The sequence below is a fragment of the Acinetobacter sp. YH12021 genome (genome assembly GCF_013420145.1).
GTDB classification, from domain to species: Bacteria; Pseudomonadota; Gammaproteobacteria; order Pseudomonadales; family Moraxellaceae; genus Acinetobacter; species Acinetobacter towneri.
Map to the genome: position 1 here is coordinate 1 of NZ_VOYT01000019.1, position 43,660 is coordinate 43,660.

Sequence of the window (43,660 nt, forward strand, 5' to 3'; positions counted from 1 at the left end):
CAGCGTAATCTTTCGCTTCACCACCAAACTTACGTGCACATACTGTAGCAATCGCAGCTGTTAAAGTTGTTTTACCATGGTCAACGTGACCGATTGTGCCCACGTTAACGTGTGGCTTATTACGTTCGAACTTAGCCTTAGCCATGAGATCTTCCTTTTTAAAACAACTCATGGAGGATCACTCCATGAGCATTAGGTTTTTTAACTATGAATTAGTTTGCGCTTATAGTAATCGAAAGATTACTCGTCGTCACCTTTTTTACCACCAGACTGGAATTTAGCAATGATGCCATCTGCCACGTTACGTGGAGTTTCAGCATATTTAGCAAATTCCATAGAGTAAGTCGCACGACCTTGAGACATAGAACGCATGTGTGTTGCGTAACCAAACATCTCTGCAAGTGGAACTTCTGCACGAATTGCTTTAGTACCACCAGGTAAGTCGTCCATACCTTGAACCATACCACGACGACGGTTTAAGTCACCCATGATATCGCCCATGTAGTCTTCTGGAGTTTCTACTTCAACTTTCATGATTGGCTCAAGAAGAACAGGATCTGCTTTCATGAAACCGTCACGGAATGCGTAAGAACCCGCCATTTTGAACGATAATTCGTCAGAGTCGACATCGTGGTAAGAACCGTCGAATAATGTCGCTTTAATGCCTACAACTGGGTAACCAGCCAAGACACCATTCTTCATACGTTCTTGGATACCTTTGTCTACTGCACCGAAGAATTCTTTAGGTACTACACCACCTACAACTTCTTCAGCGAATTCGTAGTCTTTACCAGCTTCAGGATCAAGCGGCTCTAAACGTACGAATACGTGACCGAATTTACCTTTACCACCAGTTTGACGTACGAATTTACCTTCTTGCTCAATCGTCTTTTTGATCGTTTCGCGGTATGCAACCATTGGTTTACCAATGTTCGCTTCTACGTTGAATTCACGCTTCATACGGTCAACGATGATGTCAAGGTGAAGCTCGCCCATACCCGCAATGATCGTTTGACCAGATTCTTCGTCTGTACGAACGCGGAATGATGGATCTTCTTTCGCCAAGCGACCTAAAGCAACTGACATTTTTTCTTGGTCAGCTTTAGTTTTAGGTTCAACAGCCAATGCAATTACTGGCTCTGGGAATTCCATACGCTCTAGTGTAATTACGTGGTTTTCGTCACATAATGTATCACCAGTGGTTGTATCTTTAAGACCTACACACGCTGCGATGTCACCTGCACGAATTTCTTCGATGTCGTGACGGTCATTTGCGTGCATCTGTACGATACGACCAATACGCTCACGCTTCATTTTCACTGGGTTATAAACCGGGCTACCCGCTTTAAGAACACCAGAGTAAACACGTACGAACGTTAAGTTACCAACGAATTTGTCGTTCATGATTTTGAACGCTAACGCTGCGAAAGGAGCTTCGTCAGACGCTTCACGAGAACCTTCAGTTTCGTCTTTGTCGTCTAAGATACCTTTGATCGCTTCAACGTCAGTTGGTGCAGGTAAGAATTCAATTACTGCGTCCAACATACGTTGAACACCTTTGTTTTTGAATGCAGAACCACACATTGCAGGTTGAATTTCACCCGCTAATGTACGTTGACGTAAACCAGCAACGATTTCTTCTTTAGAAAGTTCGCCATTTTCTAGGTACTTGTCCATGAGTTCTTCTGATGCTTCTGCAGCAGCTTCAACCATGTTCGTACGCCATTCTTCAGCAGTTGCTTGAAGGTCAGCTGGAATCTCACCGTATTCAAACTTCATACCTTGTGAAGCTTCATCCCAGATGATTGACTTCATTTCGATTAAGTCAACAACACCTGTGAATGTGTCTTCTGCGCCCACTGGAACAACGATAGGCACTGGGTTTGCACCCAAGCGAGTTTTCATTTGTTCAACAACGCGGAAGAAGTTTGCACCTGTACGGTCCATTTTGTTCACGAACGCTAAACGAGGTACTTTATATTTGTTTGCTTGACGCCATACAGTTTCAGACTGAGGTTGTACACCACCTACAGCACAGTAAACCATACATGCACCGTCAAGAACACGCATAGAACGCTCAACTTCGATTGTGAAGTCAACGTGTCCTGGGGTGTCAATTACGTTAATACGGTGTTGGTCAAATTGGTTACCCATACCTTTCCAGAAGCATGTTACAGCTGCTGAGGTAATAGTAATACCACGTTCTTGCTCTTGTTCCATCCAGTCAGTTGTTGCTGAACCTTCGTGAGTTTCACCAAGTTTGTGACTTTCACCTGTATAGAACAAAATACGTTCTGAAGTTGTTGTTTTACCCGCATCGATGTGCGCAGAGATACCAATGTTACGGTAACGAGAAATTGGGGTTTGACGTGCCATGATTTCTAGCATTCCTAAATTTTGTTGTTTAAAACAGGACGCTTTAAGCTGCCTAGCAACTTAAAGCGATTTGATGACAATTCAGTGACAACTGATTCATCACCCTCCTGATTAGGGCCTGTTTTATCCGCTTAGAAACGGTAGTGAGAGAAGGCTTTGTTGGCTTCAGCCATACGGTGCACATCTTCACGTTTTTTGATCGCTGCGCCTTTACCTTCAGATGCATCAAGCAACTCGCCAGCAAGACGTAACGCCATAGTTTTTTCAGAACGCTTAGCAGCAGCATCTACCAACCAACGCATCGCTAGAGCAGTACGACGGGATGGGCGTACTTCCATAGGAACTTGATAAGTAGCACCACCAACACGGCGTGCTTTTACTTCGACCATTGGACGAACTTTTTCAAGCGTAGCTTCAAAAAATTCAACTGGGTCTACTTTAGATTTTTCTTGAACGCGGTCTAAAGCACCGTAAACGATACTTTCAGCAATAGACTTTTTACCATCTTGCATTACGTGGTTCATGAATTTAGCGATTGTTTGGCTGCTGAATTTAGGATCCGGAAGGATTTCACGAGCAGCGACTACGCGACGTCTTGGCATTTTAAACTACCTATAAATATGACACTTCAGGGTGATCCAGCCGTAGCACAAAGTGTCGTGTGCATTTCGCTGGCCTTACTACACGTCGCTTGAATTTCACAAAATTAAATGCAGAAATCAGACAAGCGAGACGATAAAGGATTGCAGTTCTAAAAACTAAGACTAATCTTTAAAAGATTATTTCTTAGGACGTTTAGCACCGTATTTAGAACGTGACTGGTTACGATCTTTCACGCCAGCACAGTCTAAAGAACCACGAACGGTATGGTAACGTACACCTGGTAAGTCTTTAACACGACCACCACGGATAAGAACAACACTGTGCTCTTGTAGGTTGTGACCTTCACCACCGATGTAGCTAGAAACTTCAAAACCTGAAGTTAAGCGAACACGGCAAACTTTACGCATTGCTGAGTTAGGTTTTTTAGGTGTAGTTGTGTAAACACGTGTACAAACACCACGACGTTGTGGACAAGCCTTCAACGCAGGAACTTTTGATTTTTCAACCAAAGTCGTACGACCCTTACGGATCAACTGATTTGTTGTTGCCATGTGGCAATTCTCCCGTTAATAAAAAGCCCCAAAAACATACTACTTTTTGAGGGCATGCAATTGTAAGCGAAGATAGAAAAATGGTCAATATTTCATAGGCAGTTAAAATACCAACCAAATTTCTACTTATCACTTGTTTTTATTCAGCTTTTGGCTTGCGAGTACTTGTACGAGTTCTCGGCTTTTTTGTAACCTGCTTTGCAGTTTCTGTACTTGATGTTACTGAATTTTCCGAAACAGTTTCAGCCACTTGGGTTGAATCTTCCACAGGCTCTAAAGCATCTTCCAGCATATATTCATCAATTTCTTCTGCAGGTACAGCAGGTTTTTGCGGTGCAACTTCAGCATGTGGCTCTAGCATTTGATCTGCCAATTCTTCTAGACCTTGCTGAATATTTTCATCGAGCTGTGCTGCAGTTGTTTCCACTTTGTCCGATTTTTTCTGCACTTTTACCGCTCGGATACTTTCATGGTCTGATACGGTTTGCACTAAAGCATCTGACGGCGCAGATTCCGCGCGCTCTTGCCCCGCTACTAATTCATCTTGCTCCGCATGTTTAGCTTCATTGCCCTTCAATTGCTCCAAGAGTTTAGGCGCAGCCTGTGCCAGCAATTCCAACGATTTTTCATACGCATGAATGGCTGATAAATTGCTGTCTTTATGCTGAATTAAATAGCTACGGGCATTGGAAAACACTTGCTGTGCCTTGTGATGCACATCTTCCACCAATTTCCAGCTATATACTGCACTCACCGATGCGGTTGCTACAGGCGTGAGTTTATTCAACATGGAAAACTTAGGTACATGATTCAACCACGGCCATTTGACTTGACCTTGCTCATTCAAGAAGTATTTCTTTAATGCCTCATAATCATTGCTTGAACCGAGCATATTTTGTAATTGATGCACATCATGAGTTTGCAGCATATTGGATAAGGTTTTTAGCCCCATCAGTACCGCTTGCTTTTCTGCAATGACGCCTAAATCAATTTGTTTAAAAATAAACTGAACAATTTCTTGCTCGGTGTCTTTGTTCAGTTCAAAACCGTATGCACGTCCCACCTGATAAATGGTACGCAAAGACATCACAATAGATGCAGGCACATCAATGGTTGAACCGATTACTCCTGTTGCACCTGTCAATGCGCCTTGCAGTGATGCAATCCATTTATTTTGTTCTGCAAGTGCCTGACTAATTCGTTTAGAACGATCTACATCTTGAGTCAATTCTTCTAAATCGCGCACACCTGCTTGATCAAGCACATCATCAACAGAGCTAATATTGGAGGTAAAACTATTCAGCTGATCAAATAAATAATCTGAAATTTTGTCGGAAAAATCGGGCGACACAAAACTCGCCACCTGATTGACGCGGTTATAGTGACGACCTAAAAGCTGACGTGAAACTTGAGGCACATGCTGTCTGAGCATGTGTTGAGGATTGTCATATTGACGCGCTTGAAAAGCACTAAAGCTACGTGCCTGACCTTCAATAATTTGCCCTGATTTTGCACTATGCTCATCCTTCGCTACAGTACCCGGTGCAACTTGCTGCAATACATGGATGCCTGTACTGCTGAGCTTTTTAGCCACCCCAATCGCATTCGAGAAGAATCCGCTTGATTGTTTATTCTTGGAATCTGACATTCTTACTCCTCATTTTTAATTTCTATGATTTATGGGTAGATACTAGGTGTAGTCTAAGTTTATCTCAATATGATTGTGTATCTTTTGGTTGGCTTCCTGCATCTCATTTACCGCTTCGCTGCGGTTTGATCTTCCCTGCAAAGTGGCATCATATTTGCCATAAGAATTCAAAATTCTTTCTGCTATTATGAACGCAATTGTAAGACATGAGTCATACCGTATCAGCGATTGCTTGGCAGTCACGGTGTTCGGCTCAACATTATCACCATAAAAGGGATCTGTAGATGAAACGTGTTGTAATCACCGGCATGGGCATTAACTCGTGCATTGGTAATACTTTAGAAGCTGTGACTCATTCTTTACAAAACGGTATTTCTGGGACACGTTCCAACCCAACTTATGCTGAACTTAATTTCAAAAGCCACGTAAGTGCAGCAGCAGAACAAAACTTTAACCACATTGACCGTAAATTAAAACGCTTTATGGGCGTGTGTGCGATGTACGCTTACAACGCTGCAGTAGATGCCATTGAACATGCGGGCTTAAAGCAAGAAGATTTAGCAGGCAACCCACGTTACGGTATCGCGGGTGGTTCAGGCGGTAACTCAACTGCATCTGTTGCAGAAATGATTGAGCTACTTGAAGAAAAAGGCGCACGTAAAATTGGCCCGTTCTTCGTACCACGTAACATGTCGAACACCATTACGGCAAACTTGGGTGTTGCGTTCAAATTACAAGGTATCGCGCACTCAATTACCAGTGCATGCGCAACTTCTGCCGATGCAATTGGTTATGCCTACAACCTAATTCAATTGGGTAAACAAGATTTAATGCTTGCAGGTGGCGGTGAAGAAGATCACTGGTCACAAAGCTTATTGTTTGATGCGATGGGTGCTTTGTGTTCTAAATACAACGACACACCAGAAACAGCATCTCGTCCGTACTCTGCAGACCGTGATGGTTTCGTCATTGCAGGTGGTGGTGGTTTCGTGGTTCTTGAATCACTTGAACACGCACAAGCACGTGGTGCAAATATTTTAGCTGAAGTGGTTGCGTATGCTGCAAACTCTGACGGTGCAGACATGGTTGCACCAAGCGGTGAAGGTGCAACACGTTGTATCTTGATGGCTTTAGACGAAGCGAAACAACACGCTGTAGACGCAATTGACTATGTGAACACACATGGTACTTCTACTCCAGCAGGCGACGTGACTGAATTGAAAGCCATGGAACGTGCGTTTGGTGAAGGTAAAGTGCCTGCTCTTAGCTCAACGAAGTCAATGACTGGTCACAGCTTGGGTGCTGCAGGCGTTCAAGAAGCAATTTATTCTGTCTTGATGATGCAAAATGACTTCATTGCACCAAACATCAACGTCACTGAACTGGATGAAGGCGCGAAAGCATTTGATATCGTACTTGAAAAACGCGACACAAAATTGAATACTGTGATGAGTAACAGTTTTGGTTTTGGCGGTGTAAATGCCTGCCTTATTTTCAAGAAGTGGGATGAATAATCTCCTATAGGATAGTCGATGGATGCACCTTCTGATGCTTTTTTATGGGTAAAAGCATTACATATTATTGCCGTGGTTTGTTGGTTCGCTGCATTGTTCTACCTACCACGTTTATATGTTTACCATGCCATGAGTGAAGATACGCTGAGCCATCAGCGTTTCGAAATCATGGAGCGCAAGTTGTACCGAGGGATTATGTGGCCATCTATGATTGCCACCCTCATTACGGCACACTTTTTGGTAGATTGGGGTGATGCCACCCGCAATTACCACGATGCGTTATGGTTTTACCTGAAAGTTGCATTGGTGGGTTTATTGGTGATTTATCACTTGGTTTGTGGCTACTACCGTCAGAAATTGATTGGTAATGCACATTACAAATCACACAAGTTCTGGCGATTCTTCAATGAAATGCCGACTGTGCTGCTATTAGCGATTGTAATTTTAGTCGTGGTAAAACCACAGTTCTAAAATTTGAAACGCCAAGTATCCTGACATCTCAACCTGATTCGGTTGTAAAAAAACCTCAGTGCAAAGAACTGAGGTTTTTTTATGGGTGACAACTAAAAACAGCACTTATGCTTTAATTCAACGTATTTGTGAGTAAGGCTGAAAGCCCAATGCCGCTGCTTGTTTCTGCTGAGATTGAGGAATCGTGACAATAGCAATTTTTCCATCTGCACCACCACAGACCTGTGCATACATCCGCCCATCTGAACCTACACTGGCCCGCTTCACCTGAATCTGTGCTTGCTGTAAACGCTGAACAATTTCCGTAAGGGTTAAACCTGAATCTGGCTCACACTGTCGATGTTGCAATGATGTGTACATTTCGACCTGCGCAGTAGGTGTTGTGGATGTAGCAGCATGATTGGCACATGCAGTCATCAGTATTGAAACCGCTACTACTGCAATAGATTGACTAAATATCTTCATCACATACCCTCTTTCAATATTAAAATTAAATATTCAAATTAAATATTGAAGCACGATCTTTGCAATAACACTGCGCTAGAAATGCAAACAGATGTAAGCATCTCGCTCATCCAGATAACTGTTCAAGCACCGACAAAATTTGCGCAAAACACTGAATTCTATGTTTTGGTGCAGCCAAGTCTAACTCCTGAGCCGAACCATAGCCGTATTCGACTGCAACACAATCGACTCCATTGGCTCGTGCACCTAAAATATCGTGTTCACGATCTCCAATCATTAAACATTGTTCAGGTTGCAATTGTTCTTGCTGCAAAATATAGGCAATTAAATCCGCTTTATTGGTACGCTCACCATTTAGTTCGCTACCGTAGGGATATTCAAAATATTGTAATAAATCGAAGTGATCTAAAATTTGGCGTGCATAAATTTCAGGTTTGGCTGTTGCTAAAAACAGTCGATAGCCTTGCTGTTTTAAATCTGCCAATGTTGCAGCAACATCTTCAAAGACATGATTTTCAAATAAGCCTGTTGCAGCAAAACGCTCTCGATAGCCTGCTAAGGCTTGCTCTGCCAATACGTCATGCACATCTACATGAAGTAATTTTGCCAAAGAGGCTTTTAAGGGCGGCCCGATAATCCAATCAATATTTTCCGTATCTGCAATAGGATGTCCAACCTTAGCCAAACCATAACGCGCAGAAGCGGTAATGCCCTCTTTCGGGTCGGTCAGCGTGCCATCTAAATCAATTAAAAGGTTCTTTATCACAATGTCAGCCTATGTGCCTAAATGACTATCGAGTGTTACTCCAAAGTTGCCTATACTAACGTAAATAGAAGCAATTAAGGATATGTGTGTGCGACCAACAGTACTATGTTTTTCTGGTTTAGACCCTTCGGGTGGCGCTGGTTTACAGGCTGATATTGAAGCCGTTGGCAATAGCGGTGCACATGCAGCGATTGCCTGCACAGCACTGACCATTCAAAACTCTCAGCAAGTATTTGGCTTTGAAGCAACGTCTAAAGAATTGTTATTGGCGCAAGCCAATGCGGTGGTGAATGATTTGCCCATTAAAGTTGTAAAGTCGGGCATGTTGGGCACCACTGACAATATTGCAGCGCTGGCAGATTTTTTACGTGCACATCCTGATTATTTATATGTGCTTGACCCTGTTTTGGTTGCCAATAGTGGTGGTTCTTTAGGTGATCAAGCGACTTTGGTTCAGGCATTTGTCGAGTTGATTCCACTGGCGACTTTAATCACGCCAAATACTGTGGAATTACGTGCCTTAACGGGTGAAGATGATTTAGAACGCGCAACAGCTAAATTATTTGCAATGGGCGCGCAGGCCGTTTTGGTCAAAGGTGGGCATGAAGATACCCCTGATCATATTCGTAATGCACTGTATATTAACAATGAAATGGTTTCAGAAACCCGCTGTCCACGGCTTGAAGGTGAATATCACGGTTCAGGCTGTTCATTGGCGAGCTTTATTGCAGGGCGCTTGGCAATGGGAGATCAACTGAAACAAGCGGTACAACATGCTGAAACTTGGTTGTTTGGTGTGCTTAAATATGCGGAAACGCCTGTACCGAACGGACAGAAAATTCCGAAAAGGTTTTAGTGCTTATCGTTCAACTCCTTCAAACCCTGATCACCTTGTATCAGGGTTTTTCATTGCAACTTTTTAACGTTCGTGCCGTTGTTTCAAATTTTCGACATGTTGACGATTGGTTTTCCAAGACTTATCAAGTAGTTCTTTTTCAATTCTCAGCTGAATACGTTTCAGTTTCATCGGTGAAATGACTTCATGCCGAAAACCTTTGACATACTCAACCCATGCACTGCCTTTAAAAACATTGTTGGGCAAAGAGGTCTTAAACTCACAGTCTGGCATAAATACAATCACAGAATGCAGATATTCAGGCTCGACAATATCGCTCAATACTGATTCCAAAACTTTTATATGCTTATAGTTCTGATAGACAGGATTTTGAAACTTGTAGGTCTTTTTATAAATTTTTTGTGTCCATACTTTTTGGCGTTCTCCACCAAAAATCCAGCCTTTATAGTTTTTTGTTTCAATCACAAAAACCCCAAAAGGACTCAATAAAATATGATCTATTTGGGTTGTTCCTGTGGATTCATCAGGCAAAGTTACATCATTCAACAAGATATAACGTTCATCTAAATACAACTTCACATGCGTACTTACTGCGAGTTCCCCCACCTTTCCCTTTAGAAAAGGTTTGAAAATTTTGATCAGCCCTACACCTGCAACAAGCAGAATAAGCCACCAAAACTGCAACAATAATGTTTTTAACATTTCCCCTGCTCTATTTTATTTTGATCAAAATTGTTGTTGAATCTCAGTCATTTAAACTTTTGAAGTTGAAGATTCTAACTTTAACAAAATCGCTTTATTATCCAACCCGCCTGCAAAGCCCACCAATTTTCCACTTGCACCCACCACCCGATGACACGGTGCAATAATCGAAATTGGATTTTTGCCATTTGCCGCCCCTACGGCACGCATCGCATTCTCACTACCAACTTGTTCGGCAATTTGCTTATAACTACGAGTTTCTCCAAAAGGAATGCTTAATAACGCCTGCCAGACTTTCTTCTGAAATTCAGTGCCTTCAAAATCAAGAGGCACATCAAATTGCTGACGCTGACCTGCAAAATACTCTTGGAGTTGCTGCTGAGTTTTGAGCAAAATTGGATGATCATCTTGTCGAACTAAACTGGCTAAACGTACCCGTTTATGATCTTCGTTATCCCACATTACCGCAACCAATGCGTGATCGTGAGCCACCAATTTAAGCACGCCTACAGGAGTGTCCATTTCAGTAAATGCCAATTGCATTATTTTTCTCCTCAAGCAGGTTGGGTATCAGGTCATCCTGTTTTTAACTCAAACCGATCTGTTATTGAGCACACACTAAAAGACTGCATTCCAAGTTAGCTGGATGAAATTTTCATAAGCACCAAACCTGAAATAATCAGAACTGCAGCCAACATACGCATAGCACTGGCAGGTTCGCCTAAAACAAAAATACCGACTAAAAATGAACCGACTGCGCCTATACCTGTCCAAATCGTATAAGCCGTGCCTAATGGCAAAGTACGCATGGCATAGGCCAAAAGCGCAAAACTTAAAATCATAAAAAAGATAGTCACGATACTGGGCGTTAATTTACTAAAGCCGTCAGACAACTTCATGGAGTATGCCCAAACCACTTCAAAAATACCCGCCAATATCAACATCATCCAGGCCATAACGCCCTCCTTCAATAGCATGAAATCAGGCCGTCCTGAAGATTTTTCTTGTCGAGTGTTCAGTCACTTTGACTATTTCTAAAAACCCAAACAAGGGAGGTCGTTCCTCCTGTTGCAATTTAAGCCACCGCGCAGCGATGATCCGTCTATTTTAAACTTAAAATTTTGCGCGCACCATTCAATACAAACATGGCCACAACTAAGCCAATAATCAGGTCTGGATAATTCGACCCTGTCAGCATCACCAAACCGCCCGCGATAATCACACCTAAATTCACAATCACATCATTGGCGGAAAAAATATAACTGGCTTGCATGTGGGTTCCACCATCTTTATGCCCTGAAATTAGCCATAAACAGGTGACGTTTGCCAGCAATGCCACAGCACCAATGACCATCATCAACATGGATTCAGGCTCACTGCCTAAGAAGAAACGGCGCAGGACATCAAAGATAACCAGTGCAGCCAAACCCAGTTGTACCCAACCAGACAAATGTGCAGCTTTGAGCTGTTTCTTGGCGGATTGACCCACGACAAATAAAGCCAAACCATACACGGCGGCATCGGCAAACATATCTAAGGAGTCAGCAATTAACCCAGTCGAAGATGCAATTAAACCTGCAATTAATTCCACCAAAAACATAGCGGCATTAATACCAAGCAAGGCATATAGCACTTTTTGTTGTGCAGCGCTGTTAGATACAGGCGGTTCAGTTTGTGTATTGGCTTCAGTCTGTTGCAACACAGCACCCAAACCCAATGCTTCTAATTTATGGGTAATTTCTGTGGCAGATTGGTTGCTGTGATAAACCTTTAAAAGTCGTGCAGGTGAATCAAAAGACAAGGCTGCAATATCATTATGATCTGCCAAAGCAATCCGCACCATTTGTTCTTCTGCGCCACAATCCATTTTAGGAATATGGTATGCACTCACCCACGGACTCAAAAGTTCCGAATCCAAAATTGTTGCTTTATCTGTCTTGGCAGTCGTTGCAGATGTACAGCTATTTTGATCAGCACAGCTTTTTTCTGTATCGCAAGACGAACCACAGCCTGTATCGCCACATGACTTGGAGTGTGTAGGCGCAGTTGCACAAGGCTGGTTTACATTTTTTTGCGTATCACAACCACAGCCAGTATTGTTTAGATTTTGGTTTTCTAAGTTTTTATCTTGATTCGATTGAGGATCTTGAGTTGATGAAGACATACGCCACACCCAAAAATACAATAGGCTCAGTATAAACCAAGCCTATGTATTTAGGGACAATCTATTCTATTTAGAAGCAGCAACGATCCATTGACTTAATCATTGATAAATACCCCTAATCATTAAAACCTGAAACGCAAGCCTATCGCATATAAGCCGCTCTGCTCGGAATCGGTTGCAGACTGCCAAGCAGTGTGTTGATCACCTTTCGTATACTCATAACCTGCACTGATATACGGCATGATGTTCTTGCTGATTTCATAACGCATTTCCACACCCACAGCTGCGCGGTTGAGTCCTGTTTTTTTCGCATATTTGGCATCATCCTGCAGAATAACATCTACATCTAAATAAGGCTGTGCGATCAATTTCTGAGTCAATAACAGATCCCGTGTGGTTTCCAAACTCAAAGCCGCATATTGATCCTCACCCAAATAAAAATAAGCATCGGTTTCAAAAAAATATGGAGCTAAACCATGTAAGCCAAACACAGCGTCAAACTTATCTTCTCGGTCTGTTTGATGCTCTTGCTGATTCACTTCGTGTCGATAACGCACACCTGCTTGCACATCCCAAAAATCTGAAATCATACGACTGTATAACAACTTGGCATCATATTCAGTCGCTTGTGACTCTTGCTTATCGCTATGAATTTTCACAAACAACTTGTTTTCATCAGTTCCGATACGAGTTTGTAATTTAGATTTGAGCACTCCCTCGGCATGATCATTCACTTGCCATTGCGTATCTAAAGTGCTCACCGCGTACACCTGCGCACCATGTTCTTTACGATGATCGTGTGACTGCGACTCTTGCACGGACGAATCGGATTGATGCGATTGATGCGATTGATGCGATTGATGCGATTGATGCGATTGATGCGATTGATGCGATTGATGCGATTGATGCGATTGATGCGATTGATGCGATTGATGCGATTGATGCGATTGATGCGATTGAGTATCAGCCTGAGCTGCAATTGTTGCAATCTCTGCTGAACTGGCATGTGCACTATGCACCTCTGTCGCTGCTAGCCCAACTGTACTGATGCAGCAGACAGAAATACTTAAAACTGTTTTCGCAAAAAGATTAATGTTGTGCATGTGCTGCTCCTTTTTGCGCTGTCGCTGAAGGGGTTTGAGTGGCTTGAATTGCTGTGGTTGAAAGCGGTTCATTTTCACTCACCTGCGCTACAATCAATTTATTCATCATTCCCGCGCTCATGTGATAGAGCAAATGACAATGTATTGCCCATTCACCTAATTCATCTGCAGTAAGCAGTGCAGTTACAGTTTGACCTGGCGGCACAATTAAGGTGTGTTTATTCGGCATTTCTGCTGCCGTTTGACCATTTTCCAACTGCATAAACATGCCATGTAAATGCATTGGATGTGCCATCATGCTGTCATTGATAAATTTAATCCGAATACGCTCACCATATTTCACCTTGAGTGGTGTGGCATCACTAAATTTCTTACCGTTGATTGTCCAGATATAACGCTCCATCGTACCGCCTAAACGCACGACCAATTCACTGCTTGGTTCACGTGTATCTGCTTGTGGCTGCAGCGATTTCAAATCTTCATAGTGCAAGGCTTTATGCCCCGCGGGTGTAGAAGCATTTGCCCATCCATATACCACCGCATTTTTGTGTTCTGTTGAAGGCATGCCATGTTGTGTATGCGTATTTTCAGACATTGTTGCATGGTTTATCTTGGAATGATCCATTTCCGACATTACCGCATGATTCATCTTGGAATGATCCATTTCTGACATCGCTACATGGTTCATCTTGGAATGATCCATTTCCGACATCGCTGCATGATTCATCTTGGAATGATCCATCTCCGACATTGCTGCATGGTTCATCTTGGAATGATCCATATCCGACATCGCTGCATGGTTCATTTTGGAATGATCCATTTCAGACATCGTTGCATGGTTCATCTTGGAATGATCATCGCCTGAATGCTCTGTAGCATGCCCCATATCTTGCATGGTGAGTAAAGCACGCGGGCGCGCTGCAGGGAGCTGTAGATTTGATGTTGCAGAATGAAGTTCACTCTGCAAGCTACCCACAGCAAAACCTGAGCGGTCTATTGATTCCGCGTCAATTTGATAATGCGCTGCTTGAGGTTCAACAATCACATCGTAGGTTTCTGCAGTGCCGATACGAAATTCATCCACAGTAACAGGTTTGACTGGCTGACCATCGGCACTGACCACTGTCATTTTTAAGTTTGGAATCCGCACATCATAAAACGACATGGCAGAGGCATTGATAAAACGTAAACGCACTTTTTCATTTGGCTTAAATACACCTGTCCAGTTCTGTTCAGGTGTCTTGCCATTCATTAAAAAAGTATAGCCTGTGACATCGGAAAGGTCGGTTTTCAGCATGCGCATCTGATTCCACATTTTGCGGTCTGACCATGTGGCTTTTAGCCCATCACGCTGTACTTGACGCCAAACATCACCTAAGGTTTCACGCTGATTTTGATAAAACTCGGCTGAAATTTTTAAATCTTTCTGAATTTGATTGCTAGATTTTTCATGAAAATCTGACAGCATCACCACATAATCACGATCTGTGTATTCATGTGCGTTTACGGCTGGCTTGGCTTTAGGATGAATCACCAAAGAGCCGTATAGACCATCTTGTTCCTGACCTTTGGAATGTGCGTGATACCAATAGGTACCACTTTGACGTACTTTAAATTGATAAACAAAATGTCCTTGTGGCTTAATCCCTTGAAAACCATTAAATCCAGGCACACCATCCATCAAACCGGGCAACAATAAACCATGCCAGTGAATAGATGAGTCCTGATTTTTTAATTGATTATTAACGTGAATTACCGCCTCATCGCCTTCTTCAAATTCGAGTGCAGGCGCGGGAAATTGTCCATTGACTGTAATACGTTGAACAGGTTTTCCCGTGATATTGACCGTTTGTTCTGCAATGGTCAGGTGATATTCCTTGACCGCAGCAAATGCAGAACTCGAACACAATGCACAGACTGTTAAAAACAGCGCAGGCTGATAAAATTTAGACATGACTTAATCCTTAAAATAAAACGTAAAAGTGTTTTGAATTCAGGATTAAGCTTTGGGTGGACGTAAAATTTGCTGCCAATGCCCAAGTAAATGTTGAGCTTGATAAGCAGGCAACAGAATATTGACAGATGAAAGTGCTATAGGTTGAATCAGTTCAGGGACTTGCACATTCAACACACTGTTTAAGCTTTGACAATGCAACTGCGCACAGTCCTGACAATTCGTCTTTGCAGTAGAAAAATCAGCCGAGCCATAACAATCTGCCGCATTTAAATCGGTATCCGTTGCGGATGTGTGCTGACTGAGATGATGGTTGGCCTTGGCATCATGCCCAGATATATGCTGCTTGGTTTCAGGATACGTTTGTAAAGCTGTGGTATGACAATCTGGTAAAGATGTCATTTCACTCGCTGCGGTTGCAGAATGTCGAATCTCAGACCCTGCTGCCTGATTTGACATCATCCAATCATGTGCAGGTTTTACCGCAGCACTAACAATACCACTCCACCCTATGACAAATGCCATCAGGACAACAAACCACATTTGTTTGTAGGGTTGAGTCAGCACTAAATAAATTCCTGAGTATGAAAGATGCAGACCTGAACTTGCACAAGAATTGAACATTTTTGCCAAGTACAATCCACAATCTGCAATGCACTCAATATAATTCAAGCCCCACTTATACACAATATCTTCTGCATTGAAAAACAGAGTGAATCCGTGCGATTTAAAAGCCAACTAAAACAATCAAGTTATATATTAAGCAACTTATTTTTATAATTAACTGAGTAAATACTCAATAAATTCAGTGTATTTAAAATAAACAAAAAGGATTCGATTGAATCCTTTTTATACTTATTTTGTATAAGTCATAAACAATTGATGTACAAATGTTTATAAATTAATCGGCTTATCCATAGTGTTATCAACATAGATATCCATACGGTTATCTACAAAGTTATCCACAGCATAAGCACTTGTGATTGTAGAAATTTATACTTCGACTGCGCCAACTTTTGCCAATTCAGCACGCATTTCATCAATCACCGTTTTATAGTCTGGCTTGCCAAAAATTGCTGAGCCTGCAACAAACATATCTGCGCCCGCTTCTGCAATTTCACGAATATTGGCAGGTCCCACACCACCATCGACTTCTAAACGGATATCACGACCTGAAGCATCAATGATTTGACGTGCCTGACGTAATTTCTCTAAAGTCATTGGAATGAATTTTTGCCCACCAAAACCTGGGTTCACACTCATGAGTAAAATCTGATCAACTTTATCAAGTACATAATCTAAATAATGCAGCGGTGTAGCAGGGTTAAAGACCAAACCCGCTTTTGCCCCACCCGATTTAATCAGTTGCAATGAACGGTCAATATGCTCTGAAGCTTCAGGATGGAACGTGATAATGTCTGCGCCCGCTTCTAGAAAATCACCAATCATGCGGTCTACAGGTTTTACCATTAAGTGCACATCAATTGGTGCAGTAATACCATAGTTTTTCAATGCCTTACATACACCTGCACCGAAAGTTAAATTCGGTACATAGTGATTATCCATCACATCAAAATGCACCACATCGGCACCCGCCTGAAGTACATTTTCCACTTCTTCGCCTAGACGAGCAAAATCTGCAGATAAGATAGACGGCGCAATTAAATAAGGCTTGGACATGGGAGAACCTAGCTAAATATTGGGATTGTGGCGCATTATAGCAAAGACTGCTTGGTGTGGTGGATTCTGTTACGATTGGATCATTCAGTTCGATGATTCAGGTCGATCAGCCAATTTGATAGTTCTATCTCCGCAACGCTCTGTTGCAGCACTCCACTGTTCTTTCAGTCTGGCTTTGTTATAGTAAAGGTCTTTACTCATTTGAACAAAATGCTGGTTTCAACAGATGATAAACAGTTCTGCCCATATTCAAACAACGCAAGCAAGCCGTATTGCCAAGCGTCTACTCAACCACTGGAAACATAAATTTGACGTTGCAGAAAGCGCAACCCAATACCAAATTATGATGCCAAGTGCCACAATTCTACTTATACCCCAAACACATGAGCTTGTAGTTGAAATTCAGGTAAAAAATACTGAAACAGATTTAAGTTACCTCGAACAAGTCGTGCTTGATCATTTGAGTCGTATGGGACAAACAGAATTGAGCGCGGTTTGGCAACGGTGCTAACTGTTTCATGTTAAGGCGCTAAACGCTGCGTTTGTTCAAAATCCTTAACCGCTTGAATACGTTTTTGTGTTGCAGGATGGCTTTGCAAAAAATCCAAAGGGCTGTTGGCGGTGTCTTCACCTGCATCTTCTGCCAAACGCTCCAGAAAATGAGCGAGATGAATGGTTGGAATGCCGTGAGCGTGCATCGTATTTAAAGCATAATGATCTGCTTCTGATTCAAAATTACGTGAATAATTTGCACCTACAAGCGCCACAGGCAAGGTCGAAACTAAATCTGTACCATCTCCTGTAATCGCGAGCAAAATAATACTAAACCCTAAACTCGATAAGGCTTGTTGCAAACTGTGTCTTTCTGCCAAATGCCCTTGTTCATGTGCCAAAACGCCAATGATTTCCTGATCATTCTGCGCCAATTCCACCAATTCATCGGTCAAAATAATGGTGTTATTCGGAATTGCCAAAGCATTCGCGCCTAAGCGATCACCTTGTCGAAACAGCACTTTGGCAGGTGTATCTCCTGCAATGAGCTTGCGATAATCTGCCAAAATTTTCTGCTGACGTACTGCGGGCAATTGACTTGGCGCTGTCATATCTAAAATATAACGCTCTGCTTCATCACCAATTTGCTTTAAGGTGTTCGCAGGCAATTGAAAGGCAACGTATTTTGATGCACTTGGGATGCCCCATTGCACTGTGACAAATACCATCAACGACACAAAAACCAGACTAAATACTATCAGACTTGGCGTGCGTTCCAATTTCCAGATGGAATGCTGCACCTGTTTATTTCGCAGTTGAAACCACTCAGGCAAGGCTTGGGAAAATTCAATACGCGCATCATCTTTAAGTTCAATGACAGGTTGAATTTTACCTAGTGCGCCCACCAACATCATGTCTTGATAATGATAGTGTCGTTGTTGCTGTAAATTTTCACCATAACGAATAAGTACCGACTGAGCATCTATAGGAGATATTTTGGCAGCCCATGGTTTAGACACCACACCATCATAAAACACCACATCCACGATCTGTGCCGCCATCTTCATCTCCTACCTTACAGCGATACATCAATATCAAAAATATCACTGATTTCTTCTGCTAGTGCGCTATGTTCAGCTTGCAGTTGATTGATCATCAAATCTGGATCATTTTTTAAATGTAGACTTAAAGACTCAACCTGATAGCGATATAAACGAATAGCTGCCCATGGGGTCATTAAACCCAAACTCAGGACTTTCACAATCCAATTGGTCACCACAATCCAAGTATAGTGCCACTGCCCACAATCGGTCTGAAATTCACTACGACTGATACTGGTATTGTTCCATGTAGTGATAAAAATTCGCGCCGACATTAATGGCCAAATTAAAAACAACCCCAACAGATAAACCGCTACAAATAACCAAATCAACTGCGCAGGATTACGACTCAACTGTCCTGCCAAAGCCAACATTATCCCGACTGCAAGCAAAATGCCAAAGAACAAAAAAACAGGTATGTACATCGCGCGCATATATGCTGGCCAATCTGCTTTCAGCTTAAATTTAAGCTGTCCTGCATATAAATGGTCTAAGCAATAACGCTTATACATCCACACCAACACAGGAAAAAATAAGCCCAATGTAAACAGATTAATCACGATACATTTTAAAAATACCCAATAGGCTTCTTTGTTACTGCCTGAAAAATAAAAACGCGCATTGCCAAATTTACTATTTCGCGCCTTAAAACGGATGGTCGCTCGAATCAACCATGGCACAGCCAAATATAAAACCACCACGCCAATAACCATGGCTTTGACTGAATAATTGGAAATCACCGAGATCGCAACATAAATTCCGATGGCAATTAAACGTCCTAATAAAATTTTATGTGGGATACCCGTGAAATCAAAACGACGTTTGATTAATTCGGTATTGCCATAAAAATAGCGCAAACGACGTACTTTTGCCCATGGTGCATACAACCCGAGGGTTACAATCATCAACAAAATATTAACAATCCAAATGCCAAAATACTCTGAGGCACTACCATGAAATTGAAAATGATGAATGCGTCCAAGTAATGGATTACGCGCAGGCGGTGTTGTAGGCTCCGCTGGAAAAAACGGGGAAGATGGCGTTGCTTGTTGTGGTGAATCCCATTCTGAATTGTGCATGTGATGCCTTATTTATTTTATTGTGCAGTCGTTATTTTACCCAGACACTCAAACCCAAATGAGCAATCTTTCCAAATGGTAAAAAAGCAAGTGTTCACCATTCTAATAAAAAGTGAACAACTTGCCTAGAAAAGTTTAAAAATCAATGCGTAAAATTGAGTACTTGGCTTAGTCCGCTTGCAATTGTACCGCATGGAATTGCAAATGCTGATCTATAAAGCTTTGAATGAAATAATAGCCATGATCATAGCCTGCATGTTCACGCAAACTCAGTTTTTGCCCAACTGCATCGCAAGCCTGCTGAAATAATGCAGGATTGAGCTGACTGTAGAATTGGTCTTGCAATCCCTGATCAATCAAAATTTCACTGAACAATGCACCTTTGACCTGCACCAAAGCAGTCGCATCGTGCTGTAACCATACTTGCTGATCTGTACCTAAATAATTAGAAAATGCTTTTTCACCCCACGGGCATTGGCTTGGCGCACAAATCGGAGCAAAAGCAGACACTGACTTAAATTTTTCAGGATATTTAAACGCGAGGGTCAATGCACCATGACCGCCCATACTGTGCCCCATGATGCCAACGTGCTGTGCCTGAATTGGGAACTGTTGCAGCACCAATTGATAAAGCTCATCGGTGACAAAAGTTTCCATTTGATAATGTGCCGCCCACGGTGCTTGTGTCGCATTGATATAGAAACCTGCCCCCTGTCCAATATCCCAATGGTCGCCTTTGGCAACAGCTTCGCCACGCGGTGAAGTATCTGGACTAATCAAAATCAGTCCCAATTGCGCTGCCATGTGCTGCGCATGTGCTTTAATCGCAAAGGTTTCTTCGTTACAGGTTAAACCTGCCAAATAAAATACCGCAGGACAAGCCTGCCCCGCCAAAGCTTGTTCTGGTAAAAAAATGCCAAACTGAGTTTCAGTCTGTAAAGCATGGGAATGAAAACGATAAATTCGTTGCTCACCCTCAAAACAGTGGTTGTTCTGAATTAACTCCATCACCCTCTCCTCTTTGGCTTATTGAACAGATTGTGCACTCAATTGAATTTCAGCCGATGTTGCAACACTTTTTTGAGGAAACAAACGCTGCTCTAATTGTGGCAACATCAATTCCATATTTTTACCAATTGCCCATTGTGGCTCTGAAGGTTCAAAACCTTGCGCTTGCTCCCATTTCGCCACAGTCACTTTGGCTTCATTAAAAGCATTGGCAAAAGAGTTTTGTTCACGCATAGCCTGATCAAAAAAGGCACGACCAAAATAAGTATAATCAGCTTCGTTTGAACAACCAAACGACTCACGGTCTGCTGCCGATGCAGTAATCACCAAGGTATTATCATCTTGCAAGGCGGATACAAAGCTACCTGAATAACAGGCTGAAATGACGATCACACGCCAACGAATACCCGATTTATTCAAAGTATCGCGTAACCATTTTGGATCGACCTGATTTAAGTCAAGTGGTGCATTTTCAATTTCAAAATGATCTTTTAAACCGTGTGAGGTCATATATAAAAACAGCACATCACTTTCACGGTTCATGCGCTGTCCAATACGGCGCAGCGCTAATTCAATACTGGTTTGCGAAGCAATTGGAATTACATTACGGGTCATTGGGTTATTAATGAGCACCATCGAACGTCCAAAAGTGCCAAAACGGGTATCAAACTGTTCACGAATGCGCTCAATTTCAGACATAAATACGTCTTGATAGCTCGCCCCTGCAACCCCTAAGAAGTACCAATGCGATTGGGCAAATTCCCCATATTGAATACTGTCTAAAGCTTTATTCAGTACACGGCTTTGTGCATAAAAAGCTGCTTCGCTTAAACTTGGTGGAACTTCTTCTACTTTCCAAATGGGCTGACTTTTCACTGACATTTGCCAAACTACCAAAGTGAATAAGGTCGCCAAAACAATCAGTGCACGTTCCCACCACGGCCAATGTAGCTCACGTGAAAATACCCACACCACGGCCAAGCTTTGCCAAACAAACAGCACCATAAAAATGGTAGGTAAATAGTCATACAACACATACGGTAAGACATCCATCATGCCCATGTATTGAATCAAGCTTTGTAATAAAGCAACGTGTGTATCTAATACTAACCACAACAAAGCAGGTACTAACAATAAACGCGGGTTATTGACACGCTGAGAAAGAATAATTCCGACAATTAAGGCAATAAAAGGCCACAAAGCATAACTAACCAAACCCTGTGGGTTAAATTCCCCCACTTCTCCCGCCACCAACCAACTGAATAAGGTATTGGCAAGACCGCCTAAAATCCCCCAAAAAATCAGTTGTAAGATAGAAGGTCGAATAATTTGTAAAGAGCGTCGCGAACCCAAAAATAACCAAACACCCGCGGCTTGGTTGCTTTTAAAATCGTGCCAAAAATTAATGGAGGGTTTGAAGTCAATCATAGGATTCTGTTAATCGCTGCTCGCGTTTCCACACTCCAAGTTTATGCTTGTCGTCGTAATTATCAATTGTCAATTTTAACTATATAACAAATCTTTGCGCATTATAGAAGCATTGAACGCCTTGCCACTGCTTTAGTGGTAGAAATCTACCCATTGTTCAAATTTGCTTGGAAATAGGCATCAAATCGGCAAGCATCACCCTGCCATTGATGTGTGGTTTCCTGCCCCGCCAAAAATACAGCCAAACGTGGGCGCTTCACCACAACACGTTTGGCAATTTGCTGTGCCAAACCCAGTAAATGATCACCTAAATCCATTTCGCCATCTTCAGGTAACAGCAAATGTAATAACTGCATTTGTTTTTTGACTTGTGCCTGCTTTTTCTGCGCCTGTTGATGTTGATCTCGCTGCGGAAACATCGGGTCTAAATACACCACATCAACCACTTTGCCCTGCGCTGCGCAGTTGCGTAAATAATCTGCTGAATCTGTAAAAACCAACTGGATACGGGCAACAACACTTGCTAAAAAAGGATCATCTGCGGCTTGGCGTTTAGCATCCTCCAACAAAGTAAAAAGAATAGGATGACGCTCCAACAACGTGACCTGAGCACCCAAGTGTGCCATGAGTAAGCTGTCGTGTCCTAATCCTGCCGTAGCATCAATTAGGCTTGGTTTTTCCGACAAATTACAGGCACGAGCAATCATTTCCGATTTTAAAGAGGCACGTTTCAATCGCCCAACTTCAGCTTTCCAATCGGGTTGCATTTTCATGCCATGGGCACATAACCACAGCCCTTCAGCATCGACACACAATGCCAATTCAGGGTTCAAACGCAAAAAACGCGCATTGAGTTTTTCTACTGTTTCAATGCGCGTTTGCACGCCTCTAGACAAAAGCACAGCAGAATAATGCTGTGCTTGAGTGAGACACTCGGCTTCGGTATATAAGCGAAGTTCGCTTACCATAGTTTCCAGCCTGTGAATGCGAACAATAAAATGATTAAACCTGAAGCAATACGATACCAAGCAAAAATCATAAAATCTTGCTTAGCCACATACGCCACCAATGCACGGATCAGCAAAAGTGCGGAAACAAAAGAAACGATGATCCCGAAGCTGAGCACGGTCCAATCTTCGGTGGTTTGGAATACATCATAGCTTTGGTACAAGTCGAGTAATCCTGCGCCAATAATGACAGGAATCCCCAAAAAGAAGGAAAACTCGGTTGCTGCTTTACGCGATACACCCAAGAACATCGCGCCAATAATAGTTGCACCTGAACGCGAAGTCCCCGGAATCAGCGACAATACCTGAATTAGACCAATCCAAATAGCATCTCGATAAGTTAGTTCTTCAACCTCATGGGCACGTACTTGTGGTGGATGTTTTTCAATCCACATAATGATAAAGCCACCAATAATCAAACCAATCGCCACGGCAACATCATTAAAGAGTAATTCTTTTACAGTCTGCCCAAAGGTCAATCCAATCAAAATAATTGGAATAGATGCCATGATCAGACCAAAGCCCAAGCGACGACCTTTTTCTTCGCCTGTAAACATGCCCGTAGCTGCGCCCCATAGACGTGTCCAGTACTCATAAATGACCGCTGCAATTGCCCCCATTTGAATGGCAATCACAAATACATCACTTTTTTCTTTGGTCCAAAAGTCCATTAGCTCTGCAGCGAGAATTAAATGTCCTGTGCTAGAAATGGGTAGAAATTCAGTAATCCCTTCTACAATACCCATAATTGCCGCTTTGAGCAGCAGTAAAAGATCCATAAATAACCCTAATTATGCCTTGCCTTGTTCTGGAATTTTTTTCCAAGCATTGTCACGTAAATAGATAGGCAATGCTTGTTCTGCGCTGACCCATTGCTGTTGCTGTGCACAGACGCGTGCAATAGTAGCAATATCTTGTGCGGTTGCACTTAAGCCTTTGTATTGTATTTGTTCTTGATCAATGAGACCTGCACCAGAACCGACCAATTGAAAGCGTACCGTCTGTGCAGCATCGCTATAATTCAATAATTGTTCCTGATCAACCGCCTGCATGATTCCTTGTGCATCTAGCTCAAAACTGGCGATATACACCTCATTCATGCGTGCATCCAACACAGCCGTAACCGCAGTTAATCCTTCAAGACGATAAGCCGCCTGCGCCAATGCCTGCAAAGTCGATACAGGAATTACAGGCACATCATGCGCCCACGCCAAAGCTTGCGTGACTGCCGCATTAATTCGCACACCGCTAAAAGAACCCGGGCCACGGCTAAAGGCAATTGCAGTCAGATCAGCCGTACTAATTTGAGTTTCAGCAAAGCCTTGCTCAATCATCGGTAAGATGGTTTGCGTTTGTGCTTTTGCTCGCGCATCTAATTGAAAAAAGAGTTCCTGTGTTTCATCTACAATCGAAACGGAACACTGCTCATTGGCAGTTTCCAATGCCAGCAATTTCATGCACAACCTTCAAGGAGTAAATATCAAAAATTGGCGTTATGATACTCCACTCCTGAAATTCACGCGAGGATTTACATCCCTTAGATTGCAATTCCTGAGTATAAAATTCTATGTAATTACAGCTAAAAAATGCGTTTGACTAAACGATGCAAATTCTATTTTAGAGTGTTGCAGGCTCTAGGTTTACAAAATGCTGAAAATGTTCAGCATAGTGCAGCGCACTCATTTTTAAACGTGCTTCTGCAGACTCATCCAAAATCTTAACCACTTTACCGGGAGAACCCATCACCACAGAATTATCGGGAATCACTTTCCCTTCAGGAATTAAAGCATTCGCGCCAATAATACAGTTTTTACCAATCACCGCATGATTCAGCACCACTGCATTAATACCAATCAGGGTGTTATCGCCCACGGTACAACCATGTAACATCGCCAGATGTCCAATAGTCACATAATCACCAATCTGCATTTCAATACCTGCATCGGTGTGCAAAACAGCATTTTCCTGAACATTACTAAAATTACCCAATTTGATTTTACTGTTATCGGCACGTACCACAGCCCCAAACCAAATACTAACTTTCTGTCCCAACTCAACCTGACCAATGACCGTGGCATTATCCGCCACCCAACCATCCCACGGTTGCTGCATTGCTTTCGGGGCATATCCTTTAAACTTATACAACATGGTTCCTTCCTATCTTCACATCAAAATTTTTCTATTTCTTAAATGTTGGTGAATTTAACAAAAACGGCCATTCTTTACGATAATCCAAACCATATTCAAATAAAGACACCAACATCCGCGCTGTTAAGCCCCAAACCACTTCATCTTCAACCTGCATACTCGGAAAATATAATTTTTGTTGTGCAAAGCTCACTTCATACGGCGTTGGTGGCGCTTCCATTAAATGCTGCAAAGAGGCAAAAAAGATCCGATCAATTTCTGAAGGTTGTGCAATTAGTTCTACTTTTGGGGGAATCAGCCCCACCACAGGTTTGACTAACATTCCATTACGGGCTTTTTGCATTGGCAAGTCACCAATCAACTGCACTTCAAATGGATTTAATGCGGTTTCTTCCTGCGCTTCACGCAATGCCACCACAATATTACTGGTATCTTGCGGATCGCGTTTGCCACCAGGGAAAGACACCTCACCCGCGTGATTATTGAGTAAGGTAGAACGGCGGGTTAGCAATACCTTTGGATCAGACTCGTCGGTAATGGCAATCAATACCGCTGCATGCGCTTCCATGAACGTTTTAGAAAAGCGCAAACGTTGCTGTAATAGATGCGTGAGCGAATGATCAATCATGCCTTATAATTCTCCTTGTCTAAGTTTTCATCATAGCTGAAATAGGTGGGCAATAGATAGAGAGGATGCCAAAGTTGAAATTTTCAGTTATTCTGAGAACTCCCTTCAACAATGACGATCACTATGAACTTTTGTGGAAATTGTGGACAAAAAACAACAACGAAAATTCCGCTTGGCGATCAGCAATTACGTCAAGTGTGTAGCGCATGTGGCAATATTCACTATGTCAATCCAAAAGTCATTTGTGGTGCATTGGTCGTTTGGGAAAATAAAGTATTGTTGTGTCGTCGTGCAATTGAACCACGCTATGGTTTGTGGACTTTACCCGCAGGCTATATGGAAATGTTTGAAACCATGGAGCAAGGTTCTGCCCGTGAAACCCGCGAAGAAGCCGAAGCGGAAATTGAAATCGAACAACTTTATTGCATGTATAACATTCCACGGATTGGGCAAATTTATGTGCTGTTCAAAGCTCAATTGTTGAATGGTCAATTTGGTGCAGGTGAAGAAACCATCGAATCACGCTTGTTTAGTGAAGATGAAATTCCGTGGTCTGAATTGGCTTTCCCAAGTGTAGAACGTACTTTACAACACTACTTTGCAGATCGAAAAAACAACCATTTCACGACCCACTTAGAAACCTTAGGTTCACGTACCGATCATACGGGTTAAAAACCCCACATGATGTTCATTTGAATCAAGCTAAAATCTGAATAATAAATAGCCCACTGAGTAGTGAGCTATTTTCATCTCTATATCATAGGAAATTAATGCTAAATACGCACTTTATCTGGGTTATAACATTCGGCAACATCTAGACTTACAGCTCCACCTTGGGCTTTCACCAAAGCTTTATCTGTATCGGTTGCTAAAGCTGGGTTTTGAGCCACGTAAGTTGCAAGTTGCGCATGATAAATATTGCTCCACTTCACTGTTGAGCCATTGAAATCAGACAATGTAATACGTGTAGAGTTGGCTGCAACTAAATTGCCAATATTGGCACGTGCACCGCCCACCACTTGACCATTTCCACCTTCAACCGCTTCAATTTTGGTATTCAAACCAATGACTGCGCCATCAAGTTTATGAAATATTGGATTGGCCAAAATCATACGCAAAGTAACTGCTTTATTGTCGATATCGGTTGCACCTAACACACCTATACGGTATTGCTGCACACCATTTGTATCAACATATTCAGCACCAGACTGACTAATTGCTGCACACTGACCAGACATATCGGTTTCTGTGGCATTTGGTGCTATATCTGTACGAATATTGCCATCTTCATCTAAAACAACACCTAATTTGATGCTATCTGTCGTCGTTCCGCCATCAAAATTAAAGGTCAAGGTTGCATAAATTGGGAAAATATAGCGACTGCCTAAAGGTACATTTTTTTGGGTTTTAAAAACGCGATTATCCAAAAAGTTCACAGAAAAGAATTTATAGGCATCAAAAGAACCTTTGAACTGATCAGTGCCTATAGTTTGTTGCCATTGACCATAATCTGCAGGATTCGCTGTTGTAGATTTGGTCAATAATTTATAAAAACCTTCCGTGCCCGCAATTAAATAATCATTAAACACCTTACCTTGGGTAATTTTAAAATCATCAGCCGTATTGTCATTCACACTAAAATGGAATGGCCCCTGAATACGTTTATTCAATGGGTTGACCCATGTGGTTTGTGCTGCTGCAACCATACGCTCAGGACGCACTTTACGAATCAATTCACCACTCACCGTTAAAATTGGGTTAGTCGTGTTCGCAGACACCGCACCTTTCCACTGCATACCATAACCGAAGGTATACCCTGAACGGTCTGTAATCAGTTGATACTGCCCAATGAGGTGTTTCAAATCTGCGACCGTAGATTTACAATCTGCCAAATTACAGCCATATAAACCCTGTGGCAATTGTGAGTCTTCTTTGGCTAAAATCGGATAGTTAGCTTGATAAGATGCCGAGTTATTCATGTAAACCAAGGTGTTTAATGCTTGATAAGCATCATCTTGAGATACCTGTGACACATCTACCCACGGGCGTAAAATACTGGCATAAGCCCCTGAACGATAGTCACCAAGCTCAACGGACTCAGCAACATTTGCCAATTGTTCTTTTTTGAGTGTCGTAATCGTTAAAGGCTGAATATCGCCTGCGACAAAATTTTTATTTTCAAGAGATAAAGCCTGTAAAACACGTACAATTGCAGTCGCGACCTGTATCGTTTCGTCACTACTACTTAAACTCGTTGCTTGGCGTCCTGTTAATCCACGTGCCATATCTAACACACTTAAACGTGGATAACCCGCGCCTGCAGTACTGACCATTCCAATATCAGACAATGATACTGTGCCTAAATCAATATATTGATTGGTCTTTTCCTGAATAAAGAAGTGGACTTTATCTCCTTCACTACATTTACCTGTTGCCGCATTACTTTTCGGCTCAATCATGGTGATGTAGGTTTTACTGGTATCACTGCTACAGGTAAAATTCAAACCATCCACAGGATAATCCAATGCAAATTCCACGCAGTTTTTTGCTGTACTGGCACAACTTCCATTGATATACGCCACAGCATTAGGCTCTGGATTAATATTGGCACTTTCTCCACCACAACCACTCAAGGCCGCCATCAATGCTGTCGTTGCAAAAGGTAAAATATGTCTTGTTTTCATCCTGAATTCTCTTATTGTTGTTAGCGTATCGCAATGAGTTTTAATTGCCCTTGGTTACTGAGCGCGCGATGTTCCATATCCACTGCAGAAGCCAATGGCGTTAATAATACATAGTGGCTATTTTTTGGAAGTTGCAGCATGCCCTCTATCACCTCATGTTGTAAGACATTGCCTGCAGTATCCTGATTTCTAAAACCACCAGCACCTTCAATCACACAGCCTTTTTGATCCAGAAAAACCACAAACGGCCAATAAAAGGTCGGTTGATTTTGCTTCATGGCATAAGAGTTGATTTGAATATTTTGAATATTGCCTTCTAACTTCACCAATTCATAATCAAATTTTTCGGTTAAGGGAGCTCTAGGCCACAAATTTAAATCTTGTTGTGCTTTTAAGGTTTTAGCTTTATTTTTTTTGCTTTCAGCAAAACATTGCTGCCCCAAACCCTCAATTGCTTCAGCTTGATTAACACGATAATAGTCTGCAGCCAAAACAATAGCGTGAGGCTCAGCAACCGATTGCTTTTTAAATAATTTATTGAGAACGGAACGGCTTACACCACGTTCACGTTCGACCACTTGCATACGAGCACCACCGCCATTTTTTGTGTCAATCATGCCTTCTGGCATACTGTAAAAGCGTTTTTTCCCTTCTAAATTAAACTCCTGATCTTCCAAATACTCACTTTTAACATACTGTTCACCCGCCATCTCCATAAAACCCGTTTGTTGGGCAGATGTATGCGATGCTTGATCTGGTGTTTTTTTAGAGACAGACACTGTGGATGGATCAATCGCAAATTGCTGAGGAAGCTGTTGTAACCCCTCTAACACAGATGGTTTAACAGCAACTTTGTTGATCATCACTTCTTTAGTGAATCCTGTTTGATGAACAGATTCCGCACTGGAAATTTCTTGCTGCGCTGCATTTGGCTCAGTGTGTGATGCGCGCAATGTTGAATTCACTTTGCTTTGACTGGCCTGATTTTGTGACGTAGCGGATTGTTCTGAGATATTCGGCTTAGACTGATTCAGTTGCTTGTTCACCTGAGCAGAAGTATTTTTAGATACCTGAACGGATGTTTGAGCAGGTATCTGCTGTGCTTGATGCACCTTGTCTTGCTTAAACTGGTCTTGTTGTTGATTTTCTTGTAGTTGCTTTTGTTGGACTTGCTTTTGTTGGACTTGCTTTTGCTGTTGTGCGGTTTCCAACGCCTGTATCGTTTGCTTTTTTTCTGCAGCATTACGCTGCACCACAATTGGACGACCATCTGGTCCAATAATGGTGTAAAACTGATTCGCGTAACACACCGATCCCATACTGAAAATCAGTGTGAGTATCGACTTTGAAAATAAAGTCCGTTTTATTTTCCGTACTGAACTTACCATCGTGTTCTATAACTCAATCCAAGAATTGTAATTTTTGTATCCGTTTTCACATTCAAACCCGCATAAGGGTTTAACAGCAGGTTATTCACACCTTCCTTATTGGCTAAGCTACTGGTATTGGCTGGAATTTTATCCTTACTTTGTAAAAAGCCGATGGATAAATCAAGGTCTGTATCTGCATCAAAACGATATCCCACACCCAGACCGAATAAACGTGCATTATTAATTGGTACCATGGTGTTACGTTTATTGTCAGGAATCGCACTACCACGTGGTTCATAACCCGCACGCAGTTTTAAACGGTCTGTGGCTGAATATTCGATGCCAACACCCCAGTTCCACGGTGACTTAAACTCTAATGGCAAAGCTAAACTGTCATCAGACACATGCTCCGAAAGCAGTTTTGCAATTTTTAATGCCGAGATTTGACGGTCAAACTCGAATTTGAATTTATCCCATGCTTTATAGTCAGTCCAGCCCACATCAAAATTGACTTGTAAATCAGGCATGACTTTATATTTTATCCCCGCTTGAAAGTGCGCAGGATATTCAAAATCCATAGAAACCAAACCAGACTCACTGGCTGGAATATAACTTGGGAAACCTAAAATTGCCGCTAAAATCTGACCTGTTGGTGAAGACATCAAACCATTAATTAACTCACGCGGTGCTTTCGAGTTATCAATATGATATTTGCCCTTTAAGCGCATTTTAGCTGCACTCTGATACACCATACCAAAGCTAAAATCTTCTGTCGGTTCCCACAAAATACCCAAGTTATAACTCGGGCTTAAACTTTGCTCAACCGCCAGTTGCATTTGCCCAAAACGGGAAAATGGATTCATGCCTTCTTCGGCATTACAAATCCCGAGCAACAAAATATCGGTAATGATGTCTGAATTTTCTTTAAATGGCGTACAGACGACCTCATCCACCATACGCAACATCCCGATTAGTTCATTCGGGAAGCGCAAATCGGTATTCATGGCGATAGCTTGGTAAGACATCCCAATTGACGCACCGACTGACAATTCATCATTGACTTGATAGGCAATAGATGGAGAAAGATAGGTGATACGTTCTAAGGCAACCTGTTGTCCCATAAAGTTACCAGGGTTACCATTTTCGGCACCAAAGCCTGCAATCAGCGGTGCATATAATGCGGTGGCAAAGGTTACTTTGGAACCAGGTGGATTATAGGCAATACCGTTGGTTGGCGCTGCCAGTGGCATACCCTTACCTAAATCGACAAATTTTTTCAGAATCGGGACATACAACGTTGGATATTCGACATCGGCTTGTACTGTACCTTTAAAATCGGTACAAAAATCGGCCAAAATTTCTGGCCCATCGTTACACACCACAGGGTCATCAGAATAACCAAATACGTCATAACCTGCTGGAACAGAAAGCTCACGCTGTACATCAAAATGTGCCAACACCCCTTGCACATCTGTTTGCAAACCTTCAATCTTGGTCAGTGCAGCAGGGTTAAAGTGAATCGCACTAATACCAGGAGGATCTGCAGTGACCGCATTCCCCATAGTCAAAGAACGAATATCGACAGATAAGTTTTGTCCAAGCTGCGCAAAAGCAGCCCCTGAACAGCCCGACAGTATAATTGCAGTCACTAACGGGCGAAGTCGTATCATTTTCATGCGACTAGCCTCTTAGCGAATTTTTTTACCGAAACCGAGAATATCCAGTGGGAATGACAAACCAAGTGATACGTCTGGCGCGTCTTCGGTCAGACCGATTCCTACCGTACCATTCACAATGGTTTCAGGTGAAACGCGAACGCCTAATGAAATAGCCAAAGTCGAACTGGTCTGGTCTGCAGGTGAATAGCTTTCACCCGTATGATAAGTAAACTCCGAACCTGTATTAAAGCTTTGCTGATAGGACATGGTCATCGACACATCGTAGTTAAACGAATAAGCAAAACCAAAAGCAAAACCACCACTAATACCTGGCTCAAACTCTTCAATAATACGGCTACCGCGAATTTGATTGAGACCGCTTTCTTTAAAACCATAGTTGGCTGAAGCAGAAGCAAACAATACAACTGGGTCAATATACTTACGCGTACTTGCACCGATGCCTGCAGAGTAGTAACCCTTACCTGTTGATAAATCTTTAACAGGATTAATCTCGTAAGGACTATCCCCCGTTTTGGTCGATAAATTTGCGAATAAAATTAAAGGTAAACGCCCCGCTTTTAATGGGAATGGCTCCCAACGTGCACCTAAAGAAATATCCCCCAAGCCTGCTGCCGTGGCATCTTTTAACAAGTCTGACTTTGCAACCAATGGTACAGAAGCAGATAAAGTTAAATTGTCACGCAAACCATATTGTGCGGTGAAGGTGTTAGTTAATGCGTGGGACGCATTTTCTTGCACACGAAGCTGATACAACTGACCTTGAGCCATTTCAAGGTCGAGCTGCGTATCACGATGATAGGTATAATCAATATCATAATAAGATGAAATTTCACCTTGTCTCATAAGGGAATATTGACGCTCATTCGAGGTAAACACTTCCTCTAAATTCGCCTCTTTGGTTGCGTCGCCCTCTTGCTGTTGCAAAGCAGATGATGCTGCTTGTGCACCATTTGCAGCGACAACCGCACTATTTGTTTCAGCACTTGTATCTGCAGTTGATGCTGCTGTATCTGATACTTCTGCCTGTTCAGTTGTGGTTTCATATTCCCCTAATTGCGGCTCCTCTGCGGCATAAGCCACCCCAAATACCATTTGAATACTGAGAGCCAATAAGGTTTTATTCATCCATTTACGATCCATGATTTACCCCTTCCATTTTTTATTTTTGTATTTCGTGAACAACTGATTATTTGTTTTTGTAGTAGAGTCTTAAAAAACGATGCTCGTACTGTCCGTAATTTTCAGAATCTTTATTTACATTACGCTCTAAACGTATTGTCGATGCTTTATCGGCTATTTTTTCCATCGCAAATTGTGGATATTGAATATCAACAAAGGCATAACGATTCACTGTTGCATCTTCCACATGACGTAAATCTGTTTCTTGTAATGCCAACATAGTTTGACGATTTTGCGGTGCGACATTAATTAGAAATAAGGTGTTATTTTCCCAGACTTCTTTAAAGCGTTCTTCATCAAAACTGATATTGCCTAATGCAGGGTCTGCCACATAGACACGTCCATTTTTATATGCCTTATACACCACAAAATGTTTAAAACCTGCATAGGAAATCGGCACAATTGCAGGCTGTCCTTGTTTAACTAAATCCGAAAACTCCCCGCGATATCCACCACTTTCCATGCCCAAAGCTGCGACAAAGCGCTTCATATCCAATAGCGAAAAACTACGACGTTCAATAATTCGGTCGTATTCTCCATAACGCAGCAAGCCACTCATGGTTTGTTGCTCGTTTAATTGTGTTCCTACATAACCATTCAGCAAGGTTGTTAAAGCTGCAGAACCACAACTGTAGTCATAGGCTTGGCGCACAATTCCGCGAAATTGATCTTCTAAAGCAGGTTTAATTTGCACAGGCTCTCTGTGCATACGGGTAAAGGAATTATTTCTAGAATCCAAAGTTTCTGTGTAACGCACAGTTTCAGGATGCTGTTCTTTTAAATCAAAGGCTTGTGTGGCAGCGTAATAGATCAATGCCGAGCCCAAAGCGATCTCTAACATATATTTTTACTTTTTAGTTCTCGGCAATACCTGCCTAATATTTTTATTTTAGAGTTTTCACTCTACTTCCTTGTATTTAGAAAGATACTCGTTTTATAGAAAAAAAAAAGGGCTTTCTATATTTTTTTTGCGAACTCATCAGTTTATTTGTAAAAAAAAGCGCGTGAATTCACGCGCTTTTTCAGTTTTAAAATTAGTGACCTGAAATGGTGATAACAGCACCTTTGGTATATACACTAGCAGCTGGACTAAAGTAAGTTTGTAAACCTTGAACTTCCATATCACCAATAGAAGCAGCACCCTTACTGCCTAAATGGATACCTGCTACATAGTTATCTTTAGCACCACCAGTACTCACAATACGGATATAACCATTGTTAGTACCTTCCTTACCAATCACACTAATGTTTTGTTTTAAGGTTAAGTCCGTAGAGTTTGCATCAGTAAGTTTAATGCTATCTACATAGATTTGGCCTGCTGCACGATTACCTACAGTACCATCTCCAGTACCTGCTTTAGTAGAGTTATCTAAAATACCTAGGTCTTTGATCTCTAAACCACCCACCATTGTGGTGTTTAATTTAATCATTGCACCTTGTGGAGCCGCACCCAATTGAATATTGGCATCCATTTTACCTGTTTTTAAAGTTAAACCAGATAAAATTGCATTATAGTTCTTATCATCGTTACCACGGCGAATATTAGTTGCACCAGCTGCTGGCATAGCATTCGATGCAGATACACCAATTTCACCAATTTTGATATCTAAGCCAGATACTTGTGCCGCCACGTTGATAAATGCACTATTGGTACCTGTACCCGCGTCTGTATCAATCACTAAGTCAGCTAAGTTACGAGAAGCTAACAAGTAAGCACCATTATCATCATAGTTTGCGCCAATCACAATACCATGCTTTTCGTTTGCATTTCCAGCAATACCATTGCCTTTAATTACGATAGCACCTGCCTTTGAAGTACCACCGAAACCTAAGTCTCCAGCAGCACCTTTTGCAGCCAAACCATCATTATCATGGATTAAAAGTTTTTCGATTTCGATTTTAGAAATACCAATCCCGATGCTTAAACCATCTTGACCAGTAGTTGCGCTTAATGCAGTATCGTCCATTGCCTGCATTGCCATTGCATTTGTTGTTAACGCGATTGATGATACCAAAGCAAGTTTAGTAAATTTTTTCATCTTGTTACTCTCCCGAGAGTATTATTTTTTTGGTTTTACCACTCAGTGCTAGTAATTGTTTTTTTATTTAATGAGGACAACACTAACACACATTCCTTGAGTAGTCGGTTTGCACATACAAAGGTATATCTGAGTTATTTTTTGTTCAACTGCTGTTGGTCGCAATCCACATCTTACCGACAAACGGTTATTTGCTTTTTATCTGCTGCAATCATGTAAAATAGCCTTTTAAAATCTCTCAGCTGTTTACGCTTTATGTCCTATCCTACTCATTTTAAAAAATTATTCTGTGAACCTGAATATGAGGCTGCAAGAATTTTGCAAGCTTTGGCAGCACTTTCACATTGTATTTATTTGCAAAATAATGGAAAGGCACGTATTGCTTTTTTGGCTGAACGCTATTGTGTGCAGCAAAACCATCAACATTTTTACTTTCAAAAAACGGCATTGGATCAATATGAATTAAGTCCAACTCAATTAGATTTAACAGCTCATCTCGGTGCTTTAGAAGATGCTGACACCGCCCCATTTTGCAGTGTAATGGGGTTTGTTTCGTATGATGCAGCAGCACAGCAACACATCAATATGCAGCCTCGCGCCCAACCCAGTGTTTTTTTAGGTCAATTTAAAAGCTATTTACAGCAAGAAACTGATGGCTGGTATTTTTATAGTTCAGACGATGCTGCTACGCAAATTTTTGATTTTATTTTAAATTTATATACTCAATCAACCATAATTGAACAGTTCCAATTAAGCCAAAAGTGTCAAGCCCGCTGGAATTTCACAGATTACCAACGCGCCTTTCAACATGTTCAAGACTATATAGTGGCAGGAGATTGTTATCAAATTAATCTTACGCAAGAGTTTAGCGCTGAGGCTCAAGGTCCACTTTTAGCAACTGCAGCTCAGTTTTGGCAACTGACCAATGCACCTTATGCAGGTTATTTACGTATTGGTGATTTTGAAATTTTAAGTTGTTCGCCCGAACTCTTTATCGATTTTGAGGAAAATCGAAAAATTACCACAAAACCCATTAAGGGCACGATGCCACGTTATGGCGATCCTGAATTAGACCGACAATCGAAACAACAATTAAGTGAATCTAAAAAAGATCAGGCTGAAAATGTGATGATTGTGGATTTATTACGTAATGATTTAAGTGTTTATGCCGAAACTGGCAGCGTCAAAACGCCAAAGTTATTCAATATTGAGTCTTTTAACCAAGTGCATCACATGGTCAGTGAAGTGACCGCAACACTAAAAGCCGAGATGAATCCTTTTGCTGTATTGATGTCTGCCTTGCCAGGTGGGTCAATTACAGGCGCACCGAAAATTCGTGCCATGCAAATTATAGATGAACTCGAAGGTGCAGCACGTGGCGCCTATTGCGGCTCTATGGGTTATTTTGATGCCGATGGAACGGGTTCTTGGAATATCCTGATCCGTTCTATTCAGAAATATCAGCAAGATGTTTCATTATGGGCTGGTGGTGGCGTCACGATTGCATCTGTTTGTGAAGCAGAATATCAAGAATGTTTTGATAAGGTTTCAGCGATGTTGGACTTATTGAACCGCTGGTACAAACCTGCGCAATAGCATGTCGCAAAAACAAAAAAAGCGAGTGAATTCAATGCTTCACTCGCCTTTACGATATTTTAACAATTAAGCCAAAATATCGTATTTTAAAGTATCTACTAAGCGTTGATTTTGATCATCTGTACCAATAGTAATGCGCAAATATTGATTGATGCGTGGTTTATTAAAATAACGCACAATAATACCGCGTTCACGTAATGCTGCAGCTAATTCACCCGCATCCTGTTGAGGATGTGATGCAAAAATAAAGTTGGCGTGTGATGGCAATATCTTAAAGCCCAAGCTCGTTAAATCCGTCACCAATTTCTCACGGCTAGCAATAACTTTTTGGCATTGGGCTTCAAAATACGCCTGATCTTGAAAAGATGCCACCGCAGCTGCAATGGCAAAACGATCCATTGGATAAGAGTTAAAACTATTTTTTACGGCTTCCAATGCGGCAATTAAATGTGGTTGTGCAATCGCAAAACCAACACGTAAACCTGCCAATGAACGTGATTTAGAGGTGGTTTGACACACCACTAGATTCTCGTACTTTTCCACCAATTTCACTGCAGACTCTGCACCAAAATCGACATAAGCCTCATCAATCACCACCACTGAATTTGGATTGGCCTGTAAAATTTCTTCAATCGCGCTTAAACCTAAAGCAATACTGGTCGGTGCATTCGGATTGGTGATGATAATGCCACCATTGGCTTGCTTATAGTCATCAACTACAATTTCAAAATCATCATTTAAAGGCAAAATTTTAGTTTTTACCCCAAAAAATTGACTATATACAGGGTAAAAACTATAGGTGATATCCGGATACAGTAACGGCTGTTCCTGAACAAAAAAAGCCTTAAAAATATGTGCAAGGACTTCATCTGAACCATTGCCAACAAAGACATTTCCAACAGCTACATTTTGCTGTTTCGCAATGGCTTGCTTAAGCTCAGACGCATCTGGATCTGGATATAAACGCAGTGCATCTGCCGAGTTTTCTAAAACCTTTTGCACCGCTTCCACCACTTTAGGCGAAGGTGGATACGGGTTTTCATTGGTATTCAATTTTAATAAATTTTGAATTTTTGGCTGCTCACCCGGTACATAAGGCTCTAGCTCACGTACTTCAGGGCTCCAAAAACGCATTTGTTCTGCTGTGATATTCATTTTGTATTCTCTTTAAACCCTCTCCTAACCTCTCCCAAAGGGAGAGGAATTTTCATTACTAAAGACACAAAATTTGTGTGGTTTAAATTCCCCTCTCTTTATTAGGAGAGGGTCAGGGAGAGGTTGTAATGCTATTTATGATTGATAACGATAACGTGCTGATCGTGCATGCGCATCCAGATTTTCCTGCTTCGCTAAAATATCAGCGGTTTTCGCCAAACTTTTCACGCCCTCAGCTGAACACATAATCAGACTTGAGCGTTTTTGGAAATCGTAAACACCCAATGGCGATGAAAAACGTGCTGTACCCGACGTTGGTAATACGTGGTTTGGCCCTGCACAATAATCACCAATAGCTTCTGGTGTATAGCGCCCCATAAAGATCGCACCCGCATGACGAATTTCTTCTGCCATCACTTGTGGATCATCCATACACAACTCCAAGTGTTCGGGCGCAACTTGGTTGATCAATTCAATCGCCTCTTGACGATCTTTGACTAAGATCAATGCACCACGATTTGCAATAGAAGTGCGGGCAATTTCAGCTTTAGGCAAATTCGCCAAGTGCTGTTCAATCGCTTGTTCAACCTGATTCAGCAATTGCGCATCTGGTGTAATAAAAATAGATTGTGCAACCGTGTCGTGCTCGGCTTGGGAAAGTAAATCCATCGCCAACCATTCAGGATTATTTTCACCTTCGGCATAAACCAAAATTTCGGATGGCCCTGCAATCATATCAATGCCGACCTGACCAAACACAGCACGTTTTGCAGCCGCCACAAAGCGGTTACCCGGCCCCGTAATTTTATCTACCGATGGGATGGTTTCTGTACCATAAGCCAATGCAGCAACGGCTTGCGCGCCGCCAATGGTAAATACACGAGTCACCCCTGCTAAATATGCAGCGGCCAAAACCAATGGATTGAGTTCACCATTCGGTGCAGGTACCACCATAATAATTTCAGGTACACCAGCAACATGCGCAGGCACGGCATTCATGAGCACAGAAGATGGATAAGATGCCAAACCACCCGGTACATAAATACCAACGCGATCTAATGGCGTGACTTTTTGCCCAAGTGTATTGCCCAAAGCATCAACATAAGTCCAGCCATCCTGCTTTTGCGCTTGGTGAAATTCACGAATACGTACAGCAGCCAATTCCAAAGCTTCACGAACTTCGTTATCTAAAGCATCAAATGCGGCTTTCAGTTGTTCCTGACTTAACTCAAGTTCTGAAAATTGATGCGCTGGATGTCGATCGAACTGTTGAGTGAGTTTAAGAACCTGAGCATCACCGTGCTGACGCACATCAGCAATAATTTGATCTACAGTTTTTAAAAGTTCAGGATCACTGACAGTTTCAAAAGCCAACAAGTCTGCAAAGGCTTGTTTAAAGCTTTGATCTTGAGTCGATAAACGTCGCATCAATTTACCCACAAGGTTTGATAGAAAAGTTTAGTTTACCTTGTTTCTAGGGCTTTGTGGGAATCTATACATGGCGAAAGCAGTATGTTTTGATGGAAATTCACGTTCGAAATCATTCAAGAACAGAATCATGCACGAACATAAAAAAACCGCCATTAAATGACGGTTTTTTGAGAAGGCAGGATGATGGATACAAAGTTAAGCAGATTGTTTTGCCAACTCTCGTTCTGCCACAGCTTTTTCAAGTTGTGCCAAAATTGGATTGAGCAAATCTTGCTTGCGCTTAAAACTGGCTTTATTGACAATTAAACGTGAAGATACTTTACAGATTTCTTCTAGCGGCTCTAAACCGTTGGCACGTAAAGTATTACCTGTATCAACCACATCGACAATGTAATCACCCAAACCGACCAATGGTGCTAATTCCATTGAGCCATAGAGTTTAATGACATCAACCTGCTCACCTAAGCTGGCATAATATTGACGGGTCAAATTCACATATTTAGTGGCAATTTTTAAACGACCTTTTGGACGCTGCATACCAACTTTGCCCGCAGTCATTAATTTACAATTGGCAATTTTCAGATCCAGCGGCTCATATACATTTTGAGCGCCATGCTCCATCAGCACGTCTTTACCCGCAACCCCAATATCTGCCGCACCATTTTCAACATAAGTTGGTACATCAGAGGCACGTAAAATTAAAATACGCACTTGTTTATGTGTGGTTGGGAAAATCAACTTACGTGATTTATCTGGATCTTCCAGTAAATTAATTCCCGCAGTTTCTAATAAAGGCAAAGTTTCTTTTAAAATTCGCCCCTTACTTAATGCCAAAGTTAAACCATGATCAAAATTGCCCATGACGTCAAAATTTGGATCATCGTTTCTCATGTCATTCATCAATTTACTCGCTTAATTTGGGCGCCTAAACCTTGTAACTTTTGTTCTACATTTTCATAACCGCGATCAATATGATAAATACGGTCAATCAATGTTTCGCCTTCTGCCGCCAATGCTGCTAACACCAACGAGAATGAGGCACGTAAATCAGTTGCCATAACAGGTGCAGCAGAAAGTTTTTCTACGCCTGTCACCACCGCATCATTGCCTTCTACCTGAATATTGGCACCCATACGTGACAACTCAGGGACATGCATAAAACGGTTTTCAAAAATAGTTTCCGAAATGGTAGCAAAACCGCGTCCAATCGCATTCACCGCCATTAACTGTGCTTGCATGTCTGTTGGAAATTCAGGATGTGGTAAAGTTCTGAAACTCACGGCTTTAGGGCGCTTGCCCATCATGTCCAGTTCAATCCAGTCATCGCCACGTGTGACTTCCGCACCCATTTCTTCAAACTTATCTAACACAGATTCTAGCAAGGCAGGATCGGTATGTGTGGTTCTGATTTTACCGCCCGTAATTGCAGCCGCAGCCAAATAAGAACCCGTTTCGATACGGTCAGCAACCACCGAATACTCACAACCATGCAAGTGTTCAACACCTGTAACCACTAAAGTATCGGTATCTAAACCTTCAATTTTAGCGCCCATTTTAATGAGCATTTGCGCAAGGTCAGTAATTTCAGGTTCACGCGCAGCATTACGAATGGTAGTAACACCATCTGCCAATACCGCAGCCATGAGAATGTTTTCTGTACCGCCAACAGTGACCATATCAAAGACCACTTCGCCACCTTTAAGGCGACCATTGACTTTGGCATTTACATAACCATTTTCGACTTCAATTTCTGCACCTAACGCTTCGAGTGCTTTAAGATGTTGATCGACAGGACGTGAACCAATTGCACAACCACCTGGCAAAGATACTTTTGCACTACCATAGCGCGCGACCAATGGGCCAAGCACCAAAATAGAAGCACGCATGGTTTTTACCAATTCATAAGGTGCAAATTTGTTGTCCAACGTTGATGTATCTGCAATGACTGTATCGCCTTCATAAGACATTTTAATGCCCAAGCCTGCGATCAACTTCACTAAGGTATTTACATCTTTTAAATTTGGAACATTTTTCAATGTAATTGGCGTTTCTGCAAGAATCATTGCAGCAAGAAGTGGCAAGGCTGCATTTTTTGCACCAGAAATACGCACTTCACCTTCGAGCTTATTACCGCCCTGAATTAAAAATTTATCCATTAAATTATTAAGCTCCAAATAAGCTTGCTTTACGCCATTCTTCTTGTGTCATTGCACGAATTGTAACCGCATGAACTTCACCGCTGGCAATATAGCTATTCAATGGTGCATACACTGCTTGTTGACGAGCAACAGGACGCTTACCTTCAAACTGATTATCTACAATACGAAGATCAAACTTGCCGCCTTGCCCACTTACAGCAACTTCAGCCTCTGGAAAAGCAGCTTTTAAAATTTCAGTGAGCTGTTCACTATTCATCACAAAGACCTCATATAGGACCAACGGTGTAAAAACCTGTCATTTTACTATAAATAGAAAAAATAATTCATTAATCCTATACATTATCGCAATAAAAAAAGAGGTTTATCCAAAACCTCTTTTTAAATCACATTTTAACTAGATGGCTAAAGGCTGATAATCCAGCTGCATCTTCCGATGTTTCTCTAACTGACGTTTTAATTTTTCTGTCATCATCTTAATTGAAGTATACATATCATCTGCACTAGCCTGCGCAAAAAGCTCCGTTCCAGGTAAACGAATAATTGCTTCTGCAATATGATTGGCGCTGCCTTTTTTAGAATGTTTATCGATTTGATGATCTTTACTTAATTTCACCTGCATACTATTGACCTGATCCAGATGTTTGGTCATTTGTGCAAATTTAAGTCGAATATTTTCTTCAATTGCAGGGGTGATAGCTAAGTGATGTCCACGAATTGTTATTTGCATAATTCTATCCCTCACCTTCATTAGGATTAGGAAGGCATAGTTCACATGATTGATTGCCAAATAACAGATCACTGCAGCGGTCACTTTAAATCATGTCTAACTATTCCTTCAAAAAAAATTCATTATTTGGTCATAATGAATCCTTAGAATAGACCGATTTTAAAAACTAGATCAAGACTTTTCGTTCAGAAGATGACGGAATATTTAATGACTCACGATATTTCGCAACCGTTCTACGTGCCACATCAATTCCTTCTTCCTTAAGAAGGTTTGCAATTGTGTTGTCTGACAAAGGTTTACGTGGATTTTCATCTGCAATTAACTTTTTAATCTTCGCGCGAATCGCAGTTGAGGATGCTTCTCCACCTGAACAGGTTCCAACATGACTTGAAAAGAAATATTTCAATTCAAATAAACCACGTGGAGTTAACATATATTTATTGGTGGTCACCCGTGAAACTGTAGATTCATGCAACTCCACCTCATCGGCAACATCACGCAAAATCAACGGTTTCATTCCTTCAGCACCAATTTCTAAAAATTCACGTTGATGTTGCACAATGCAGGTTGCGACTTTTAATAAAGTTTTATGACGCTCATCGACACTTTTAATAAAGTTTTTTGCATCCAACATTTGATTGCGCAAATATTGATTGTCTTCGCTTTGATCTGCACGTTTAATCATATTGGCATAAAATGAATTGATTCTAAGCTTCGGTACAACATCAGGATTCAGCTGCACCTGCCAATGGTCCTGCTTTTTACTGACCACTACATCTGGAATTTGATAATCTGACTCCTGATCTTCAAATGCTGTACCAGGATGCGCTTTCAAGGTTTTTAATAAAGCCACTGCATGCTGTAGCTGATCTGCGCTTAAACCCGTTTGCTTAATTAACTTGGCTAAATCATTCGAAATTAATAACTCATAATGCTGCAAGAGTTGCAGTGCTTCCTGCCGATAAGGCACATCTGTAGCCAAACTTTCAAGCTGAATAGATAAACATTCCGCCAAATTACGCGAACCAATACCAATCGGCTCTAAACGCTGAATATGTTTCAAAACGACCAAAACTTCATCGTCTTCAATTTCATCTTCGTATTCCATGGAGATCAATAAATGTTGCACAGATGTAGTGATTTCAGATATTTCACAATCCAAGAAACCATTGTCATCCAAAGCATCGACAATACAGTAGGCAATGAGCTGCTCGACTTGAGAAAAATGCAACAGATTGATTTGTTGCATCATGTGCTCTTTTAAACCTAAATGTCCCTGACGATTATCCTCGCGCTCTTCATATTCCGCTGCTCCCAAACTCGTGGGTAAATGAGTGTACACATCATCCCAGTCTGTATCGACAGGCAAGTCATTTGGTAGATGATCTGCATTTAATTCTTTAGTCAAATCCTTTTGATCATGCTCTTGCTCTTCTAAGGTGGATAAACTTTCGACACTACTTTGTTCTTCGACTTTTTCTAATAAGGGATTACTGTCCAACTGAATTTGAACTTCTTGTTCAAGTTCCAAGCTCGAAAGTTGAAGCAAACGAATGGCTTGTTGTAACTGCGGTGTCAGTGACAAGGAGTTTGCAACTTTTAATCCAACCGATAACTTCATTTTCACCCACTCTTTTAAATTTATGTTTTTCAACAACTTAATATATAAGTTTTTGATAAGCAATTTCTATGCCGTTTTATTAGGTATAGCACAGATTTATCAAAAGACATAAAGATTTTAATCAGAAGTTCTGTTCAGATTTCTTTCTACTTTTCTTTCCTGCATAAAAAAACACCCCCAACGCTAGTTGAGGGTGTTTAGAATAATGAGCTGGCGATGACTTACTCTCACATGGGTAACCCCACACTACCATCAGCGCGAAGAGGTTTCACTTCTG

At 41.7% G+C, this 43,660-nt stretch carries 43 protein-coding genes; 6 read left to right on the forward strand and 37 right to left on the reverse strand.

What is annotated here, in order from left to right:
• The 5 genes from FTT91_RS11970 to FTT91_RS11990 form a co-directional block, all read right to left on the reverse strand.
• Positions 1-145: GTP-binding protein (locus FTT91_RS11970; RefSeq protein ID WP_257218308.1), on the reverse strand; the 145-nt coding region annotated here is incomplete at its 3' end.
• 95 nt (positions 146-240) lie between these two features.
• Positions 241-2,376 (reverse strand): elongation factor G, encoded by a 2,136-nt coding sequence (fusA, locus tag FTT91_RS11975; RefSeq protein WP_004975278.1) that lies wholly within the window; start codon positions 2,374-2,376, stop codon positions 241-243.
• 131 nt (positions 2,377-2,507) lie between these two features.
• On the reverse strand, positions 2,508-2,978 hold the full coding sequence (gene rpsG, locus FTT91_RS11980) for a 30S ribosomal protein S7 (protein WP_004975277.1): 471 nt from the start codon (positions 2,976-2,978) through the stop codon (positions 2,508-2,510).
• 177 nt (positions 2,979-3,155) lie between these two features.
• On the reverse strand, positions 3,156-3,530 hold the full coding sequence (rpsL, locus tag FTT91_RS11985) for a 30S ribosomal protein S12 (protein ID WP_000246374.1): 375 nt from the start codon (positions 3,528-3,530) through the stop codon (positions 3,156-3,158).
• A gap of 139 nt (positions 3,531-3,669) precedes the next feature.
• A complete protein-coding gene (locus tag FTT91_RS11990; RefSeq protein WP_180169521.1) occupies positions 3,670-5,178 on the reverse strand; it encodes an EcsC family protein in 1,509 nt (502 codons plus the stop codon).
• 284 nt (positions 5,179-5,462) lie between these two features.
• Between FTT91_RS11990 and FTT91_RS11995 the strand changes: the two genes are divergently transcribed.
• Both FTT91_RS11995 and hemJ read left to right on the forward strand, forming a co-directional pair.
• Complete coding sequence (locus FTT91_RS11995; RefSeq protein WP_180169522.1) at positions 5,463-6,692, forward strand: beta-ketoacyl synthase N-terminal-like domain-containing protein; 1,230 nt, start codon at positions 5,463-5,465, stop codon at positions 6,690-6,692.
• A gap of 18 nt (positions 6,693-6,710) precedes the next feature.
• A complete protein-coding gene (gene hemJ / locus FTT91_RS12000) occupies positions 6,711-7,163 on the forward strand; it encodes a protoporphyrinogen oxidase HemJ (protein ID WP_004975266.1) in 453 nt (150 codons plus the stop codon).
• A gap of 117 nt (positions 7,164-7,280) precedes the next feature.
• On the opposite strand, the gene FTT91_RS12005 is transcribed toward hemJ, so the two are convergent.
• Both FTT91_RS12005 and FTT91_RS12010 read right to left on the reverse strand, forming a co-directional pair.
• Positions 7,281-7,628 (reverse strand): hypothetical protein, encoded by a 348-nt coding sequence (locus FTT91_RS12005; protein WP_004975264.1) that lies wholly within the window; start codon positions 7,626-7,628, stop codon positions 7,281-7,283.
• Positions 7,629-7,734: 106 nt separating this feature from the next.
• On the reverse strand, positions 7,735-8,394 hold the full coding sequence (locus FTT91_RS12010; RefSeq protein ID WP_019837216.1) for an HAD-IA family hydrolase: 660 nt from the start codon (positions 8,392-8,394) through the stop codon (positions 7,735-7,737).
• Between the two features lie 88 nt (positions 8,395-8,482).
• On the opposite strand from FTT91_RS12010, the gene FTT91_RS12015 reads away from it, so the two are divergent.
• On the forward strand, positions 8,483-9,250 hold the full coding sequence (locus FTT91_RS12015) for a hydroxymethylpyrimidine/phosphomethylpyrimidine kinase (RefSeq protein ID WP_136144318.1): 768 nt from the start codon (positions 8,483-8,485) through the stop codon (positions 9,248-9,250).
• A 63-nt stretch (positions 9,251-9,313) separates the two neighbouring features.
• On the opposite strand, the gene FTT91_RS12020 is transcribed toward FTT91_RS12015, so the two are convergent.
• The 8 genes from FTT91_RS12020 to rpe form a co-directional block, all read right to left on the reverse strand.
• A complete protein-coding gene (locus FTT91_RS12020; RefSeq protein ID WP_179990310.1) occupies positions 9,314-9,952 on the reverse strand; it encodes a nuclease-related domain-containing protein in 639 nt (212 codons plus the stop codon).
• A 51-nt stretch (positions 9,953-10,003) separates the two neighbouring features.
• Complete coding sequence (locus FTT91_RS12025; protein ID WP_004975257.1) at positions 10,004-10,495, reverse strand: methylated-DNA--[protein]-cysteine S-methyltransferase; 492 nt, start codon at positions 10,493-10,495, stop codon at positions 10,004-10,006.
• A gap of 95 nt (positions 10,496-10,590) precedes the next feature.
• The gene (gene sugE / locus FTT91_RS12030; RefSeq protein ID WP_004975255.1) at positions 10,591-10,908 is read right to left on the reverse strand and encodes a quaternary ammonium compound efflux SMR transporter SugE; all 318 of its coding nucleotides are present in this window, start codon (positions 10,906-10,908) and stop codon (positions 10,591-10,593) included.
• Positions 10,909-11,054: 146 nt separating this feature from the next.
• Positions 11,055-12,116 carry a cation transporter gene (locus FTT91_RS12035; RefSeq protein ID WP_096902144.1) on the reverse strand — a complete coding sequence of 354 codons (1,062 nt, stop codon included), beginning with the start codon at positions 12,114-12,116 and terminating at the stop codon, positions 11,055-11,057.
• Positions 12,117-12,238: 122 nt separating this feature from the next.
• A complete protein-coding gene (locus FTT91_RS12040) occupies positions 12,239-13,219 on the reverse strand; it encodes a copper resistance protein B (protein ID WP_180169523.1) in 981 nt (326 codons plus the stop codon).
• Positions 13,206-15,173 (reverse strand): multicopper oxidase domain-containing protein, encoded by a 1,968-nt coding sequence (locus FTT91_RS12045; RefSeq protein ID WP_180169524.1) that lies wholly within the window; start codon positions 15,171-15,173, stop codon positions 13,206-13,208. Before FTT91_RS12045 ends, FTT91_RS12040 begins: the two co-directional genes overlap by 14 nt.
• A 45-nt stretch (positions 15,174-15,218) precedes the next feature.
• The gene (locus tag FTT91_RS12050) at positions 15,219-15,740 is read right to left on the reverse strand and encodes a hypothetical protein (protein WP_225530494.1); all 522 of its coding nucleotides are present in this window, start codon (positions 15,738-15,740) and stop codon (positions 15,219-15,221) included.
• Positions 15,741-16,166: 426 nt separating this feature from the next.
• Positions 16,167-16,853, reverse strand: coding sequence for a ribulose-phosphate 3-epimerase (gene rpe, locus FTT91_RS12055; protein ID WP_004975246.1), 687 nt, complete (start codon positions 16,851-16,853; stop codon positions 16,167-16,169).
• 229 nt (positions 16,854-17,082) lie between these two features.
• On the opposite strand from rpe, the gene FTT91_RS12060 reads away from it, so the two are divergent.
• On the forward strand, positions 17,083-17,364 hold the full coding sequence (locus FTT91_RS12060; protein ID WP_180169538.1) for a DUF2218 domain-containing protein: 282 nt from the start codon (positions 17,083-17,085) through the stop codon (positions 17,362-17,364).
• A gap of 10 nt (positions 17,365-17,374) precedes the next feature.
• Here the strand turns inward: FTT91_RS12060 and FTT91_RS12065 are convergent, their stop codons facing one another.
• The 9 genes from FTT91_RS12065 to FTT91_RS12105 all read right to left on the reverse strand — a co-directional run bounded on the left by FTT91_RS12065 (position 17,375) and on the right by FTT91_RS12105 (position 25,743).
• Positions 17,375-18,406: a M48 family metallopeptidase gene (locus FTT91_RS12065; protein ID WP_180169525.1), complete on the reverse strand. Its 1,032-nt coding sequence runs from the start codon at positions 18,404-18,406 to the stop codon at positions 17,375-17,377.
• A 14-nt stretch (positions 18,407-18,420) separates the two neighbouring features.
• Positions 18,421-19,524, reverse strand: a complete 1,104-nt coding sequence (locus FTT91_RS12070) for a YjgN family protein (RefSeq protein ID WP_180169526.1) — start codon at positions 19,522-19,524, stop codon at positions 18,421-18,423.
• 168 nt (positions 19,525-19,692) lie between these two features.
• Positions 19,693-20,532, reverse strand: coding sequence for an S-formylglutathione hydrolase (fghA, locus tag FTT91_RS12075; protein WP_180169527.1), 840 nt, complete (start codon positions 20,530-20,532; stop codon positions 19,693-19,695).
• A gap of 18 nt (positions 20,533-20,550) precedes the next feature.
• Positions 20,551-21,960: a C13 family peptidase gene (locus FTT91_RS12080; protein ID WP_180169528.1), complete on the reverse strand. Its 1,410-nt coding sequence runs from the start codon at positions 21,958-21,960 to the stop codon at positions 20,551-20,553.
• Between the two features lie 146 nt (positions 21,961-22,106).
• The gene (locus tag FTT91_RS12085) at positions 22,107-22,928 is read right to left on the reverse strand and encodes a class I SAM-dependent methyltransferase (protein WP_180169529.1); all 822 of its coding nucleotides are present in this window, start codon (positions 22,926-22,928) and stop codon (positions 22,107-22,109) included.
• Entirely contained in the window at positions 22,922-23,746 is an 825-nt protein-coding gene (locus FTT91_RS12090; protein ID WP_131261915.1) for an undecaprenyl-diphosphate phosphatase, read from the reverse strand. The genes FTT91_RS12085 and FTT91_RS12090 overlap by 7 nt, the downstream gene beginning before the upstream one ends.
• Before the next feature lie 12 nt (positions 23,747-23,758).
• Positions 23,759-24,424 (reverse strand): tRNA (adenosine(37)-N6)-threonylcarbamoyltransferase complex dimerization subunit type 1 TsaB, encoded by a 666-nt coding sequence (gene tsaB, locus FTT91_RS12095; protein ID WP_180169530.1) that lies wholly within the window; start codon positions 24,422-24,424, stop codon positions 23,759-23,761.
• 160 nt (positions 24,425-24,584) lie between these two features.
• Positions 24,585-25,115 (reverse strand): gamma carbonic anhydrase family protein, encoded by a 531-nt coding sequence (locus tag FTT91_RS12100; RefSeq protein WP_096902122.1) that lies wholly within the window; start codon positions 25,113-25,115, stop codon positions 24,585-24,587.
• Positions 25,116-25,146: 31 nt separating this feature from the next.
• Positions 25,147-25,743, reverse strand: a complete 597-nt coding sequence (locus FTT91_RS12105; protein WP_179989108.1) for a CoA pyrophosphatase — start codon at positions 25,741-25,743, stop codon at positions 25,147-25,149.
• A gap of 123 nt (positions 25,744-25,866) precedes the next feature.
• On the opposite strand from FTT91_RS12105, the gene FTT91_RS12110 reads away from it, so the two are divergent.
• Entirely contained in the window at positions 25,867-26,415 is a 549-nt protein-coding gene (locus FTT91_RS12110) for an NUDIX hydrolase (protein ID WP_026438436.1), read from the forward strand.
• 101 nt (positions 26,416-26,516) lie between these two features.
• Here FTT91_RS12110 and FTT91_RS12115 read toward each other — a convergent pair whose 3' ends face one another.
• The 6 genes from FTT91_RS12115 to FTT91_RS12140 all read right to left on the reverse strand — a co-directional run bounded on the left by FTT91_RS12115 (position 26,517) and on the right by FTT91_RS12140 (position 34,694).
• Positions 26,517-28,427: a flagellar protein FilF gene (locus tag FTT91_RS12115; RefSeq protein ID WP_180169531.1), complete on the reverse strand. Its 1,911-nt coding sequence runs from the start codon at positions 28,425-28,427 to the stop codon at positions 26,517-26,519.
• Between the two features lie 20 nt (positions 28,428-28,447).
• The gene (gene filE / locus FTT91_RS12120) at positions 28,448-29,815 is read right to left on the reverse strand and encodes a putative pilus assembly protein FilE (protein WP_180169532.1); all 1,368 of its coding nucleotides are present in this window, start codon (positions 29,813-29,815) and stop codon (positions 28,448-28,450) included.
• Entirely contained in the window at positions 29,809-31,473 is a 1,665-nt protein-coding gene (locus FTT91_RS12125) for an OmpP1/FadL family transporter (protein WP_004975217.1), read from the reverse strand. Before FTT91_RS12125 ends, filE begins: the two co-directional genes overlap by 7 nt.
• A 12-nt stretch (positions 31,474-31,485) precedes the next feature.
• The gene (locus FTT91_RS12130) at positions 31,486-32,616 is read right to left on the reverse strand and encodes a hypothetical protein (RefSeq protein WP_004975214.1); all 1,131 of its coding nucleotides are present in this window, start codon (positions 32,614-32,616) and stop codon (positions 31,486-31,488) included.
• Positions 32,617-32,662: 46 nt separating this feature from the next.
• A complete protein-coding gene (locus FTT91_RS12135; protein WP_180169533.1) occupies positions 32,663-33,496 on the reverse strand; it encodes a C39 family peptidase in 834 nt (277 codons plus the stop codon).
• Between the two features lie 193 nt (positions 33,497-33,689).
• A complete protein-coding gene (locus tag FTT91_RS12140) occupies positions 33,690-34,694 on the reverse strand; it encodes a DUF6160 family protein (RefSeq protein WP_180169534.1) in 1,005 nt (334 codons plus the stop codon).
• A 255-nt stretch (positions 34,695-34,949) separates the two neighbouring features.
• On the opposite strand from FTT91_RS12140, the gene FTT91_RS12145 reads away from it, so the two are divergent.
• On the forward strand, positions 34,950-36,290 hold the full coding sequence (locus FTT91_RS12145) for an anthranilate synthase component I family protein (protein ID WP_180169535.1): 1,341 nt from the start codon (positions 34,950-34,952) through the stop codon (positions 36,288-36,290).
• Positions 36,291-36,356: 66 nt separating this feature from the next.
• On the opposite strand, the gene hisC is transcribed toward FTT91_RS12145, so the two are convergent.
• The 7 genes from hisC to FTT91_RS12180 form a co-directional block, all read right to left on the reverse strand.
• Positions 36,357-37,445: a histidinol-phosphate transaminase gene (gene hisC / locus FTT91_RS12150; protein WP_131261923.1), complete on the reverse strand. Its 1,089-nt coding sequence runs from the start codon at positions 37,443-37,445 to the stop codon at positions 36,357-36,359.
• Between the two features lie 135 nt (positions 37,446-37,580).
• Complete coding sequence (gene hisD / locus FTT91_RS12155; protein WP_162495523.1) at positions 37,581-38,885, reverse strand: histidinol dehydrogenase; 1,305 nt, start codon at positions 38,883-38,885, stop codon at positions 37,581-37,583.
• A gap of 186 nt (positions 38,886-39,071) precedes the next feature.
• Positions 39,072-39,776: an ATP phosphoribosyltransferase gene (gene hisG / locus FTT91_RS12160; protein WP_004975201.1), complete on the reverse strand. Its 705-nt coding sequence runs from the start codon at positions 39,774-39,776 to the stop codon at positions 39,072-39,074.
• On the reverse strand, positions 39,776-41,032 hold the full coding sequence (murA, locus tag FTT91_RS12165) for a UDP-N-acetylglucosamine 1-carboxyvinyltransferase (RefSeq protein WP_179989114.1): 1,257 nt from the start codon (positions 41,030-41,032) through the stop codon (positions 39,776-39,778). The genes hisG and murA overlap by 1 nt, the downstream gene beginning before the upstream one ends.
• A gap of 7 nt (positions 41,033-41,039) precedes the next feature.
• Positions 41,040-41,291 (reverse strand): BolA family iron metabolism protein IbaG, encoded by a 252-nt coding sequence (ibaG, locus tag FTT91_RS12170; RefSeq protein ID WP_004975198.1) that lies wholly within the window; start codon positions 41,289-41,291, stop codon positions 41,040-41,042.
• A 138-nt stretch (positions 41,292-41,429) separates the two neighbouring features.
• Positions 41,430-41,762 (reverse strand): ribosome hibernation-promoting factor, HPF/YfiA family, encoded by a 333-nt coding sequence (hpf, locus tag FTT91_RS12175; RefSeq protein ID WP_004975196.1) that lies wholly within the window; start codon positions 41,760-41,762, stop codon positions 41,430-41,432.
• Positions 41,763-41,928: 166 nt separating this feature from the next.
• The gene (locus FTT91_RS12180) at positions 41,929-43,383 is read right to left on the reverse strand and encodes an RNA polymerase factor sigma-54 (protein WP_180169536.1); all 1,455 of its coding nucleotides are present in this window, start codon (positions 43,381-43,383) and stop codon (positions 41,929-41,931) included.
• Between the last annotated feature and the right edge of the window lie 277 nt (positions 43,384-43,660).

Bases quoted from the DNA above. Each gene is read 5' to 3' on its own strand.
- FTT91_RS12090 (WP_131261915.1), bottom strand. From the start codon at position 23,746: ATGGATCTTTTACTGCTGCTCAAAGCGGCAATTATGGGTATTGTAGAA.
- FTT91_RS11990 (WP_180169521.1), bottom strand. From the start codon at position 5,178: ATGTCAGATTCCAAGAATAAACAATCAAGCGGATTCTTCTCGAATGCG.
- FTT91_RS12100 (WP_096902122.1), bottom strand. From the start codon at position 25,115: ATGTTGTATAAGTTTAAAGGATATGCCCCGAAAGCAATGCAGCAACCG.
- FTT91_RS12180 (WP_180169536.1), bottom strand. From the start codon at position 43,383: ATGAAGTTATCGGTTGGATTAAAAGTTGCAAACTCCTTGTCACTGACA.
- FTT91_RS12070 (WP_180169526.1), bottom strand. From the start codon at position 19,524: ATGCACAATTCAGAATGGGATTCACCACAACAAGCAACGCCATCTTCC.
- hemJ (WP_004975266.1), top strand. From the start codon at position 6,711: ATGGATGCACCTTCTGATGCTTTTTTATGGGTAAAAGCATTACATATT.
- FTT91_RS12080 (WP_180169528.1), bottom strand. From the start codon at position 21,960: ATGATTGACTTCAAACCCTCCATTAATTTTTGGCACGATTTTAAAAGC.
- FTT91_RS12035 (WP_096902144.1), bottom strand. From the start codon at position 12,116: ATGTCTTCATCAACTCAAGATCCTCAATCGAATCAAGATAAAAACTTA.
- hisG (WP_004975201.1), bottom strand. From the start codon at position 39,776: ATGAATGACATGAGAAACGATGATCCAAATTTTGACGTCATGGGCAAT.
- hisC (WP_131261923.1), bottom strand. From the start codon at position 37,445: ATGAATATCACAGCAGAACAAATGCGTTTTTGGAGCCCTGAAGTACGT.
- FTT91_RS12025 (WP_004975257.1), bottom strand. From the start codon at position 10,495: ATGCAATTGGCATTTACTGAAATGGACACTCCTGTAGGCGTGCTTAAA.
- FTT91_RS12005 (WP_004975264.1), bottom strand. From the start codon at position 7,628: ATGAAGATATTTAGTCAATCTATTGCAGTAGTAGCGGTTTCAATACTG.
- FTT91_RS12145 (WP_180169535.1), top strand. From the start codon at position 34,950: ATGTCCTATCCTACTCATTTTAAAAAATTATTCTGTGAACCTGAATAT.
- fghA (WP_180169527.1), bottom strand. From the start codon at position 20,532: ATGGAGTTAATTCAGAACAACCACTGTTTTGAGGGTGAGCAACGAATT.
- FTT91_RS12065 (WP_180169525.1), bottom strand. From the start codon at position 18,406: ATGGCGGCACAGATCGTGGATGTGGTGTTTTATGATGGTGTGGTGTCT.
- FTT91_RS12045 (WP_180169524.1), bottom strand. From the start codon at position 15,173: ATGTCTAAATTTTATCAGCCTGCGCTGTTTTTAACAGTCTGTGCATTG.
- filE (WP_180169532.1), bottom strand. From the start codon at position 29,815: ATGGTAAGTTCAGTACGGAAAATAAAACGGACTTTATTTTCAAAGTCG.
- FTT91_RS12125 (WP_004975217.1), bottom strand. From the start codon at position 31,473: ATGAAAATGATACGACTTCGCCCGTTAGTGACTGCAATTATACTGTCG.
- FTT91_RS12135 (WP_180169533.1), bottom strand. From the start codon at position 33,496: ATGTTAGAGATCGCTTTGGGCTCGGCATTGATCTATTACGCTGCCACA.
- FTT91_RS12130 (WP_004975214.1), bottom strand. From the start codon at position 32,616: ATGGATCGTAAATGGATGAATAAAACCTTATTGGCTCTCAGTATTCAA.
- FTT91_RS12105 (WP_179989108.1), bottom strand. From the start codon at position 25,743: ATGATTGATCATTCGCTCACGCATCTATTACAGCAACGTTTGCGCTTT.
- rpsL (WP_000246374.1), bottom strand. From the start codon at position 3,530: ATGGCAACAACAAATCAGTTGATCCGTAAGGGTCGTACGACTTTGGTT.
- FTT91_RS11995 (WP_180169522.1), top strand. From the start codon at position 5,463: ATGAAACGTGTTGTAATCACCGGCATGGGCATTAACTCGTGCATTGGT.
- rpe (WP_004975246.1), bottom strand. From the start codon at position 16,853: ATGTCCAAGCCTTATTTAATTGCGCCGTCTATCTTATCTGCAGATTTT.
- tsaB (WP_180169530.1), bottom strand. From the start codon at position 24,424: ATGAAATTGCTGGCATTGGAAACTGCCAATGAGCAGTGTTCCGTTTCG.
- FTT91_RS12115 (WP_180169531.1), bottom strand. From the start codon at position 28,427: ATGAAAACAAGACATATTTTACCTTTTGCAACGACAGCATTGATGGCG.
- rpsG (WP_004975277.1), bottom strand. From the start codon at position 2,978: ATGCCAAGACGTCGCGTAGTCGCTGCTCGTGAAATCCTTCCGGATCCT.
- hpf (WP_004975196.1), bottom strand. From the start codon at position 41,762: ATGCAAATAACAATTCGTGGACATCACTTAGCTATCACCCCTGCAATT.
- FTT91_RS12040 (WP_180169523.1), bottom strand. From the start codon at position 13,219: ATGCACAACATTAATCTTTTTGCGAAAACAGTTTTAAGTATTTCTGTC.
- FTT91_RS12140 (WP_180169534.1), bottom strand. From the start codon at position 34,694: ATGAAAAAATTTACTAAACTTGCTTTGGTATCATCAATCGCGTTAACA.
- sugE (WP_004975255.1), bottom strand. From the start codon at position 10,908: ATGGCCTGGATGATGTTGATATTGGCGGGTATTTTTGAAGTGGTTTGG.
- FTT91_RS12110 (WP_026438436.1), top strand. From the start codon at position 25,867: ATGAACTTTTGTGGAAATTGTGGACAAAAAACAACAACGAAAATTCCG.
- murA (WP_179989114.1), bottom strand. From the start codon at position 41,032: ATGGATAAATTTTTAATTCAGGGCGGTAATAAGCTCGAAGGTGAAGTG.
- FTT91_RS12020 (WP_179990310.1), bottom strand. From the start codon at position 9,952: ATGTTAAAAACATTATTGTTGCAGTTTTGGTGGCTTATTCTGCTTGTT.
- FTT91_RS12085 (WP_180169529.1), bottom strand. From the start codon at position 22,928: ATGGTAAGCGAACTTCGCTTATATACCGAAGCCGAGTGTCTCACTCAA.
- fusA (WP_004975278.1), bottom strand. From the start codon at position 2,376: ATGGCACGTCAAACCCCAATTTCTCGTTACCGTAACATTGGTATCTCT.
- ibaG (WP_004975198.1), bottom strand. From the start codon at position 41,291: ATGAATAGTGAACAGCTCACTGAAATTTTAAAAGCTGCTTTTCCAGAG.